5 protein-coding genes (1 of these 5 only partly in view) are annotated in these 57,671 nt (G+C 74.6%); all 5 read left to right on the top strand.

The window, feature by feature from the left end; translation table 11 throughout:
- Window positions 1-13,141, top strand: the end of a protein-coding gene (locus ACOTKD_RS11930; RefSeq protein WP_424888869.1) for a type I polyketide synthase. 15,404 nt of this gene lie to the left of the window's left edge; 13,141 of the gene's 28,545 nt are visible here — the last part of the coding sequence; its start codon lies off the left edge, out of view; its stop codon occupies window positions 13,139-13,141.
- A gap of 11 nt (window positions 13,142-13,152) precedes the next feature.
- Complete coding sequence (locus tag ACOTKD_RS11925; RefSeq protein WP_424888868.1) at window positions 13,153-18,516, top strand: type I polyketide synthase; 5,364 nt, start codon at window positions 13,153-13,155, stop codon at window positions 18,514-18,516.
- A 13-nt stretch (window positions 18,517-18,529) separates the two neighbouring features.
- On the top strand, window positions 18,530-30,643 hold the full coding sequence (locus ACOTKD_RS11920; protein WP_424889117.1) for an SDR family NAD(P)-dependent oxidoreductase: 12,114 nt from the start codon (window positions 18,530-18,532) through the stop codon (window positions 30,641-30,643).
- Window positions 30,644-30,721: 78 nt separating this feature from the next.
- Entirely contained in the window at window positions 30,722-31,912 is a 1,191-nt protein-coding gene (locus ACOTKD_RS11915) for a cytochrome P450 (protein WP_424888867.1), read from the top strand.
- A 197-nt stretch (window positions 31,913-32,109) separates the two neighbouring features.
- Entirely contained in the window at window positions 32,110-57,588 is a 25,479-nt protein-coding gene (locus ACOTKD_RS11910; protein ID WP_424888866.1) for a type I polyketide synthase, read from the top strand.
- The last annotated feature ends 83 nt before the right edge of the window (window positions 57,589-57,671 follow it).

The raw sequence follows: 57,671 nt of genomic DNA, 5'->3' as shown, positions 1-57,671 counted from the left end.
GCGGCTCTCCGACGCCCTCCGCAACGGACACGAGGTCCTCGCCGTGATCCGCGGCTCCGCCGTCAACCAGGACGGCGCCTCCAACGGGCTCACCGCCCCCAACGGCCCGTCCCAGCAGCGCGTCATCGCCCAGGCCCTCGCCAACGCCGGCGTGCCCGCCGCCGAGGTCGACGTCGTCGACGGACACGGCACCGGCACGGCCCTCGGCGACCCCATCGAGGCCCAGGCCCTGCTCGCCACCTACGGCCAGGACCGCGACCCCGGACGGCCGCTGCTGCTCGGCTCCGTGAAGTCCAACATCGGCCACACCCAGATGGCGTCCGGCGTCGCCAGCGTCATCAAGATGGTCATGGCCCTGCGCCACGCGTCCGTGCCCCGCAGCCTGCACATCGACCGGCCCTCCTCGCACGTCGACTGGAGCTCCGGCACCATCCGCCTGCTCACCGAGGCGCAGGACTGGCCGGGCACCGGGCACCCCCGCCGCGCCGGCGTCTCCTCCTTCGGCCTCAGCGGTACCAACGTCCACACCGTCCTCGAACAAGCCCCGGACCAGCGGCCGGAGGACGAGCGGCCGCAGGAGGAGACGGCGGATCCGGCCGGAGTCCTTCCCCTGACGCTCTCCGGACGCACCGAAGCGGGCCTGCGCGCCCAGGCCGGCCGGCTCCTGTCCCACCTCGCCGACCACCCCGCAACACCGCTCACCGACCTCGCCTTCTCCCTCGCCACCACCCGGTCCGCCCTGGAGCACCGCGCCGCCGTCGTCACCGACGACCACGCCACGCTCGCCCGCGCCCTGACCGCCCTGCGCGACGGCACCCCCGACGCCGGCCTGATCACCGGCGACCGCAGCCGCGGCCGTCTGGCCTTCCTCTTCACCGGCCAGGGCAGCCAGCGCCCCGGCATGGGCCGCGAGCTCTACGACCGCCACCCCGTCTACGCCGAGGCCCTCGACGCCGTACTGGCCCGCTTCGACCTCGAACTCGACCGCCCGCTGCGCGAGATCCTCTTCGCCGGACCGGACACCCCCGAGGCCGCGCTGCTCGACGACACCGGCTACACCCAGCCGGCCCTCTTCGCCCTCGAAGTGGCGCTGTTCCGGCTCGCCGAGTCCTGGGGCCTGCGCCCCGACCACGTCGCCGGGCACTCCATCGGCGAGATCGCCGCCGCGCACGCCGCCGGAGTCCTCTCCCTGGAGGACGCCTGCACCCTCGTCGCGGCGCGCGGCCGGCTGATGGCCGCCCTGCCCGCCGGCGGCGCCATGGTCTCCGTCGAGGCCGCCGAGGACGAGGTGCTGCCCCTGCTCGCCGCGTACCAGGGGCGCGCCTCCGTCGCCGCCGTCAACACCCCCTCCTCCCTGGTCGTCTCGGGCGACGAGGACGCGGTGTTCGCGATCGCCGCCCGCTGCGAGGAGCTCGGCCGCCGCACCAAGCGGCTGCGCGTCAGCCACGCCTTCCACTCGCCGCACATGGACGCGATGCTGGAGGACTTCGCCCGCGTCGCCGCCGGGATCACCTACGGGACGCCCTCGGTGCCGTTCGTGTCGACCGTCACCGGGGCGCCCGTCACCGCGGACGAACTCCGCTCGCCGGAGTACTGGACCGGCCAGGTGCGCGGCACCGTCCGCTTCGCCGACGCCGTGCGCCGGCTCACCGAGGACGGCGTGACCACCTTCTTCGAGCTCGGCCCGGACGGCGTGCTCTCCGGGGCGGTCCGCGGGACCGCCGGCGAGGAGAGCGGCGTCGTCGCCGTCCCCGCGCTGCGCCGCGACCGCCCCGAAGAGGCGGCCCTCACCACGGCCCTCGCCCGCCTGCACGTGCGCGGCGCACGGGTCGGCTGGAACGCCGTGTTCGCCGGCACCGGCGCCCGCCGGACCGCACTGCCGACCTACCCGTTCCAGCGCGAGCGCTACTGGCCCGAGGCGACCGCCGGGACTTCTGCCCCGGCCGGTCCCGCCGACGAGGCGGACGCCGTGTTCTGGTCGGCCGTCGAGCGCGCGGACCTCGCGTCCCTGGGCACCTCCCTGGACCTGGACGACGACACCCTCACCACCGTCGTGCCCGCCCTGGCCTCCTGGCGCCGCAAGCGCCGCGAGCAGGCCACCGTGGACGGCTGGCGCTACCGGGTCACCTGGAAGCCCCTGACCGGCGCGGCCGCCTCCGGCCCCGCGCAACCCGCCGGGACCTGGCTCGTCCTCGCACCGGCCGGCACCGCCGACCCGGAATGGCTCGACACGGTCACCGGCGCCCTCGGCACCGAAGCCGTCCGCGTCGACGTCACCACCCCGCGGCGCGAGGACCTGGCCGACCGGCTGCGCGAACTGATCGGCGAAGGCCGGGAGTTCACCGGAGTCCTGTCCCTGCTCGCGGCGGACGACACGTACGGCGAGGACGGCGTCCCCGCCGGCCTGCTCCTCACGGCGGCAGCCGTCCAGGCCCTGGGCGACGCCGGCATCGAGGCGCCCCTGTGGTGCGTCACCCGCACCGCCGTGGCCGCCGGCCGCTCCGAGCACCTCGCCCGCCCGGCCCAGGCCGCCGTCTGGGGCCTCGGCCGCGTCGTCGCCCTGGAACACCCCGAGCGCTGGGGCGGTCTCATCGACCTCCCCGACGAGCTCACCGGCACCACCCTGCGCCGCCTGACCGGAGCGCTCGCCGGGACCGGCGGCGAGGACCAGCTCGCCGTACGCGCCACCGCCACCTACGCCCGCCGCCTGGCCCACCACCCGGTCGGGGACACCCCCGCACCCGGCGAGTTCCGGCCCACCGGCACCGTGCTCGTCACCGGCGGCACCGGCGCCCTCGGCGGCCACGTCGCCCGCTGGCTCGCCGAGCGCGGCGCACCGCACCTGCTGCTCGTCAGCCGACGCGGCGCCGACGCGCCCGGCGCCGGGGAACTGCGGGCTTCCCTCGAAGCGTCGGGCGCCCGCGTCACCCTGGCCGCATGCGACACCGCCGACCGCGACGCGCTCGCCGCCGTCCTGGCCGCGATCCCCGAAGAGCACCCGCTCACCGCCGTCTTCCACACCGCGGGCACCGTCGACGACGGCGTCGTGGACGCCCTCACACCCGAGAAGTTCGCCGCCGTCCTGCGCGCCAAGGCCACCGCCACGCTCGCCCTGCACGAGGCGACCCGCGGCCACGACCTGACCGCCTTCGTGCTCTTCTCCTCCGTCGCCGGCACCCTCGGCGCACCCGGCCAGGGCAACTACGCCGCCGCCAACGCCTTCCTCGACGCCTTCGCCGAGCACCGCCGCGCGGCGGGCCTGCCCGCGACCTCCCTCGCCTGGGGCCCCTGGGCCGAGGGCGGCATGGCCGCCGACGGAGCCGGCATCGAGAGCCGCGTCCGCCGCGGCGGCTTCACCCCCATGGCACCCGCACAGGCACTCACCGCCCTGCGCCACGCCGTCGAGCACGACACCACCGTGCTGACCCTCGCCGACGTCGACTGGGGCCGCTACGCCGACGCGTTCACGGCCCTCCGCCCCAGCCCCTTCGTCGGCGACCTCCCCGAACTGCGCACCGCCACCGCACCGGCCGGCGGGGCACCGCAGGCCGCCCCGCGCGAACCGGCACTGCGCCGGCAGCTCGCCGGGCTGTCCCCGACCGCACGCCCCCGCTTCGTCCTCGACCTGCTGCGCGGGCAGGTGGCCGCGGTCCTCGGGCACTCCGGCACCGGCGCCATCGCCGCCGACCAGCCCTTCAGCGACCTCGGCTTCGACTCGCTGACCATCGTCGAACTGCGCAACGCCCTGACGTCCGCCACCGGGCTCAAACTGCCCGCGACGCTCGTCTACGACTATCCGACCCCGCTCGCCCTCGCGGGCTTCCTGCTCACCGAACTCCTCGACACGCTGCCCGATAAGGGTCAGGCCGCCGCCCCGGCCCCGGCCGGACGGGCGGCGGACGACGACCCGGTCGTCATCGTCGGCATGAACTGCCGCTTCCCCGGCGGCGTGCGCTCCCCCGAGGACCTCTGGGACCTGCTGGTCCGCGGCGGGGACGCGATCTCCGGATTCCCCGCCGACCGCGGCTGGGACCTCACCGCGCTCGCCCGGGGCGCCTCGGCGACCCTCGACGGCGGATTCCTCGACGGCATCGGCCTCTTCGACGCCGCCTTCTTCGGGATCTCGCCCCGCGAGGCCCTGGCCATGGACCCGCAGCAGCGCCTGCTGCTGGAGACGGCCTGGGAGGTCTTCGAGCGCGCCGGCATCGACGCGACCACCCTGCGCGGCAGCCGCACCGGCGTCTTCGTCGGCACCAACGGCCAGGACTACGTCAACCTCCTGCGCCGGGGCACCGCCGACGTCCGCGGCCACGTCGCCACCGGCAACACCGCCAGCGTCATGTCCGGCCGGCTCTCGTACGCCTTCGGCTTCGAGGGCCCGGCCGTCACGGTCGACACGGCCTGCTCGTCGTCGCTCGTCGCCCTGCACATGGCCGCGCAGTCCCTGCGCTCCGGCGAGTGCACGCTGGCCCTGGCCGGCGGTGTCTCGGTCATGTCCGGCCCCGACTCCTTCACCGAGTTCACGGTCCAGGGCGGGCTGGCCCCCGACGGCCGCTGCAAGCCCTTCGCCGACTCGGCCGACGGCACGAGCTGGTCCGAGGGCGTGGGCGTCCTCGTCCTGGAACGGCTCTCCGACGCCCGCCGCAACGGCCACGACGTCCTGGGCGTCGTACGCGGCACCGCCGTCAACCAGGACGGCGCCTCCAACGGCCTGACGGCCCCCAGCGGGCGGGCCCAGCAGCGCGTCATCCGGCGGGCCCTCACCGACGCCGGCCTCGCCCCCGCCGACGTCGACGCCGTCGAGGCGCACGGCACCGGCACCCGGCTCGGCGACCCCATCGAGGCCCAGGCCCTCATCGCCGCCTACGGCCAGGAGCGGCCCCGCCCCCTGCTGCTCGGCACGGTCAAGTCGAACCTCGGCCACACCCAGGCCGCCGCGGGCGTCGCCGGCATCATCAAGATGGTCCTGGCGATGCGGCACGGCGTGCTGCCGCAGAGCCTGCACATCGACACCCCGACCACGCACGTCGACTGGGCGGACGGCGCCCTCTCGCTCATCACCGAGCGGCAGGAGTGGCCGGAGACCGGGCACGCCCGGCGGGCCGGCGTCTCCGCCTTCGGCGTCAGCGGCACCAACGCCCACGTCATCGTCGAACAGGCACCGGAGGAGCAGGAGCCGGTCACGGAAGAGCCCACTGACAGGCCGGGCCCGGTGCCCTGGCCGGTGTCGGCCAAGTCCGAGGCCGCGCTGACGGCGCAGCTGGAGCGGCTCTCCGCACTGACCGGCCGGTCTCCGGCCGACGTGGGGCACTCCCTGGCCACCGGCAGGGCCGCGTTCGCCCACCGCGCGGTGCTGCTGGCCGACGGCGAGCGGATCTCCGAACTCGCCCGCGGCACCGCCCGGGACAGCGCCGGGAAACTCGCGGTGCTCTTCTCGGGCCAGGGCTCGCAGCGCGCCGGGATGGGCCGGGAGCTGTACGCGCGCTTCCCGGTGTTCGCCGAGGCACTCGACGCGGTGGCGGCCCACTTCGACGCCGAGCTGGAGCGGCCGCTCCACGACGTGATGTCCGGCGAGGCGGACGGGCTGGACGAGACCGGCTACACGCAGCCCGCGCTGTTCGCGATCGAGGTGGCTCTCTTCCGGCTCGTGGAGTCGTGGGGGATCAGCCCGGACTACGTCGCCGGCCACTCGATCGGTGAGATCGCGGCGGCGCACGTGGCCGGGGTGTTCTCGCTGGAGGACGCGTGCCGCCTGGTGGCGGCCCGGGCGCGGCTGATGAACGCCCTCCCCGCGGGCGGCGCGATGGTCGCCGTCCAGGCGGCGGAGGCTGAGGTTTCCGCGCGGCTGGTGGACGGGGTGTCGATCGCGGCGGTCAACGGTCCCGAGGCCGTCGTCGTCTCCGGGAACGGGACCGAGGTCCTGCGCATCGCCGCGGAGTTCGCCGCCGAGGGCCGCAAGACGCAGCGGCTGCCGGTGAGCCACGCCTTCCACTCGCCCCTGATGGAACCGATGCTGGACGGCTTCCGCCGGGTCGCCGAGAGCCTGTCCTTCGACGCCCCTCGGATCCCGGTCGTGTCGAACGTGACCGGCGAGCTCGCCTCCGAGGACGTGCTGTGCTCGGCGGAGTACTGGGTCCGGCACGTCCGTGAGACCGTGCGTTTCGCCGACGGCGTCCGCACCCTCGCCGCCGAGGGCGCCTCGGCCTTCCTGGAGCTGGGCCCGGACGGTGTCCTCACCGCCATGGCCCAGCACGTCCTGGAGGACGCCCCCGTCGCGGTCGCGGCGCTCCGCAAGGACCGCCCCGAGGAGACGGCCCTGCTGACCGCCCTCGCGCGCCTTCACGTGACGGGTGCCGACGTGGACTGGGCCGGGTTCTTCGCCGGCACCGGCGCCCGCCGCACCGACCTGCCCACCTACCCCTTCCAGCACGAGTGGTACTGGCCGGAGACCGCCCGGACGGACACCCAGGACCCCCTGGACGCCGACTTCTGGGCCGCGGTGGAGCGCGGCGACCTGGAGTCGCTGTCGGCCGGCCTCGGTCTGGACGACACCGCGCTGTCGGCCCTGGTGCCCGCCCTGTCCACCTGGCGCCGCAAGCGCGCCGAGCGCTCGGCCGCCGACGGCCTGCGGTACCGGGTGACGTGGAAGGCGCTCACCGGGACCGCCTCGCGCCCCCTCCCCGGGCCGTGGCTGGCGCTCGTCCCGGCGGGAAGCACCGACGACGCGTGGACCGCATCCGTGGTCGCGGCCCTCGGCGACGAGGCCGTCCGCGTCGAGACCGACGTGACGGACCCGGCCGCGCTGACCGGCCGCCTCACCGGACTCGCCGCCGGGGAAACCGGTTTCGCGGGCGTCGTCTCGCTGCTCGCCGCCTCGGACGCCGGAGCCGTACCCGTAGGCACGGCATGGCCGGACGAGGCTCTACGGGCCCTGGCGGATGCCGGTGTCGAAGCCCCGCTGTGGTGCGTCACCCGCGGCGCGGTGTCCGTGGACGACGCGGACGCCGCCGTGAGCACGGCCCAGGCCACCGTGTGGGGGCTCGGCCGCGTGGCGGCCCTGGAGCACCCGGAGCGCTGGGGCGGTCTCGTCGACGTGACGGACGTGCTCGACGAGAGCTCGGCCGACCGGTTCCGTGCCGTGCTCTCCGGCACGGACGGCGAGGACCAGGTGGCGCTGCGGCCCTCGGGCGCCTTCGGGCGCCGGCTGGTGCGCGCCACGACGGACGCCCGGACGGCGTCGTGGCAGCCCTCCGGCACGGTCCTCGTCGTCGGCGCGGCGTCCGGCACCGGCGGCCACGTCGCCCGCCGGCTCGCCGAACAGGGCGCCCGGCACGTCGTACTGGCGGCCGGCCCGACCGCACCGGACGCGGCGGAGGAGCTGAGCACCGAACTCGACGGCATGGGCGCCGGGATGACGCTCACCACCTGCGACCCGGCCGACGGCGATGCGCTGCTGACCGCGCTCGCCTCGGCCCCGGAGCCCCTGACGGCGGCGGTGTACGCCGACGGGCCCGGACCGTCCTCCGCCGACGATCCGGCCACGTCCCTGGCCGCGCTGCACGCGGGCGTCGAGAACGTGGCGGCCGTGGCCGGCGCGGCGGCCGGTGACCGGCCCCTGGACGCGTTCGTCCTCTTCTCCACGATCGCCGGCACCTGGGGTGCGGGCGGCAGGGGAGCGGAAGCGGCGGCCGGGGCCCTGCTGGACGCCCTGGCCCTGCGGTACCGCGCACGCGGACTGCGTGCCCTGTCGGTCGCGTGGGGCGCTTGGACGGACACCACCGCCGGCAGCCTGGCCGCGCACCTGCGGGCCAACGGCCTGCCCGCGACGGACCCCCGGCCCGCACTGACCGCGCTCGACCGCTCCATCGGAGACGACACCGCCTCGGTGACGGTCGCCGACGTGCGGTGGGACGTCTTCGCCCCGGCCTTCACCCGCACCCGGCACAGTGCCCTCTTCGGGGAACTGCCCGAGGCCCGCGAGGCCCTGGCCGGCTCCGGCGCCACCGGCCCCGACGCGGCCGCCGCCGCGTCCGGGCTCCGGGCCGGACTCGCGGCCCGCGAGGCCGAGGAGCGGACCGAGGCGCTGCTGGCCGTGGTCCGCGCCGAGGTGGCCTCGGTGCTCGGGTTCGCCGACGCGGACGCCGTCCCGACCGGGCAGCCCTTCAGGGACCTCGGCTTCGACTCGCTGACCGCGGTCGACCTCCGCAACCAGCTCGCCACCGCGACCGGCCTGTCCCTGCCCGCAACCCTCGTCTTCGACTACCCGACGGCCGAGGTACTGGCCACCCACCTACTGTCCGAACTCTTCGGCGAAGACGGCGAGGAGAACGCCAGCGCTGCTGCGGTGCGGTCGCGCGGCGCCGCCACGGCCGACGACCCCGTCGTGATCGTCGGCATGAGCTGCCGCTACCCCGGCGGGGTCCGCTCGCCCGAGGACCTGTGGGACCTGCTGGCGGCCGGCGGCGACGCCATCGGCGGCTTCCCCACCGACCGCGGCTGGGACCTGGACCGGCTGCTGCACGGCGACCGCGACGGCCGCGGCGCGACCGTCGCCCGGGGCGGCGGGTTCCTCCACGACGTGGCGGACTTCGACGCCGGATTCTTCGGCATCTCCCCGCGCGAGGCCGCCGTCATGGACCCGCAGCAGCGCATCCTGCTGGAAGCCTCCTGGGAGGCCCTGGAGCGGGCCGGCATCGACCCGGCCGGGCTGCGCGGCGGTGACACGGGCGTGTTCATCGGCGGCGGATCGGGCGACTACCGGCCCGAGGCGGGCCAGCTCGGTCACGCGCAGACCGCCCAGTCGGCCAGCCTGCTCTCCGGCCGGGTCTCGTACTCCCTCGGCCTGGAAGGCCCGTCCGTCAGCGTCGACACGGCCTGCTCGTCCTCGCTGGTCGCCCTCCACCTCGCGGCCCAGGCCCTGCGCAACGGCGAGTGCCCGCTCGCGCTCACCGGCGGCGTGACGGTGATGTCCACCCCGGTGAACTTCGTCGAGTTCGGGGAGATGGGCGCCCTCGCGCCGGACGGCCGCTGCCGGGCCTTCTCGGCCTCGGCGGGCGGCACCGGCTGGTCCGAGGGCGTGGGCGTCCTCGTCCTCGAACGCCTCTCGGACGCCCGCCGCAACGGGCACGAGGTCCTCGCCGTCCTGCGCGGCTCGGCCGTCAACCAGGACGGTGCCAGCAACGGCATCACCGCCCCCAACGGCCCCTCGCAGCGCCGCGTCATCCGGCGCGCGCTGGCCGACGCCGGCCTGGCACCGGCCGACGTGGACGCCGTCGAGGCCCACGGCACCGGCACCACCCTGGGCGACCCGATCGAGGCCCAGGCGCTGCTTGCCACGTACGGCCAGGACCGCGAGCGGCCGCTGCTGCTGGGATCGGTGAAGTCCAACATCGGCCACACCCAGGCCGCCGCCGGCGTCGCCGGGGTGATCAAGATGGTCCTGGCGATGCGGCACGGCGTCCTGCCCCGGTCCCTGCACCTCGACGAGCCGTCGGCCCACGTCGACTGGACCACCGGCGCGATCGAGCTGCTGGCCGCCGAGACCGCCTGGCCGGAGACCGGCCGCCCGCGCCGGGCCGGCATCTCGGCCTTCGGCGCCAGCGGCACCAACTCCCACGTCGTCATCGAGCGTCCCGAGCCGGCCGCGAAGGCTGCCGAGCCGGCGGAGGAACCCCGCGGCCTGCTGCCCGTACCCGTCTCGGCCGCCGCGCCGGACGCGCTGCGGGACCAGGCCCGGCAGCTGCACGCCTACGTGACCCGGCGCCCCGCACTCACCGTCGCCGAGCTCGCGCTGTCCGCCGCGACGACCCGGTCAACCTTCCCGTACCGGGCCGCGGTCCTCGCCGACGGCCGCGACGACCTGCTCCGGGGCCTGGCCGCGCTGGCCGACGGCACCGACGCACCGCAGGTCGTCCGCGGGGACACGGAGGCGCGCCGCGGGAAGCTGGCGGTGCTGTTCTCCGGCCAGGGCTCGCAGCGCGCCGGGATGGGCCGGGAGCTGTCCGCGCGCTTCCCGGTGTTCGCCGAGGCCCTCGACGCGGTGCTGGCGCACCTCGACGGCGAGCTGCGGGACGTGATGTTCACCGACGCGGAGCGCCTGAACGAGACCGGCTTCACCCAGCCCGCGCTCTTCGCGGTCGAGGTGGCGCTGTACCGGCTCGTCGAATCCTGGGGCGTCCGCCCGGACTTCGTTGCCGGGCACTCCGTCGGCGAGATCGCGGCGGCCCACGTCGCCGGGGTCTTCTCCCTGGAGGACGCCTGCCGGCTGGTGGCCGCACGGGCGCGGCTGATGAACGGCCTGCCCGCGGGCGGCGCCATGGTCGCCGTACGAGCCCCCGAGGACGACGTGCTGGCCCACTTGACCGACGGCGTGTCGGTCGCCGCGGTCAACGGCCCGGACTCCGTCGTCCTCTCCGGCGACGAGGCCGCCGTCCTCGCCCTCGCGGAGAAGCTCACGGCCGACGGCCGGAAGACTACGCGTTTGCGGGTCAGCCATGCGTTTCACTCCCTGCACATGGACGCCATCCTTGAGGACTTCCGGCAGGTCGCCCGGGGCATCGCCTACGACGCCCCGGCGATCCCGCTCGTGTCCGACCTCACCGGCGAGACGGCGGACGAACGGCAGGTGTGCTCCCCGGACTACTGGGTGCGCCACGTCCGCGAGGCCGTCCGCTTCGGCGACGGCGTACGCACCCTCGCCGGGCGCGGCGTGTCCGTCTTCCTGGAGCTCGGCCCCGACGGCTCCCTGAGCGCCATGGCCCAGGACACCCTCGACGCCCTGTCCTCGCGGGCGGTGACCGTACCGGCCCTGCGCAAGGACCGCGGCGAGGAAGTGTCCGTGCTCACCGCGCTCGCCCGGCTGCACGTCGGCGGGCTGAGCCCGCGCTGGCCCGCCGTCCTGGGCACCGACGCGACCACGCCCCGCCGCACCGACCTGCCCACCTACCCCTTCCGGCACCAGCGGTTCTGGCCGGAGACGCCGGCCGCCACCGGCTCCCCTACGACCGGCGGCGAGGACGACGGCTTCTGGTCGGCCGTGGCCGACGAGGACTTCGCCGCGCTGGAAGCGACCCTGAACGTGGACGGCGACGCGCTGTCCAAGGTGCTCCCGGCGCTCGCGGACTGGCGCCGCCGGCGCGGTGACGAAAGCACCGTCGACGGCTGGCGGCAGCAGATCACCTGGAAGCCGCTCACCCTCGCGTCCCCCCGGGCGGCAACGGGCAGCCGGCTCGCCGTGATCCCGGCGGGACACGCCGGCGACCCCTGGGTCGCCGACGTCCTGACCGCCCTCGGCCCGGACGTGACGCGACTGGAGGTCCACAGCCCCGGACGCGAGGAACTGGCCGGCCGGCTGCGGGAGACGACCGCCGGCGGACGCGCGTTCACCGGCGTGCTCTCCCTGCTCGCCCTGGCGACCGCGCCCGCCGCCGGGGCGGACGCCCCCGAAGGCCTGGCGCTCACCACCGCGCTGATCCAGGCGCTCGGCGACGCGGACATCACCGCACCCCTGTGGTGCGTCACGCGCGGCGCCGTCGCGGCCTCGCCCACCGAGCCCGTGCCCGGCGCCGTCCAGGCAGCGGTGTGGGGGCTGGGGCGCGTCGCCGCCCTGGAGCACCCGCAGCGCTGGGGCGGCCTGATCGACCTGCCCGAAACCCTCGACCAGCGGACCGCGGAACGCTTCGCCGCGGTCCTTGCGGCCCCCGGCGACGAGGACCAGATCGCGGTACGGCCCTCCGCCGCCCTCGGCCGCCGGCTCGTACCCGTACCGGCCGGGCGCACCGCGCAGGAGTGGAACCCCACCGGCACCGTCCTGATCACCGGTGGCACCGGTGCGCTGGGCTCCCGGGTGGCACGCGAACTGGCCCGCGCCGGGGCACGACACCTGCTGCTCGTCAGCCGCCGGGGCCCCGACGCACCCGGCGCGGCCGGACTGCGGGCCGAACTCGCCGCGCTGGGCACACAGGTCACGCTCGCCGCCTGCGACGCCGCCGACCGCGACGCGCTCGCCGCCGTCCTCGCCGGCATCCCCGCCGAGGCGCCCCTGACCGGCGTCGTCCACACCGCCGGCGTGCTCGACGACGGCGTCCTCGACGGCCTCACCCCGGACCGCTTCGAGGCCGTCTTCCGCGCCAAGGCCGCTTCGGCCCAGGTCCTGCACGACCTCACCCGCGACCTGGACCCGGCCGTCTTCGCCCTGTTCTCCTCGTCGTCCGCCGCCGTCGGCAACCCCGGACAGGCCGCCTACGCCGCCGCCAACGCTTTCCTGGACGCCCTCGCCGAGCAGCGCCGGGCCGACGGCCTCGCCGCCACCTCGATCGCCTGGGGAGCCTGGGGAGGCGGCGGAATGGCCGGCGACGACCGGGCGGCCGCCGCGGCCCGCCGCACCGGCATCCGCCCCCTCGACCCGGACCTCGCCGTCACGGCGCTGCGCCGGGCGGTCATGGGCGGCCGGCCCACCGAGGTCGTCGTGGACGTCGAACCCGACCAGTTCGTACGGCACTTCACCGCCGTGCGCCCCAGCCCGCTCCTCGCGGAACAGCCCGGCGCCGCACACCACCCCGCCGGACACACGGACGAGGAGCCTCCCGCCACCGCCCTCCGCGAGCGGCTGACGGGCCTGCCGCCCGCGCAGCGCTCCGCGGCCGTACTGGACCTGGTGCGCACCCGGGCCGCCGCCGTCCTCGGACACCCCACGGCCGACGCCGTCGGCGCCGACCGGGCCTTCCGGGACCTCGGCTTCGACTCCCTCAGCGCGGTCGAGCTGCGCAACCGGCTCAACGCCGCGACGGGACTGAACCTCGCCGCGACACTCGTGTTCGACCACCCGAACCCCGCGGACCTGGCGGGCCACGTCCTCGGCCTGCTCCTCCCGCAGGACACGGCGCCGGAGACCGACGGCGACGACCTCGACCAGGCCGGCATCAGGGCCCTGCTCGCCACCGTCCCCGTGGCCCGGCTGCGCGAGAGCGGCGTCCTCGAACCCCTGCTGAAGCTCGCGGCCGAGGCGGCCGGGCAGGGCGCCGCGTCCGGCGGCGGGGCCGGCACGGAGGAGGCGCACGCCTACGACGAGTCGATCGACGCGATGGACGTCGACGACCTGGTGCGGGCGGCACTCGACGGCAATTCCCACCACGAGCGCTGAGAGAGCGGACCATGACCACATCCAGCGAAAACGTCGTCGCGGCCCTTCGCGCCTCGCTGAAGGAGGCCGAGCACCTGCGCCGGCAGAACCACAAGCTCGTCGCCGCGGCCAGGGAGCCGGTCGCGATCGTCGCGATGAGCTGCCGCTACCCCGGCGGCGTCCACTCGCCCGAAGACCTGTGGGAGCTCCTGGCCGCCGGAAAGGACGCGATCGGCGCGTTCCCCGCGGACCGCGGCTGGGACCTCGACGCCCTGCGGGACGCCGGCGTCGACCGGCGCGGCAACGCCGTCAGCCAGGAAGGCGGCTTCCTCGACGCCGCGGGGGACTTCGACGCCGGCTTCTTCGGGATCTCGCCGCGCGAGGCCGTCACCATGGACCCGCAGCAGCGGCTGCTCCTGGAGACCTCCTGGGAGGCGATCGAGCGGGCCGGCATCGACCCGGTGTCCCTGCGCGGCAGCCGCACCGGCGTGTACGTCGGCACGAACGGCCAGGACTACGCCTACCTGCTCGTCCGCTCCCTGGCCGACGCCACCGGCGACATCGGCACCGGCATCGCCGCGAGCGCCACGTCCGGCCGGCTCTCGTACACGCTGGGCCTGGAAGGCCCGGCGGTGACCGTCGACACGGCGTGCTCCTCCTCCCTCGTGGCCCTGCACACGGCCATCCAGGCCCTCAGGGCCGGCGAGTGCACGCTGGCCCTGGTCGGCGGGGTCAACGTCATGTCGTCCCCCGGTTCCCTGATGGAGTTCAGCCGGCAGGGCGGGCTGGCGGCCGACGGCCGCTGCAAGGCGTTCGCGGACGCGGCCGACGGCACCGGGTGGTCCGAGGGCGTGGGCGTCCTCCTCGTCGAGCGGCTGAGCGACGCCCGCCGCAACGGGCACCCCGTCCTCGCCGTCGTCCGGGGCTCGGCCGTCAACCAGGACGGCGCCTCCAACGGCTTCACCGCGCCCAGCGGACCGTCGCAGCAGCGCGTGATCCGGCAGGCCCTGGCGAGCGCCGGGCTGGCGGCGGCGGACGTCGACGCGGTGGAAGCGCACGGCACGGGAACGCCGCTCGGCGACCCGATCGAGGCGCAGGCGCTGCTGGCCACGTACGGCCAGGGACGCGACCCCGGGCGGCCGTTGCTGCTGGGCTCGGTGAAGTCCAACCTCGGCCACACACAGGCGGCGGCCGGCGTGGCCGGAATCATCAAGACCGTCATGGCGATGCGACACGGGGTGCTGCCGCAGACCCTGCACGTGGACGCGCCGTCATCGCACGTGGACTGGGCCTCCGGAGCGGTCGAACTGCTGACGGAGGCCCGGGAGTGGCCGGGGAGCGACCGGCCGTGGCGGGCGGGTGTCTCGTCGTTCGGGATCAGCGGCACGAACGCGCACGTGATCGTGGAGCAGGCGGAACCGGCGGAGCACACGGAGGCGGCAGGGGATCCGGTGACGCATCCGTCACTCGACATGGTGCCATGGCCGGTATCGGCCAGGTCCGAGTCGGCGCTGGCGGCGCAGATCGAACGGATCTCGGCGCTGCGGGGCGTGACGTCACCGGTGGACGTGGGGTTCTCGCTCGTCTCGGGCCGCTCGGCCTTCGAGCACCGGGCGGTGCTGCTCGCGCAGGGGCCCGAAGGCGAACTGTCCGAACCGGCCCGGGGCCGCGCGGAGACGGGCCGCAGGGTCGCGGTGCTGTTCTCGGGCCAGGGTTCGCAGCGCGCGGGGATGGGCCGGGAGCTGGCCGCGCGGTTCCCGGTGTTCGCCGAGGCACTGGACGCGGTGCTGGCGCATTTCGACGGCGCGCTACGGGACGTCATGTCCGGCGCGGCGGAGGGCCTGGACACGACCGGGTACGCGCAGCCGGCGTTGTTCGCGGTCGAGGTGGCGTTGTTCCGGCTGGTGGAGTCCTGGGGTGTCCGTCCGGATTTCGTGGCCGGGCATTCGATCGGTGAGGTTGCGGCGGCGCATGTGGCGGGTGTGTTCTCGTTGGAGGACGCCTGCACGCTGGTGGCGGCGCGTGCGCGGCTGATGCAGGCGCTGCCGGCGGGTGGCGCAATGGTCGCTGTCCAGGCAGCGGAGGCCGACGTGGCCGCGCGGCTGGTGGACGGTGTGTCCATCGCGGCGGTCAACGGCCCGGAGTCGGCGGTCATCGCCGGGGACGAAGCCGAGGTCCTGCGCATCGCGGAGGCGTTCGCTGCCGAGGGCCGCAAGACGCAGCGCCTGTCGGTGAGCCACGCCTTCCACTCGCCGCTGATGGAGCCGATGCTGGACGACTTCCGGCAGGTCGCCGAGGGGCTGTCGTACCGGACGCCGGGCTTCCCTGTGGTCTCGAACGTGACCGGAGGCCTCGCGGCCGAGGAGCTGATCTGCTCGGCGGAGTACTGGGTCCGGCACGTCCGGGAGACGGTGCGCTTCGCCGACGGCGTGCGGGCCCTCGCCGAAGAAGGCGCCTCCGTCTTCCTGGAGCTCGGCCCGGACGGCGTCCTCGCGGCCATGGCCCAGCACACCCTGGACGGCACACCGGTCGTGGTCCCCGCCCTGCGGAAGGACCGCCCCGAGGAACAGGCTCTCCTGACCGCCCTCGCGCGGCTGCACGTGGCAGGCGTCGGCGTGGACTGGACAGGCATCTTCGCCGGTACCGGTGCCCGCCGCACCGACCTGCCCACCTACCCCTTCCAGCACGAGCGCTACTGGCCGAAGCCGGCCGTCCCGGCGGGCGACGTGTCCGCCGCGGGCCTGATGCCCGCCGGGCATCCCCTGCTGGGCGCGGCGGTGCCGCTGGCGGACTCCGGCGAGACGCTGTTCACGGGCCGGCTGTCACCGCGGACGCACCCCTGGCTGCTGGACCACGTCATGGACGGCGTGCCCGTCTTCCCCGCCGCCGGATTCCTCGACCTGGCCGTCCGCGCGGGCGACCACGTCGGCTGCGACCGGATCGGGGAACTCGTCTTCGCCGAACCCCTCGTCCTGGCCGAGGACACGATCCTCCAGGTGCGGGTCGGTGCCCCCGACGCGGACGGCGCGCGCCCGGTGCGCTTCCACGCACGGGCCGCGGGCGCCGTGGACCAGGCGTGGACGCAGCACGCGAGCGGCGTGCTGCTGGACTCCCCGGCCCCGGCGGCGGAGTCCGACGCCTCGGTGTGGCCGCCCGGCGGTGCCGTGGCCGTGGACCCGGAGGACTTCGCCGGGAACGACGAGCACGGCCCGGCGTTCCGGACCGTACGCGCGCTCTGGCGCCGGGGTGACGAGACCTTCGTCGAAGCCGCGCTCCCGGAGCGGGCGGACGACGCCGCGGCCTTCGGCCTGCACCCGGCGCTCCTGGAGGCGGCGACCCGGGCCGCCGGGTACGACCGGGCCCTCGCGCCGGCGTCCTGGGCCGGGGTGTCGCTCCACGCGAGTGGCGCTTCGGCGGTGCGGATACGGATCGTCAAGGCCGGCGAGGACGCGTACTCCGTCGCCGTGGTGGACGCCGAAGGCGCGCCGGTCCTGTCGGCCGAGACACTGGTCATGGGAGCCCGGAAGACCGTACGGCAGGCCGCGCAGGAGGGTTCGCTGCTGCGGCTGGAATGGGTGCAGGCACCGGACGTACGGGCCTCCGGCGCGGTGCGGAGCGTGACGCTCGGCCCGGAGGGCCTGCCGGCGGTGCCGTCGGCGGACGTTCCGGACCTGGTCGTGGTCCCGGTCCCGGGTACGGGGGACGACGTCCCCGCCTCCGTGCACGAACGCACCGCGCAGGCCCTGAGGCTGGTGCAGGAGTGGCTCGCGGAGGAGCGGTTCGCCGCGTCACGGCTGGTGTTCGCGACCTGCGGCGCGACGTCCGGCGACGACCTCGCCGGCGCCGCGGTGTGGGGCCTGGTCGGGTCGGCGCAGTCGGAGCACCCGGGCCGGTTCGTCCTGGTGGATGCCGAGGCGGGGGACGTCCCGGCCGTGCTTCCGGCCCTGCCGGACCTGCTCGCTGCGGGCGACGACCGGTTCGTCGTACGCGGAGGCGCCGTGCACGTCGGCCGGCTGGTCCGGCCGGCGGCGGAAGGCGCTACGGCATCCTCCGCGCCCACGTGGGACCCGGACGGCACGGTGCTGATCACGGGCGGTACGGGCGGCCTGGGCGGCGTACTGGCCCGGCATCTCGCGGCCGGGCGCGGCGTGAAGCACCTGACGCTGGTGAGCCGCCGGGGCGAGGCCGCCCCGGGCGCGGCCGCACTGCGCGAGGAACTGACCGCCCTCGGCGCCGGCGTGGCCGTCGTCGCGTGCGACGTGGCCGACCGCGACGCGCTCGCGCGGCTGCTCGCGTCCCTGGACCGTCCGCTGACCGCCGTCGTCCACACGGCGGGCGTCCTGGACGACGGCGTGGTCACCTCGCTGTCCGCGGACCGCCTGTCGGACGTGCTGCGCCCGAAGGCGGACGCGGCCTGGCACCTGCACGAGCTCACGCGGGACAGGGACCTCGCCGCCTTCGTCATGTACTCCTCGGTCTCGGGCGTCCTGGGCAGCGCCGGCCAGGGCAACTACGCCGCCGGCAACGTCTTCCTCGACGCGCTGGCCCGCCACCGCGCGGCGCGCGGCCTGCCCGCGCAGTCCCTGGCCTGGGGCGCGTGGGCGCAGGGCAGCGGCATGACGGGCACCCTGTCCGAGGCGGACATGCGGCGCATCGCCGCGTCCGGGGTGCCTCCGCTGTCGGCCGGGCAGGGCCTGGCACTGTTCGACGCGGCCACCGCGTCGGGCGAGACGTACCTCGTCCCGGTCGGCCCGGTCGCCACGGGCACGCGCGTCCCCGGCGAGGTGCCGCCGCTGCTGCGCGGCCTGTTGAAGGGAGCCCGGCGCACCGCGGCGGGCGCCACGGGCGGTGCCGAGGCCGCCGCGACGCTCGGCCACCGGCTGCGGGAGGCCCGGCCGGAGGAGCGCACGCGCCTGGTGACCGATCTCGTACGGACCGAGGCGGCGGCCGTCCTCGGCCACGGGTCGCCCGACGCCGTGGACGCGCGGCGGGAGTTCCGTGACCTGGGCTTCGACTCGCTGACCGCGGTCGAGCTCCGCAACCGGCTCACCGCCGCGACGGGCCTGCGCCTGCCCGCGACCCTCGTGTTCGACCACCCCAGCCCCACCGCCCTCGCCGGCCACCTCGTCCCCCGGCTCGTGGACGAGGCCGTGGCCGACGCGGGCTCCGCGCTCCTCGCGGACCTCGCACGGCTCGACTCCGCGCTCGCCGCCGGCGAGCTTGACGCCCGTACCAGGTCGGCGGTTTCCGGCCGCCTGCTCCAGATGCTGGAGAAGTGGCGAGGAGCCGATGCGGAGGCCACCGGCGCCCAGGTCGCCGAACGGATCGAAGCCGCCAGCACGGACGAGATCTTCGCCTTCATCGACAACGAGCTCGGCCGTCACAGCGCTCGCTGAGCCCGGCCTCCACATTTCACAGGGAAGGTTTCTCGCTATGCCCGAAGACAGCAAGCTCGTTGACTACCTCAAGTGGGTCACGGCCGATCTGCACCAGACCCGCCAACGGCTGCTGGAGGCCGAGTCCGGCAAGCAGGAGCCCATCGCCATCGTCGGAATGTCCTGCCGGTTCCCGGGCGGAGTGCGGACCCCGGAAGAATTCTGGGAGTTGCTGCACGAGGGACGGGACGGCATCTCGGCGTTCCCCGCGGACCGCGGCTGGGACCTCGGCCTCCTGAAGGGCGACGGTGACGGCGACGGAGCGCGGACGCCGGCCGAGGGCGGCTTCGTCGACGCCGCCGCGTTCGACGCCGGCTTCTTCGGGATCTCACCGCGCGAGGCCGTGGCGATGGACCCGCAGCAGCGGCTGCTGCTGGAGACCTCCTGGGAAGCCCTGGAGCGGGCCGGCATCGACCCCGTATCCCTGCGGGGCAGCGAGACCGGTGTGTTCGCCGGCACGAACGGCGTCGACTACGTCGGCGTCGTGATGAACTCCCGCGAGGACGTCGAAGGCCACGCCAGCACCGGACTCGCGGGCAGCGTCCTCTCCGGCCGGATCTCCTACAGCTTCGGTCTGGAAGGGCCCGCGGTCACCGTCGACACCGCCTGCTCGTCCTCCCTCGTCTCCCTGCACCTGGCGGCCCACGCCCTGCGCTCCGGCGAGTGCTCGCTGGCGCTGGCCGGCGGTGTGACGGTGCTGTCGAGCCCGATGAGCTTCGCCGGGTTCGCCCGGCAGGGCGGGCTCGCGGCGGACGGCCGGTGCAAGGCGTTCGCGGACGCGGCCGACGGCACGAGCTGGTCCGAGGGCGCCGGCGTCCTCGTCCTGGAACGCCTCTCCGACGCCCAGCGCAACGGCCACGAGATCCTCGCCGTCGTCCGCGGCTCGGCGGTGAACCAGGACGGTGCGTCCAACGGCCTCACGGCGCCGAACGGCCCGTCGCAGCAGCGCGTGATCCGGCAGGCGCTGGCGAGCGCCGGGCTGTCGGCGTCCGAGGTGGACGCCGTCGAGGCGCACGGCACGGGCACGACGCTCGGCGACCCCATCGAGGCGCAAGCGCTGCTGGCCACGTACGGCCAGGGCCGGGAGCCCGGGCGCCCGCTGCGGCTGGGATCGGTCAAGTCGAACATCGGGCACACGCAGGCCGCGGCGGGCGTGGCGGGGATCATCAAAATGGTCCTGGCGATGCGGCACGGCGTGCTGCCGAAGACGCTGCACGTGGACGCGCCGTCGTCGCACGTGGACTGGTCGTCCGGCGCGGTGGAGCTGCTGGCGGAGGCCGGGTCGTGGCCGGACGCGGACCGGCCGTGGCGCGCGGGCGTCTCGTCGTTCGGAATCAGCGGTACGAACGCCCACGTCATCATCGAGCAGGCCCCGGCCGCCGAGCTGCCCGCCACCGAGGACGAGCCGAAGATCTCGCCCGCGGTCGTACCGTGGCCGCTCTCCGCGAGGTCCGAGGCCGCGCTGGCGGCACAGCTGGAGCGGATCTCCGGGCCGGCCGGCCCGTCCCCGCTCGACGTGGGCTTCTCCCTGGCGACGTCCCGGGCACAACTGGAGCACCGCGCGGTGCTGCTGGTGGGCGAGGACGGGACCGCCGAGGTCGCGCGCGGCCTGGCCGGGGACACGGCCGGCAAGTTCGCGGTGCTGTTCTCGGGCCAGGGTTCGCAGCGGGTGGGGATGGGCCGGGAGCTGGCCGCGCGGTTCCCGGTGTTCGCCGAGGCACTGGATGCGGTGCTGGGGCATTTCGGCGGCGAGCTGCGGGAGGTGATGTTCTCCGACGCGGAGCGCCTCGACGAGACGGGGTACGCGCAGCCGGCGTTGTTCGCGGTCGAGGTGGCGTTGTTCCGGCTGGTGGAGTCCTGGGGTGTCCGTCCGGATTTCGTGGCCGGGCATTCGATCGGTGAGGTTGCGGCGGCGCATGTGGCGGGTGTGTTCTCGTTGGAGGACGCCTGCACGCTGGTGGCGGCGCGTGCGCGGCTGATGCAGGCGCTGCCGGCGGGTGGCGCGATGGTCGCTGTCCAGGCAGCGGAGGCCGACGTGGCTGCGCGGCTGGTGGACGGTGTGTCCATCGCGGCGGTCAACGGCCCGGAGTCGGCGGTCATCGCCGGGGACGAGGCCGAAGTGCTGCGCATCGCCGAGGGGTTCGCGGCCGAGGGCCGCAAGACGCAGCGCCTGTCCGTGAGCCACGCCTTCCACTCGCCGCTGATGGAGCCGATGCTGGACGACTTCCGCCAGGCCGTCGCCGGCATCACCTTCCAGGCCCCGCGGATCCCCCTCGTATCGAACGTCACCGGTGAGCTCGCCTCCCCGGAGCTGGTGTGCTCGGCGGAGTACTGGGTCCGGCACGTCCGGGAGACCGTGCGTTTCGCCGACGGCATGCACGCTCTGGCGGCCGAAGGCGCCTCGGTGTTCCTGGAACTGGGCCCGGACGGTGTGCTCACCGCCATGGCCCAGCACATCCTGGAGGACGTGCCGCTCGCGGTCCCGGCCCTTCGCAAGGACGGCCCGGAAGAGACGGCTCTCCTCACGGCCCTCGCGCGCCTCCACGTCACGGGCGTCGACGCGGACTGGTCGGGGATCTTCGCCGGTACCGGTGCCCGCCGCACCGACCTGCCCACGTACCCCTTCCAGCACGAGCGCTACTGGCCCAGGCCCGCCGAACTCACCGGGAACGTGGCCGGCGCGGGCCTCATGCCGGCGGAGCACCCGCTGCTGGGCGCGATGCTCGCCCTCGCCGACTCCGGCGAAGTGGTGTTCACGGGCCGGCTGTCCCTCCGGACCCACCCCTGGCTCACCGACCACGCCATCGGCGGGAACGTCCTCTTCCCGGGCACCGGCTTCCTGGAACTGGCCCTGCGCGCCGGCGAACAGGTCGGCTGCGAGCGCGTCGGCGAATTCGTGCTCCTCACCCCGCTCGTCCTGCCCGAGGACGGCGCCGCACTGGTCCAGGTGCTGGTCGGGGCGCCCGACGAGGCGGGCGCCCGGACGGTCTCGGTGCACGCGCGGCCCGACGACGCGCCCGACGGTGCGTGGATCCAGCACGCCCACGGCACCCTGACCGGCGGTGAGCGCGTCGAGGCGTTCGGCGCGGAGACCTGGCCGCCCCGGAACGCCGTGGTCGTCGACCTGGAGGACTTCTACGAGGGCACCGGCTACGGTCCCGCCTTCCAGGGCCTGCGCTCGGTCTGGCAGCGGGAGGACGAGGTCTACCTCGAAGCCGCGCTCCCGGGCGACGCCGCCGGCGAGGCCGGGGCCTTCGGCATCCACCCGGCGCTGCTGGACGCGGTGATCCAGTCCCACAGGATGGCCGGTGTCGGCGCCGACGACCAGCTCCTCATGCCGTTCGCCTGGCGTGGGGTGTCCCTGCACGCCGGCGGGGCCCCCGCCGTCCGGGCCCGCGTCACCAGGACGGGCGACGACTCCGTGTCCATCGCGGCCGTCGACGTCGAGGGCGCGCCCGTGCTGTCGGCGGAGGCGCTGGTCCTGCGCGGCACGTCGGTGGCCGAGGCCGCTGCCCTTTCGCGCGGCGCGGGGTACGACGCGCTGCTGTCGCTGGACTGGGTGCCCGCCCCCGAGGTGCCGCCCGCCGAGGTCCGCTGCGTGACCCTGGGCACCGACCCGCTCGCTACCGGCGCGTCGGCCGCCTCCCTGGACGACCTCACAGGCGACGAGGACCTGGTGCTGGTGCCCGTGTCCGGTGCGGAGGGCGACGTCCCGGAGGCCGTGCACGAGCTGACGGCCCGGGTCCTGGGCCTGCTGCAGGACTGGACGGCGGGGGAGCGGCCCGCCGGGCCGCGCCTGGTGTTCGTCACCCGTGGCGCCGTCTCCGCCGGCGAGGGAGAGACCGTACGGGACCTGGCCGCCGCCGCGGTGTGGGGTCTCGTACGGTCGGCGCAGTCGGAGAACCCCGGCCGGTTCGCGCTGGTGGACGCCGAGCACGGCGACGTCCCGGCCCTCCTGCCGGTCCTGCCGGGCCTCCTGGCCACCGGGGACGAGCAGTTCGTGGTGCGCGACGGCGCCGTCCGGGTGCCCCGGCTGGCCCGGCTGGGCGGCGGCGCGGGGCTGCTGCCGCCGGTCGAGGGACCGTGGCGGCTGGACATCGCCGCCAAGGGCAGCCTGGACAACCTGCTGCTCGCGCCCGCCCCGGACGTTCTGGAGCCGCTCGGGCCGGGGCAGGTCCGGATTGCCGTCGAGGCCGCGGGCGTGAACTTCCGCGACGTGCTGAACGCCCTGGGCATGTACCCCGGCGAAGCCGGGCGGCTCGGCGCCGAGGGCGCCGGCGTGGTGACCGAAACCGGGCCCGGGGTGACCGGACTGCGCCCGGGCGACCGCGTGACGGGCATGCTGTTCGGCGGCTTCGGCCCGGTGGCCGTGGCCGACGAGCGGCTCCTCGCCAGGATTCCCGAAGGCTGGTCGCCGGCCACCGCCGCGTCCGTGCCCCTGGTCTTCCTGACCGCCCTCTACGCCCTGAAGGACCTCGCGGACCTGAGGCCCGGCGAGAAGATCCTCGTGCACGCCGGTGCCGGCGGCGTCGGCATGGCGGCGATCCAGCTGGCGAAGCACCTGGGCGCCGAAGTGTTCGCCACGGCGAGCGAGGGCAAGTGGGACACCCTGCGCGAACTGGGCGTCCCCGGCGACCACATCGCCTCGTCCCGTACCACCGACTTCGAACAGCGCTTCCGCGAGGTCACGGACGGCCGGGGCGTGGACGTGGTCCTCAACGCCCTCGCCGGTGAGTTCGTCGACGCCTCGCTGCGGCTGACCGCCCCCGGCGGCCGGTTCCTGGAGATGGGCAAGACCGACATCCGCGACCCCGAGGCGACCGCCGGGGTCCGCTACCGCGCCTTCGACCTCGCCGAAGCCGGCCCCGAGCGCACCCAGGAGATGCTGACCGAGCTGCTGGAGCTGTTCGCCGCCGGCGCGCTGCACCCGCTGCCGGTCGCCACGTGGGACGTACGGAGGGCCCCCGAGGCGTTCCGCCACATGAGCCGGGCCCGGCACACCGGCAAGATCGTGCTGACCATGCCGCGCGCCTGGAACCCGGACGGCACCGTACTGATCACCGGCGGCACCGGCGGCCTCGGCCGCGAGATCGCCCGTCACCTCGTGACCGAACGCGGCGTCACCCGCCTGCTGCTGGCGAGCCGGAGCGGCCCCGACGCGCCGGACGCGGACGGACTGCGCGACGAACTGGCCGCCCTCGGCGCCGAGGCCCGGATCGTCGCCTGCGACGTGGCCGACCGGCAGGCCGTGACCGCTCTGGTCGGCTCCGTCCCGGACGGGCACCCGCTCACCGCGGTGATCCACACCGCCGGTGTCCTCGACGACGGCATGGTCTCCTCGCTGACCCCCGAGCGGCTGTCCGCCGTGCTGCGCCCCAAGGCGGACGCCGCCTGGCACCTGCACGAGGCCACCAAGGACCTCGACCTGGCCGCGTTCGTGCTGTTCTCCTCCCTCTCCGGCGTGACCGGCACCCCCGGCCAGGGCAACTACGCCGCCGGCAACGTCTTCCTCGACGCACTCGCCCGGCACCGCACGGCCCGGGGCCTGCCCGCCCAGTCCCTGTCGTGGGGCGCCTGGGCGCAGGGCAGCGGCATGACCGCCGCGCTCTCCGAGACGGACATGCGGCGCATCGCCTCCTACGGGGCCGCACCCCTCACCGTCGGCCAGGGCCTCGCGCTGCTCGACGCGGCCGGGGCGTGCGACGCGGCACACCTCGTCGCCCTCGGCCGTACCTCCGGGCCGGCACGGGCCACCGGCCCCGTGCCGCCCGTCCTGCGCGGCCTGGTCAGGTCAGGCCGGCGCGCCGCCGCGACCACCGCCACGGGCGCCGGCACCGCCGCACAGCTCGTCGGCCGGCTGGAGGAGCTGGGCGAGGACGAGCGCGCCCGGTTCATGACGGACCTGGTGCGGCTGGAGGCCGCGGCGGTGCTGGGGCACGCGTCGGCCGGGGCCGTCGACGCCCGGCGGGAGTTCCAGGACCTGGGCTTCGACTCCCTGACGTCCGTCGAGCTCCGCAACCGGCTCTCCGCCGCGACCGGCCTGCGGCTGCCCGCGACGCTGGTCTTCGACTACCCCAGCCCCTCCGCGCTCGCCGAACACCTCGTCGCCGTCCTGCTCGACGAGCACGGGGACACGCCGGTCGCGGCCGCCGTCCCCGGCGCGGTCGCCGAGGACCCGGTCGTCATCGTGGGCATGGCCTGCCGGCTCCCGGGAGGCGTCCGGTCCCCGGAGGACCTGTGGCGTCTCGTCCTCGACGGCGGCGAAGGCATCACGGACTTTCCCACGGACCGCGGCTGGGACCTGGACACCCTGCTGGGCGGGTCGGAGGGGGAGCGCGGGCGCAGCGGTACGTCCAAGGGCGGGTTCCTCGACGGCATCGCGGACTTCGACGCCGGCTTCTTCGGGATCTCGCCGCGCGAGGCCGTCACCATGGACCCGCAGCAGCGGCTGCTCCTGGAGACCTCCTGGGAGGCGATCGAACGCGCCGGCATCGACCCGGTGTCCCTGCGCGGCAGCCGCACCGGTGTGTTCGTCGGCGCCAGTGGCCAGGACTACACGATGCTCGTGATGAACTCCCGCGAGGACCTGGAGGGCCACACCAGCACGGGCCTCGTCGGCAGCGTCGTCTCCGGCCGCATCTCGTACACGTTCGGCCTGGAGGGCCCGGCCGTCACCCTCGACACCGCGTGCTCGTCGTCCCTGGTGGCCGTGCACCTGGCCGCGCAGTCCCTGCGCTCCGGCGAGTCCTCGCTCGCCCTGGCCGGCGGGGTGACGGTGCTGTCGACGCCGATGAGCTTCCCCAGCTTCACCCGGCAGGGCGTGCTGGCGACGGACGGCCGGTGCAAGGCGTTCTCGGACGACGCCGACGGCACCGGCTGGTCCGAGGGCGTCGGCCTCCTCGTCCTGGAGCGGCTGTCCGACGCGCGGCGCAACGGCCACGAGGTCCTCGCCGTCGTCCGGGGCTCGGCCATCAACCAGGACGGCGCCTCCAACGGCCTCACCGCGCCGAACGGCCCGTCCCAGCAGCGCGTCATCCGCCAGGCCCTGGCGAACGCCGGACTGGCGGCCGGTGACGTGGACGCCGTCGAGGCGCACGGCACCGGCACCTCGCTGGGCGACCCCATCGAGGCACAGGCCCTGCTGGCCACCTACGGGCAGGACCGGGCCGAAGGGCGGCCGCTGCTGCTGGGCTCGCTCAAGTCGAACATCGGCCACACGCAGGCCGCGGCCGGCGTGGCCGGTGTCATCAAGACGGTCATGGCGCTGCGGCACGGCGTCCTGCCGCGCACCCTCCACGCGGAGACCCCCACGACGCACGTGGACTGGACGGCCGGTGACGTCGCACTCGTGACGGAGGCGACCGACTGGCCGGACACCGGCCGTCCCCGCCGGGCGGCCGTGTCCTCCTTCGGCATCAGCGGCACCAACGCGCACGCCGTCCTGGAGCAGGCCCCGGACACCGGCGCACGATCCGGCCGGAACGCCCGGCCCGTTGAGGCGGAAGCCGTTCCGTGGCTCGTCTCGGGGAAGAGCTCCGAGGCGCTCGACGCCCAGGTCGGGCTGGTGCGCGAGTGGGCCGGGGAGCGTCCGGAACTCTCGCCGCTCGACGTGGGCTTCTCCCTGGCCACCGGCCGGTCGTCCTTCGAGCACCGTGCGGTGCTGCTGGCGGGGGCCGAGGTCGCGCGGGGCACGGCCACGGACCGTTCGCTCGCGCTGCTGTTCCCGGGCCAGGGCGGACAGCGCGCCGGTATGGGCCGGGAACTGTCCGAACGGTTCCCGGCGTTCGCGGAGGCGCTGGACGCGGTGCTCGCCCACTTCGACGGCGAGCTGCGGGAGGTGATGTTCACCGACGCCGAGCGCCTGGACGAGACCCGGTTCACCCAGCCCGCGCTGTTCGCGATCCAGGTGGCGCTCTTCCGGCTCGTCGAATCCTGGGGCATCCGCCCCGACTTCGTCATGGGCCACTCCTTCGGCGAGATCGCGGCGGCCCACGTCGCCGGGGTGCTCTCCCTGGCGGACGCGTGCACCCTGGTGGCGGCCCGCGGACGGCTGATGAACACCCTGCCCGCGGGCGGCGCGATGATGGCGGTCGAAGCGTCCGAAGAGGAGGTGACAGCACGGCTGACCGGCGGCGTGTCGATCGCCGCGGTCAACGGCCCGGAGGCCGTCGTCATCTCCGGAGACGAGACGCACGTGCTGCGCATCGCCGACGCGTTCGCCGCCGAGGGCCGCAAGACGCGGCGGGTACCGGTGCACATGGCCAGCCACTCGCCCTTGATGGACCCGATCCTGGACGACTTCCGCCGGGTCGCCGAGGGCCTCTCCTACCGGACGCCGAAGATCCGGGTCATCTCGACCGTGACCGGCGAAGAGGCGTCCGGGGAACTGACCGGCCACGCCGACTACTGGGTCCGGAACGTCCGCGAACCCGTCCGCTTCGCCGACGGCATCCGCACCCTGGCCGCCGAAGGCGCCTCGGCCTTCCTGGAGCTGGCACCCGACAGCGTGCTGACCGGAGTGGCCCAGCACAACCTGGACGGCATCCCGGTGGCCGTACCGGCGCTCCGCAAGGACCGCCCGGAGGCGATCGCCCTTCTCACCGCCCTCGCCTCCCTCCACGTCGCCGGCGTCGAGGCGGACTGGCCCGCGTTCTTCGCCGGCACCGGCGCCCGCCGCGTCGACCTGCCCACCTACTCCTTCCAGCGCCGGCGCTTCTGGCCCCAGCCCGGCACGACCGTCGGAGACGTCGCCTCGGCGGGACTCGTACCGGCCGGACACCCGCTGCTGGGCGCGGCGGTGCACCTGGCGGACTCGGACGGGCTGCTGTTCACCAGCCGGCTGTCGAGCCAGGCGCACCCCTGGCTGAAGGACCGCGCGACGGACGGGACGGCCGCCTTCCCGGCCGCAGCCTTCGTGGAACTCGCCATCCGGGCAGGCGACCAGGCCGGCTGCGACCACGTCGCCGAGCTGACGCTCGGCGCGCCGCTGGAGCTCACCGACAGCACGGCACGCGTGATGCAGGTGCGGCTCGGCGCTCCGGGCGACGCGGCCACCCGCGAGATCCGTTTCTTCTCACGGCCCGCGGACGAGCCGGACGGGACATGGACGGAGCACGCCACCGGCACGCTCACCACGGGCGCAACGGCCACGGACTTCGACGCGTCCGTCTGGCCGCCCCACGGCGCGACCGCCACCGACCTCGACGGCCTCCGCGCCGGGGCCCCGCACGGCACCGCCCTCCGCGGGGTGCGGGCCGCCTGGAGCCGCGGCGACGAGGTGTTCGTCGAGGCCGGGCTCCCCGACGACACCGCCTCCGGCGCCCAGGACTTCGGGCTGCACCCCGCGCTGCTCGACGCGGTCGTGCACACCGCCGCCCTCTGCGAGGCGGGAGACGAGACCGGCATCCGGCACGCCACCTCCTGGAGCGGCGTGACCCTGCACGCCACCGGCGCGTCCTCGCTGCGGGCACGGATCGCGAGGACGGGCGCGGACACGGTCTCCGTCCAGGCGGCCGACGCCACCGGAGCCCCGGTACTGTCAGCCGAAACCCTTCACCTCGGCGCCCCTTCGCACACCCCGCGGCCCACAGGCCGGCGCGAGCCCCTGCTGCGCCTGGAATGGGTTCCGGCTCCGGAGCCGGAGAACGCCCCGGACCTGCGGAGCGTGGTACTCGCCCCCCTCGGGGCCGCGGACCCGGCGGGCATGGCCGACGTCCCGGACCTGGTCGTCGTCCCCGTACCCGCCACGGAGGGCGACGTGCCGGCAGCCGCGCACGAGCTGACGGCACAGGCCCTGCGCCTGCTCCAGGAGTGGCTCGCCGACGAACGGCTCGTCACGTCGCAGCTGGTGCTCGTGACGCGTGGCGCGGTCTCCGGCGACGATCCCGCGGCCGCCGCCGTCTGGGGCCTGGTGCGCTCGGCGCAAGCGGAACACCCCGGCAGCTTCGTCCTGGCCGACCTCGGCGACAGCGGCGACCTGACGGCACTCCTCGCGCAGCTGCCGGGCCTGCTGGCCTCCGGAGACGCCCAGTTCGCCGTGCACGAGGGAGAACTGCGCGTCGGACGGCTGGCCTGGCTGCCGTCCGGCGCGGACGCACGACGCACGGAGTGGGACCCCGAAGGGACCGTCCTCCTCACCGGCGGCACCGGCGGGCTCGGCGGCCATCTCGCCCGGTGGCTGGCCGCGTCCGGCACGCGGCACCTGCTGCTGGCCGGCCGCCGCGGCCCGCAGGCCCCCGGGGCGGCCGGACTGGCGGACGAACTCCGGGCACTGGGCGCGCGGCCCACGATCGTGTCCTGCGACGTCGCGGACCGGGACGCGCTCGCCGGACTCCTGGCCGCGATTCCCGCCGAACACCCGCTGACGGCGGTCGTCCACCTGGCCGGTGTCCTCGACGACGGCATGGTGACCTCCCTGACCCCCGGGCAGCTGTCGTCCGTACTGCGGCCCAAGGCGGACGCGGCCTGGCACCTGCACGAGGCCACCAAGGACCTCGGCCTGGCGGCCTTCGTCATGTTCTCGTCCCTCTCCGGGGTGGCGGGCGCACCGGGCGTCGCCAACTACGCGGCCGCGAACGCCTTCCTGGACGGCCTGGCCCGGCACCGGGCCTCCCTGGGCCTGCCCGGCCAGTCGGTCGTCTGGGGTCACTGGGCCCACGGTGCCGGCATGGCCGGCGAGCTGAGCGACACCGCCATGGCCCGCATGCGGGCCGGCGGCCTGTCACCGGTGACCGTCGAGCAGGGCCTGGCCCTGTTCGCGGCCGCCCTCGGTGCGGACGAGCCCGTGGTGGCCGCGCTGGGCGCGGTCTCCGGAGCGGCGACGTCGCAGGCCGACGTGCCCCCGCTCTTCCGCGGGCTGATCCGCCGGGGCAGGCGGGCCGCCGCGAACACGTCCGGCTCCCCGGTCCCGTTCGCCCGGCAACTGCTCGCCCTGCCGGACGCGGACCGGCTCAGCCGCACCGTCGACCTCGTCCGCGCCGAGGCCGCGGCCGTCCTCGGCCACACGTCGGTCCAGGACATCGAGGCCGGGCGGGACTTCTTCGCCCTGGGCTTCGACTCGCTGACGTCGGTCGAACTCCGCAACCGCATCGCCGCGGCCTCCGGTCTGCAACTGCCCGCCACCGTGGTCTTCGACAACCGCAACCCCGAGAACCTCGCCGCCTGGCTGCTCGGGGAACTCGCCGCACAACCGGGCCCGGCCGGGGCCCCGGCCGGGGCGGGCCTGCGGGGCCCGGCCGCCGGGCAGGAGGTCGACTCCCTGGAACGGCTCTTCCTCGACGCCCTGGAGAACGGCAGGGTCGCCGAAGCCCAGCACGTGGTACGGGCCCTGGGCGCGCTCCGCGCGACCTTCGAGAACGCGGCCGAGCTGGAGGACCTGCCCCTGCCCACCACGCTCGCCGACGGCCCCGGCCACCCCCGGCTGATCTGCGTCAGCACGCCCACCGCCAACGGCGGCGTCCACGAGTACGCCCGGTTCGCCGCACCCTTCCGGGGCAAGCGGCACGTCTGCGCCCTACCGCTGATCGGCTTCGCCGCGGGGGAGCGGCTGCCGGCCACGCCCGAGAGTGCGGTCAGGGTCATCGCCGAGAGCGCGCTGCGCGCCAGTGACGGAGAACCCTTCGTTCTGGCCGGGCACTCCTCCGGCGGCGCGTTCGCTTACGCGGCCGCCGGCCTGCTGGAGAGCACGTGGGGCATCAGGCCGGCGGCCGTGGTGCTGCTCGACACCCTCAGCCTCCGGCACGAGAACGGCGAGGACGTCGACTACGCCGGCATGATGCGGCGGAACTTCATGGTCGACGAGGTCTCACCGGTGCGGATGACCAATTCGCGGCTGTCCGCGATGGGCCGGTGGATGGGACTGCTCAGCCGCCTCGACGTCCAGCACCCGACCGCCCCCGTGCTGAGCCTCCGGGCGACGAGGGCGGCCGCCGGAGTCGAGTACGCCACGGCCGCGGCCGAGGGACAGGGCGCCTACCCCTCGGCCCAGGTCCGCAGTGTCGACGCCGACCACTTCTCCCTCGTCAAGGCGGACGCCGCGGCGACCGCGGAAGCCGTGGAGAGCTGGCTCCTCTCCGTCGGCGGAGCGTGACGGCGCCGGAGCGCCGCAGCCGCGACCGATCGCGCACGTGACGCGTGCCGAATCCCTACGCAGAAGGCAGGACAAGCCATGACCGTTTCTTCCCGGGACCTCCCCACCCTCGGCCTGGAGCCGCCCGGCCGGCTCCGGCTGAGCCCGCTGCTGCGCGGACTCCAGGAGCAGGCGCCGGTCTGCCGGGTGCGCACCCCCGCCGGCGACGAGGGATGGCTGGTGACCCGCTACGCCGAGCTCAAAGAACTGCTGCACGACGAGCGCGTCGGCCACTCGCACCCCGACCCGGTGAACGCGCCCCGCTACGTCCGGAGTCCGTTCCTGGACCTGATGATCACCGACACCGACGCCGAGGCGGGACACCGCACCCACAGCGAAATACGCCGCCTGCTCACGCCGATGTTCTCCGCCCGGCGCGTGCGCGAGATGGAACCGCAGGTGGCGGCGGTCGTGGACGCCGTACTGGACCGGTTCATCGACCAGGGCCCGCCCGGCGACCTGCACAGCGGCGTCTCCACGCCGGTCGCCCTGACCGTGCTCTGCGACATCATCGGCATACCGCCGCACAGTCGCGAAGAGCTGATGGCGCGGCTGTCCCGGATGGCCCTCCTGGGCGACCGGGAGAGTGTGGCACAAGGCCGGCGCGAGCTCTTCGGGTTCGTCGAAGGGCTGGTCGAGCGGAAGCGGGCCGAGCCCGGCGCCGACATCCTCACCCGGCTGTCCGAAGGCGGACTCCCCGAGGAGCGCGTGGCACCGCTGGGGGTGGGCCTGCTGTTCGCCGGGCTGGACAGCGTCGTGACCTTCCTCGACCACGGTGTGATGCTCCTGGCCGAGTACCCCGAGCAGCGCGCGGCCGCCCTCGCGGACCCGGGCGCGATGACGCACGCCGTGGAGGAGATACTGAGGTCCGCCAAGGCCGGCGGATCGATCCTGCCGCGCTACGCCTCCGAGGACGTCGAGATCGGCGGCGTGACGATACGGGCCGGAGACCTGGTCCTGTTCGACTTCAGCCTCCCCAACTTCGACGAGCGGGCCTTCACCGAACCGGAGCGGTTCGACATCACCAGGACCCCCAACCCGCACCTGACCTTCGCCCACGGCATGTGGCACTGCATCGGCGCCCCGCTGGCGCGCATCGAGCTGAGGACGGTCTACACCCGGCTGTTCACCCGCCTGCCCGGCCTGCGCCTGGAACGCCCGGCGGAAGAACTGCGGCTGCTCGAAGGCCAGCTGTCCGGCGGCCTCACCGAGCTGCCCGTGACCTGGTAGCCCCGGCCCCGCCCTCCCGGAACGCCCTCGCCCGTACGCACGCCCCGCCGCACCACCGGGGCCGCGCGTACGGGCGACGCGCTCTCTACGGAAACCCGCAGTCGGCCTTGAGCAGGATGGGCCCCGGATAGTGGGTCAGGCGTGACTGTCGACGCCCTGCGCCCCGGAACCGCATTCCACGAGGGGTTGGCATCCTGATGTCGAACGAGGCGAAGCTGCGCGAGTACCTCAAGCGCGCGATCGCGGATCTCCACGAGACCCGCCGGCAACTGGGCGAAACGGAGCGGAAGCAGCGCGAGCCCATCGCGATCGTCTCCATGGCCTGCCGCTTCCCCGGCGGCGTCCGCTCGCCGGAAGAGCTGTGGGAGCTGCTCCGGGACGGCGTCGACGCCGTCTCCTCCCTCCCCGGCAACCGCGGCTGGGACCTCGACGGGCTCTACCACCCCGACCCGGAACACCAGGGCACCAGCTACACCCGCGAGGGCGGATTCCTCTACGACGCGGGCGAGTTCGACCCCGGGTTCTTCGGGATATCGCCGCGCGAGGCCCTCGCCATGGACCCGCAGCAGCGGCTGCTCCTGGAGACCGCGTGGGAAGCCCTCGAACGGGCCGGCATCGACCCGCAGTCCCTCGCGGGCAGCCGCACCGGCGTGTTCGTCGGCACCGGCTACGCCGGGTACGACACGGCCGGCCGCCGGCGGCCGGACGAGGTCGGCGGCCACCTGATGACCGGCAACTTCATCAGCATCGCCTCCGGCCGCATCGCGTACGCCCTCGGCCTCGAAGGCCCCGCCCTGACCGTCGACACGGCCTGCTCCTCGTCGCTGGTCGCCCTGCACCTGGCGGCTCAGGCGCTGCGGCGGGACGAGTGCTCCCTCGCCCTGGTGGGCGGCGCGACCGTGCTGTCCACCCCGCAGCTGTTCGTGGACTTCTCCCGCCAGCGCGGCCTGGCCCCCGACGGCCGCTGCAAGCCCTTCGCGGCCGCCGCCGACGGCACGGCCTGGGGCGAGGGCGCCGGACTGCTGCTGGTCGAGCGGCTCTCCGACGCGGTGCGCAACGGCCACCCCGTGCTCGCGGTGCTGAAGGGCTCGTCCGTCAACCAGGACGGCGCGTCCAACGGCCTCACCGCCCCCAACGGCCCCTCCCAGCAGCGCGTCATCCGCCAGGCGCTGGCCGACGCCGGGCTCGCCGCCGGCGACGTCGACGCCGTCGAGGCCCACGGCACGGGCACGGCGCTGGGCGACCCCATCGAGGCCCACGCCCTGCTCGCCACGTACGGACAGCGCCCCGCCGACCGGCCCGTACTGATCGGCTCCATGAAGTCCAACATCGGCCACACCCAGTGGGCCGCCGGTGTGGCCGGCGTCATGAAGATGGTCCTGGCCATGCGGCACGGGGAACTGCCCGCGACCCTGCACCTCGACGAGCCCACCCCCCACGTCGACTGGAGCGAAGGCAGCGCCCGGCTCCTCGCCGCGCCCGAACCCTGGCCCACGACCGGCCGGGAGCGCCGCGCGGCCGTCTCCTCCTTCGGCATCAGCGGCACCAACGCCCACGTCGTCCTGGAACAGGCACCGCCGCGCGAAGCCGGCCCGGCACCTCGGCCCGCCGCCCGGCCCGGCGCGCTGCCCTGGATCCTGTCCGCCCGGACCGGCGAGGCCCTGCGGGCCCAGGCGGCGCGGCTCGCCCGCCACGTCCGCGCCCACGCCGGCCTCGGACCGGCCGACGTCGCCCACTCCCTCACGGCCACCAGGCCCCTCATGGAGCACCGCGCCGCCGTCGTCGCCGACGACCGGGACGCGTTCCTCACCGGCCTGGACGCCCTCGCGGAAGGCCGTACCGCGGCCGGCCTCGTGACCGGCGTCGCCGCGAAGGCGACCACCGCCTTCCTCTTCGCCGGGCAGGGCTCCCAGCGCCCGGGCACGGGACGCGAGCTGTACGGCGCCCACTCGGAGTTCGCCAAGGCCTTCGACGCGGTGTGCGCCGAGCTCGACCCGCACCTGGACCGGCCCGTCCGCGACGTGCTCTTCGCCGAGGACGGCACGGACGACGCCGCCCTGCTCGACCGGACCGCCTACACCCAGGCGGCCCTCTTCGCCCTGGAGACCGCCCTCTTCCGGCTCGTCGAATCCTGGGGCGTGACACCGCGGTTCGTCGCCGGCCACTCCATCGGCGAGCTCACCGCCGCCCACGTGGCCGGAGTCCTCTCCCTCCGGGACGCCGCACGCCTGGTCGCGGCCCGCGGCACCCTGATGCAGGCGCTGCCCGAAGGCGGAGCCATGGTGGCCGTAGAGGCCACCGAGGAGGAGATCCGCGCCTCCCTCGCCGGCCACGAGGACCGCGCCGCCCTCGCGGCGGTCAACGGGCCCGCCTCCACGGTCGTCTCGGGCGACGAGGACGCCGTGTCCCGGATCGCCGCCCACTGGGAGGCACAGGGCCGCCGCACCAAGCGGCTCCGGGTCAGCCACGCCTTCCACTCGCCGCACATGGACGGCATGCTGGAGGACTTCCGGCGCGTCGCCGAGGACCTGGAGTTCCACACCCCCCGCATCCCCGTGGTCTCCACGGTGACCGGAACGCTCGCCCGTGACGAGGAACTGTGCTCGCCCGCGTACTGGGTCCGGCAGGTCCGGGAAGCCGTCCGCTTCCACACCGCCGTACGCACCCTGGAGGCCGAGGGCGTCACCGCCTTCGTCGAGATCGGCCCCGGCGGCGTGCTCGCGCCGATGGTCGAGGACTCCCTGACCACCCTCGAACAGCCCCTTGTCATCAGCCTCCTGCGCACGGGACGCCCCGAAGAGCAGGCCCTCGCCGAGGGCGTCGCCACCGCCTCCGCCCACGGCACCCGCGTCGACTGGTCCGCCTGGCTCGGCACGCTCGGCGCCGACCGCGTCGAGCTGCCGACCTACGCCTTCCAACGCGCGTGGTACTGGCTGGACGCCGGTGCCGCGGCCGGCGAGAGCCCGGCCGGCGAAGCGGGCGACGCCGGATTCTGGGAAGCCGTCGAACGCGAGGACCTCGAAGGGCTGTCGGCCGTCCTGGCCGTCGACGGGAACGAGGCCGACTCCCTCGGCAGCGTCCTCCCCACGCTCTCGGCCTGGCGCCGGCAGCGCAGGACGCAGGCCGAGGCGGACAGGTGGAGCTACCGGGTGCAGTGGACACCCCTCGCCGCCCCGGCCGGCCCCCCGGTCACCGGGAACTGGCTCGTCGCCCTGCCCGACCACGCCACCGGCGACCCCTGGGTCACCCGGCTCCTCGACACCCTGCGCGACCAGGGCCTGCACACCGAACCCCTCGTCCTCTCCGACAGCGGCGCCGTCGAGCTGCCGGACGGGCCCGTCGACGGAGTGCTCTCCCTGCTCGCCCTCGACGAACGCCCCCACCCGGACCTCCCCTCGGTGCCGCGCGGCCTGACCGCCACCACCGGCCTGCTGCACGCCCTGGAGACGTCCGGCGTCCGGGCCCCGCTGTGGTGCGTCACCCGCGGCGCCGTCGCCGTGGACGAGCGGGACGCGCTCACCAGCCCCCTCCAGGCCCAGGTGTGGGGCCTCGGGCGCGTGGTCGCCCTGGAATCCCCGCAGAGCTGGGGCGGGCTCGTCGACCTCCCCGCGAACGTGGACGGCCGGGTCGTCTCCGGGCTCCTCGGGGCCCTTGCCGGAGACGAGGACCAGCTCGCCGTCCGGCCGTCCGGAGCCTTCGCCCGCCGCCTGGGGCGGATCACGCCCGGCGGCGACACCGGTGCCCGGTGGACCGCACACGGCACGGTCCTGGTCACCGGCGGCACCGGCGCGCTCGGCGCCCACGTCGCGCACTGGCTGGCGGACGCCGGAGCCGAGCACCTGGTGCTCACCGGCCGCCGGGGCCTCGACGCCCCCGGCGCGCGGGAGCTCGCGGCCGCACTCGCCGACCGGGGCACCCGCGTCACCGTCGCCGCCTGCGACGCCGCCGACCGCGACGCCCTGGCCGCCGTCCTCGCGGACATCCCCGACGACCTGCCCCTGACCGGTGTCGTGCACGCCGCCGGCGTGCTGGACGACGGCGTCCTGGAGTCCCTCACCCCCGAACGCTTCGAGACCGTCCTGCGCCCGAAGGCCACCGCCGCACTGCACCTGCACGAACTCACGCGGGACCTTGGCCTGGAGATGTTCGTCCTGTTCTCCTCGGTCGCCGGCGTCCTGGGCAACCGGGGCCAGGCCAACTACGCCGCCGCCAACGCCTTCCTCGACGCCCTCGCCGAACGGCGCCGCCACGAGGGCCTGCCCGCCACCTCGGTCGCCTGGGGCCCCTGGGCCGGCTCCGGCATGGCCACGGACGGCGATGCCGCCGCCCGCCTCAGCCGCGACGGACTGCTCCCCATGCCCGCGGCCCCCGCACTCGCCGCCCTCCGCCAGGCCCTCGCCCAAGGCGCGGCGAACGTGACCGTGGCCGACGTGGACTGGGCCGCCTACGCCCCCGCCCTGACCGCCGTCCGCCCCAGCCCCCTCCTCGCCGGCCTCCCCGAGGCGCGCCACGCCCTCTCCGGCGGCGACCGGCCGCGCGAGGAGCGCTCCGCGCTGCGCGACCGGATCGGCGCACTGCCGGCCGCCGAGCGCGAGCGGGCCCTGCTGCGACTGGTCCGGGAGGAGGCCGCGAAGACCCTCGGACACGCCCCGACGGCCACCGTCGACACCCAGCGCCCCTTCCGAGAACTGGGATTCGACTCGGTGATGGCGGTCGACCTGCGCAACCGCCTGTCCGCCGCGGCAGGCCTCCGGCTGCCCGCCACCCTGCTGTTCGACCACCCCACCCCCACCGCCGTCGCCGGCTACCTGCACTCCGAAGTCCTGGGCACGGCAGGGGCCGCGGCCACCGTGGAACGCGCGGCCGCCGTCCTCGACGAACCCGTGGCGATCGTGGGCATGGCCTGCCGCTTCCCCGGCGGGATCAGCTCACCGGAAGAGCTCTGGCAACTGCTCGCCGACGGCCGGGACGCCATCGCCCCCTACCCCGGCGACCGGGGCTGGGACCTCGACCGGCTCTACCACCCCGACCCCGACCACCAGGGCACGAGCTACGCCCGCGGGGGCGGCTTCCTCGACGGCGTGGCCGGCTTCGACGCGGACTTCTTCGGGATATCGCCGCGCGAGGCCCTCGCCATGGACCCACAGCAGCGGCTGCTCCTGGAGACCACCTGGGAGGTCCTCGAACGCGCCGGCATCGACCCGGAGTCCCTGCGCGGCAGCAGCACCGGCGTCTTCGCGGGCACCAACGCCCAGGACTACCGCACGGTCCTGGACGCGGCACAGGACGAGGTCGCCGGGCACGCGCTCACCGGCAACGCCCTGAGCGTGGTCTCCGGACGGGTGTCGTACACCTTCGGCTTCGAGGGACCTGCGGTCACGGTCGACACGGCCTGCTCGTCGTCGCTGGTGGCGCTCCACATGGCGGTGCAGTCGCTGCGGTCGGGCGAGTGCTCGCTGGCCCTCGCCGGCGGCGTCACGGTGATGGCGACCCCGTCCTCCTTCGTGGAGTTCGCCCGGCAGCGCGGGCTCGCCCCCGACGGCCGCTGCAAGCCGTTCGCGGCCGCCGCCGACGGCACCGGCTGGAGCGAAGGCGTCGGGCTGCTGCTCGTGGAGCGGCTCTCCGACGCCCGCCGCAACGGACACCGGGTGCTCGCGGTCGTCCGCGGCTCGGCCGTCAACCAGGACGGCGCCTCCAACGGCCTGTCCGCGCCCAACGGCCCCGCCCAGCAGCGCGTCATCCGCCAGGCCCTCGCCAACGCCGGCCTGGCCGCGTCCGACGTCGACGCCGTCGAGGCGCACGGCACCGGCACGAGGCTGGGCGACCCGATCGAGGCACAGGCCCTGCTGGCCACCTACGGGCAGGACCGGTTTGAGGGTCGGCCGCTGCTGCTGGGCTCGGTGAAGTCCAACCTGGGACACACACAGGCCGCCGCGGGCGTGGCCGGCGTGATGAAGATGGTTCTGGCGATGGGACACGGCCTGCTGCCCGAGAGCCTGCACGTGGACGAGCCCACCTCGCACGTCGACTGGACCACGGGCGCGGTCGAACTGCTCACCGGACCGACCGAGTGGCCCGGCACGGGCCGCCCGAGGCGCGCCGCCGTCTCCGCGTTCGGGATCAGCGGCACCAACGCCCACGTGGTCCTCGAACAGGCCGAGGACGAGCCCGCGGACACCGCGGCCACCGAGGCCCCCGCCACCGCCCCGGAGACCCGGGCCCCCGTACCCCTGCTGCTGTCCGGCAGGAACGACAACGCCCTCAAGGCCCAGGCGGCCCGGCTGCTGGCTCACCTCCACCGCGACCCCGCACCGCGGCTCACGGACAGCGCCTGCACGCTGGCGACCCGTACGGCCTTCGCACACCGCGCGGCCGTCCTGGCCGACTGCCACGACACCGCGGTACGCGCCCTGACCGCCCTGGCCGCGGGCGAAGCCGACCCCGCCCTGGCCGCGGGCACCGCGCACGAAGGCAAGGACGCCTTCCTCTTCTCGGGCCAGGGCTCGCAGCGGCTGGGCATGGGCCGGGAGCTGCACGCCCGGTATCCGGTGTTCGCGGAGGCCTTCGACGCGGTGTGCGCCGGGCTGGACGAGCATCTGGACCGTCCGCTGAAGCAGGTCGTCTGGGGCGACGACGAGGAGGCGCTGAACCGGACCGCATCCGCACAGGCGGCGCTGTTCGCGATCGAAGTGGCGCTGTTCCGGCTGGTGGAGTCGTGGGGCGTGCGGCCGGAGCACGTGGCCGGGCACTCGGTGGGCGAGATCGCCGCCGCGCATGTGGCGGGCGTGTTCTCGCTGGGCGACGCGTGCGCACTGGTGGCGGCCCGGGGGCGGCTCATGCAGGCGCTGCCCGCCGGCGGTGCGATGGCCGCGGTCCAGGCGGCGGAAACCGAGGTGCTGCCGCTGCTGACGGAGGGTGTCGCGATCGCGGCGGTCAACGGCCCGTCGTCCGTGGTGGTCTCCGGCGCCGAGGGCGCGGTCGAGGCCGTCCGCTCCCACTTCGAGGGCGAGGGCAGGAAGACGAGCAGGCTGCGCGTCTCGCACGCCTTCCACTCGCCGTTGATGGAGCCGATGCTGGACGACTTCCGCGCCGTCGCCGAGGGCCTCGCCTACGGCGCGCCGGAGCTCACCGTGATCTCGAACGCGACCGGCGCCCCGGCCACGCCGGAGGAACTGCGCAGCCCCGGGTACTGGGTGACCCACGTCCGCGAAGCCGTGCGCTTCGCCGACGGCATCCGCGCCCTGCACGCCGAGGGCGTGACGCGCTTCCTGGAACTGGGGCCCGACGGCACGCTCTCCGCCATGGCACGCGAGTCGCTGCCGGACGAAACCCTCCTCGTCCCCGCCCTGCGCAAGAACCGCCCGGAGGACGCGACGCTCCTCTCCGCCCTCGGGCAGTTGCACGTCCACGGCACGGCCGCCGACTGGGCGGCGTTCTTCGCCGGCACGGACGCGTGCCTCGCCGACGACCTCCCGACGTACGCCTTCCAGCACGAGAGGTTCTGGCCCGCTCCCGGCCGCACCGGCACCGGGGACATCGGCGCCGCCGGCCTCGAAGCGGCCGGGCACCCGCTGCTCAGCGCCGCCGTGGAACTGCCCGACGGCGACGGCCTGCTGTTCACGACCCGCCTGTCGCTCCAGTCCCACCCTTGGCTGGCCGACCACCGGATCACGGGGTCGGTCCTGCTGCCGGGCACGGCGTTCGTCGAACTCGCCGTCCGCGCCGCCGACGAGGCGGGCTGCGACCGGATCGACGAGCTGACCCTGGCCGCCCCGCTGGTCCTGCCCGAACACGGTGGCGTCCAGGTGCAGTTGCGCGTCGGCCCCGCCGACGACTCCGGCAGGCGCACCTTCGGTGCCCGCTCCCGGCCGGAGGGCGACGGCGACCGCCCGTGGGTCCAGCACGCCACCGGCGTCCTCGCGACGGGCGACCGGACCCCGGACCCCGGCCACGACTTCCGTGCCGGATCCTGGCCGCCCGCCGACGCCGCGGCCGTGGACGTGACCGGCCTCTACGACGGCTTCGCCGACGGCGGATTCGACTACGGGCCGCACTTCCGGGGCCTGCGGGCGGCGTGGCGGCGGGGCGACGAGGTGTTCGCCGAGGTCGCCCTGCCCGAGGTCGCCGAGGCCGACGCCCCCGCGTACGGCCTGCACCCGGCGCTGCTCGACGCGGCCCTGCACGTCTGCGCCTTCAACGGCGTCGACCAGGGTGTCGTGCCCTTCTCCTGGGAGGGGGTCACGCTCCACGCCTCCGGCGCCTCGGCCGTACGGGTCCGCGTCGTCCGGCACGGCGCGGACACGGTGTCCGTGGACGTCGCGGACGCCGAAGGCGGCCCGGTCGCCACCGTCGAGTCCCTGACCGTACGGCCCGTCTCCGCGAGCCGGCCGGACGGCGGCGCGAGCCTCGCAGGGCGCGACGCGCTGTTCCAGCCGGCATGGAACCCCGTACGGCTGCCCCCGGCCGGTGCGGCGGCAACCGTGGCCGTGCTCGGCTCCCTCACCGGCTCGGCGTTCGACAGCCACACGGACCTGGCGTCCCTGGCAGGCTCCGGCCGGGTGCCGCAAGCGGTCCTGGCCCCGGTGACGCCCGGCCCGCAGGACGTGGTGGAGTCCGTGCACGCTACGGCGGCGTGGGCGTTGGGGCTGGTGCAGTCGTGGCTGGCGGACGAGCGGTTTGCGGACTCGCGTCTGGTGTTCGTGACGCGGGGTGCGGTGTCGGGTGAGGATCTCGCCGGTGCTGCGGTGTGGGGCCTGGTGCGGTCGGCGCAGTCGGAGAACCCGGGTCGCTTCGGCCTCGTGGACTTGGACGCGGAGGCCGACACGGCCGTCCTGCCGCGCGCTCTGGCCTCGGACGAACCTCAGCTGCTGGTGCGGGGCACCGACGTGTCGGCGGCCCGGCTGGCCCGGGTCCGGGCACAGGACCCGCAGACTCCTGAGTGGGACCGCTCCGGAACGGTCCTGATCACCGGTGGTACGGGTGCTCTGGGCCGTGTGGTGGCCCGTCATCTGGTGGCGGAGCACGGTGTACGGCGTCTGCTGCTGGTCAGCCGCAGGGGTCCGGCTGCCGAGGGTGCTGAGGAGCTGGTGTCGGAGCTGGCGCGGCAGGGGGCGGACGTCGTCGTCGAAGCCTGCGACGTAACGGACAGGGCTGCCGTGGCGGACCTGGTGGCCCGCCACTCCGTCACTGCCGTCGTGCACACCGCGGGCATCCTCGACGACGGCGTGGTCGGCTCTCTGACTCCGGAGCGGCTGGCTGCTGTCCTGCGGCCGAAGGCCGACGCCGCATGGCACCTGCACGAGGCCACCAAGGACCTGGACCTCGACGCCTTCGTCGTCTTCTCCTCCGTCGCAGGTACGTTCGGCAGCTCCGGTCAGGCCAACTACGCCGCCGGCAACGCCTTCCTCGACGCCCTGGCCCACCACCGCCGGGCGCAAGGCCTTCCCGCCGCGTCGCTCGCATGGGGCCCGTGGTCACAAGAGAGCGGTATGACGGGCACCCTGTCGGACGCCGACCTGCAGCGGATCGCCCGCTCGGGCATGCCCGAACTCACCCCTGCCGAAGGGGTGGCGCTCTTCGACGCCGCACTGGCCGCCGACACCGCGCACGTACTCCCCGTACGCTTCGACCTCGCCGTCCTGCGCGGGCAGGAGGACATCCCCCCGCTCCTGCGCGGCCTCGTCCGGTCCCGCGCCCGCCGCTCGGCGGTCGCCGGCTCGGCCGCGGCGGCCGGCCTCGTGGGACGCCTCTCCCCGCTGGGCGCCGCCGAACGGCGCGACGTGCTCCTTGACGTGGTGCGCGCCCAGGTCGCCGTGGTCCTGGGCCACGCGAGCCCGCAGACGGTCGACCCCACCCGGGCCTTCCAGGAGCTGGGCTTCGACTCCCTGACGGCGGTCGAGCTCCGCAACCGGATCAACAACGCGACGGGACTGCGGCTTTCACCGACCGCCGTCTTCGACTACCCGACGGCGGACGCACTGGTGGGGTTCCTGCTGGACGAGCTGTTCGGCGGGCGGGAAGAAGAGGCGGCGGACGCACCGTCCCCGGTGCGGACACCGGCCGCCGCCGACGACCCCGTGGTGATCGTCGGCATGAGCTGCCGCTACCCGGGCGGCGTGACCTCGCCGGAGGACCTGTGGCGGCTGGTGTCCGACGGTGCGGACGCCGTCTCCGGCTTCCCCACGGACCGCGGCTGGGACGTCGAGTCGCTCTACAGCCCCGACCCGGACGCCGTCGGCACCTCCTACACCCGCTCCGGCGGATTCCTCCACGAGGCCGGGGACTTCGACCCGGCGTTCTTCGGGATGAGTCCCCGGGAGGCGCTGGCGACGGACTCGCAGCAGCGGTTGCTGCTGGAGACGACGTGGGAGGCGCTGGAGCGGGCAGGCATCGACCCGGCCGGACTGCGCGGCAGCCGGACCGGTGTCTTCGCCGGCCTCATGTACACCGACTACAGCGAGATCCTCGTCGGTGACCAGTTCGAGGGATACCGCGGCAACGGCAGCGCGGGCAGCATCGCCTCCGGCCGCGTCGCGTACACCTTCGGCTTCGAGGGTCCGGCCGTCACGGTCGACACGGCGTGCTCGTCGTCGCTGGTGGCGCTGCACTGGGCGGCCCAGTCGCTGCGCTCCGGCGAGTGCTCGCTGGCGTTGGCGGGTGGTGTGACGGTGATGTCGACGCCGACGACGTTCGTGGAGTTCTCGCGGCAGCGGGGATTGTCGGCGGACGGTCGCTGCAAGGCGTTCTCGGACGCGGCCGACGGTGTCGGCTGGGGTGAGGGCGTGGGCATGCTGGTGCTGGAGCGGTTGTCGGACGCGCGTCGTCACGGCCACCGGATCTTGGCGGTGGTGCGGGGCAGCGCGGTGAACCAGGACGGTGCCTCGAACGGTCTGACGGCGCCGAACGGCCCGTCGCAGCAGCGCGTGATCCGGCAGGCCCTGGCGAGCGCCGGGCTGTCGGCGGCGGACGTGGACGCGGTGGAAGCGCACGGCACGGGTACGACACTCGGTGACCCGATCGAGGCGCAGGCCCTTCTCGCCACGTACGGGCAGGACCGGCCGGCGGACCGTCCGTTGCTGCTCGGCTCGGTGAAGTCGAACATCGGTCACGCGCAGGCCGCCTCGGGCGTCGCGGGCGTGATCAAGATGGTGATGGCGATGCGCCACGGCGTGCTGCCGAAGACCCTGCACGTCGACGTGCCGTCGTCGCACGTGGACTGGTCGGCCGGCGCCGTCGAGCTCCTCACCGAACCGGCCGAGTGGCCGGAGTCCGAGCGCCGCCGCGCGGGCGTCTCCTCCTTCGGCGTCAGCGGCACGAACGCACACGTCATCCTGGAACAGCCCGGGCCGGCGGAAGCGGCGGAACCGGTCGAAGAGGTACCGGCGGCCGGGGCCGGCGTGCTGCCCCTGGTGCTCTCGGGCAGGAACGAGGCGGCGCTGCGCGCCCAGGCGGCACGCCTGCTGTCCTTCGTCGCCGCCCACGACGAGCTGCCGGCACGGGACATCGGCTACTCACTGGCCGTGGGCCGGTCGCGCTTCACCCATCGCGCGGTGGTGTGGGGCGAGGACCGGAGCGATGTGATGCTCGCCCTGTCGACGGTCGCGGTCGGCGAGGACGGCCCGGGTGTGGTCGTGGGCGGGGTGAGCACCGGGAAGTCGGCGTTCCTGTTCTCCGGCCAGGGTTCGCAGCGATTGGGGATGGGCCGGGAACTGTACGGCCGGTTCCCGGTGTTCGCGGAGGCTTTCGACGCGGTCTGCGCGGGGCTGGACGAACACGTGGGCCGTCCTCTGCGGGACGTGGTCTGGGGCGACGACGCCGACCTGCTGAATCAGACCGCGTACGCGCAGGCGGGCCTGTTCGCGGTCGAGGTGGCGTTGTTCCGGCTGGTGGAGTCGTGGGGCGTTCGACCGGACTTCGTCGCAGGGCACTCCATCGGTGAGATCGCCGCCGCGCATGTGACGGGTGTGTTCTCGCTGCCGGACGCGTGTGCGCTGGTGGCGGCGCGGGGCCGGCTGATGCAGGCCCTGCCCGCGGGCGGCGCGATGGTGGCGCTCGAAGCGGAGGAAGCCGAGGTGGTGCCGCTGCTGACGGAGGGCGTCGCGATCGCGGCGGTGAACGGCCCGTCGTCAGTGGTGGTCTCCGGAGAGGAGAACGCGGTCGAGGCGGTCCGGGCGCACTTCGAGGGCGAGGGACGCAGGGCCGGCAGGCTGCGCGTGTCGCACGCTTTCCATTCGCCCTTGATGGAGCCGATGCTGGACGAGTTCCGGGCGGTGGTGGCGGAGCTGTCGTTCGGGGAGCCGGCGGTGCCGGTGGTGTCGAACGTGACGGGGCGGCTCGCCGGGCCCGGGCAGTTGTCCTCGGCCGAATACTGGGTGCGTCACGTGCGCGAGGCCGTGCGCTTCGCGGACGGCGTGCGGACGCTGAGCGCGGAGGGCGTGACGCGGTTCCTGGAGCTCGGCCCGGACGGCGTCCTGTCGGCCATGGCCCGGGAGTCGGCGACGGAAGACGCCGTGCTCGCGCCCGTGCTGCGCAAGGACCGGCCCGAGGACACGACGGCTCTGGACGCCTTGGCCCGGATGCACGTCCACGGCTCTCCGGTCGACTGGACGGCCTTCTTCGCCGGTACGGGCGCCCGGTGGGCGGATCTGCCAACGTATGCGTTCCAGCACGAGCGGTTCTGGCCCTCGGGCGGGATGGCGCGCTCTGGCGATGTGCGGTTCGCGGGGCTGGGTTCGGCGGGCCATCCGCTGCTGGGCGCGGCGGTGGAGCTGGCGGGCTCGGGCGGTCTGCTGTTCACGGGCCGGCTGTCGACGTCGTCGCATCCGTGGCTTGCCGACCATGTGGTGATGGGCTCCGTCCTGGTGCCGGGAACGGCACTGGTCGAGCTGGTGATGCGCGCCGCCGACGAGATCGGCTGCGATGTGCTGGAGGAGCTGACGCTCGCTGCACCTCTCGTACTGCCGGCTTCGGGTGCCGGTGTGCAGGTGCAGGTGTGGGTCGGCGAGCCGGACGACGCAGACCGGCGGGCCGTCGCGGTGCACTCACGTGAGAGCGAGGAGCCGTGGACGCTGCACGCCGCCGGCTCACTGACGAGCGGCGCCCGACCGCCGGCCTTCGACGCCACGGCCTGGCCTCCCGCAGGTGCCGAGCCCGTTGACGTGGCGGGCTGCTACGAGCAGTTCGCGGACTCCGGATTCTTCTACGGACCGGCCTTCCAGGGCCTGGAGACCGTGTGGCGGCTCGGCGACGAGGTGTTCGCCGAAGTCCGGCTTCCCGAGGACGTCGACGGCGGTGCGTACGGTCTGCACCCGGCCCTCTTCGACGCCGCACTCCACGCGTCGGCCTTCGGCGGGGGAGACGACGAGGGCCGCGTCCCGTTCTCCTGGACCGGTGTCTCCCTCCACGCCTTCGGCGCCTCGCGGCTTCGTATCCGTATCCGCCGCGCCGAGAGCGGAATGGAGATCGCGATGGCCGATCCGGCCGGTGCGCCGGTCGCCTCCGTGGAATCGCTGACCCTGCGACCGGTCTCCGCCGACCAGCTGCGGACGGGCGGCGGCCGGGACTCCCTCTTCACGCTCGACTGGGTACCCGTCCCCCTCACGGACGAACGCCTCGCGTTCGGCACCGGTCCGGCCGGTGAACCGCTCCGGGTGCACACGGACCTGGGGTCCCTCACCGAAGCCGACGTCCCCGGGGCCGTCCTGGTCGGACATGCCGCTCGCACCGACGGCACCGTGGAGTCCGTGCATGCTGCGGCGGCGTGGGCGTTGGGGCTTGTGCAGTCGTGGCTGGCGGACGAGCGGTTTGCGGATGCGCGTCTGGTGTTTGTGACGCGGGGTGCGGTGTCGGGTGAGGATCTCGCCGGTGCTGCGGTGTGGGGTCTGGTGCGGTCGGCGCAGTCGGAGAGTCCTGGCCGTTTCGTCCTGGTGGACTTGGACGGTGACGCTGATCCGGCCGTTCTGCCGCAGGCCCTCGCATTGGACGAGCCCCAGCTCCTGGTCCGCGACGGCCAGGTTCTCGCGGCACGCCTAGCCCGGGTCCGGGCACAGGACCCGCAGGCTCCTGAGTGGGACTCCTCCGGAACGGTCCTGATCACCGGTGGTACGGGTGGTCTGGGCCGTGTGGTGGCCCGTCATCTGGTGGCGGAGTACGGTGTACGGAGTGTGCTGCTGGTCAGCCGCCGTGGCCCGGCCGCCACAGGTGCCCGCGAGTTCGCCGCCGAACTGGCGGACCAGGGCGCCGAAGTGACGGTCGAAGCGTGCGATGTGACCGACAGGGCTGCTGTGGCGGACCTGGTGGCCCGCCACTCCGTCACCGCTGTCGTGCACACCGCTGGTGTGCTGGACGACGGGGTGGTCGATTCGCTCACCCCGGAGCGGCTGGCTGCTGTCCTGCGGCCGAAGGCCGATGCGGCGTGGAATCTGCACGAGGCCACCAAGGGCCGCGACCTCGACGCGTTCATTGTCTTCTCTTCCGTCGCAGGTACGTTCGGCAGTGCGGGTCAGGCCAGCTACGCGGCCGGCAACGCCTTCCTGGACGCCCTGGCCCACCACCGCCGGTCGCAAGGGCTCCCCGCCGTGTCACTCGCCTGGGGCCCGTGGTCGCAGGACAGCGGCATGACCGGCACCCTGTCGGACGCCGACCTGCAGCGGATCGCCCGCTCGGGCATGCCGCCGCTGACCGCCGAGGAAGGCCTCGCCCTCTTCGACGCCGCCCTGGCCACTGCCGAGCCGGCCCTGCTCCCCGTCCGCCTGGACCTCGCCGCCCTGCGTGCACAGGGGGAGCCCCTGACCCTCCTGCGCGGCCTGGTCCGTACGGCGGGACGCCGCGCCGCCGCGTCCGGCACGGCCGCGGCGTCCGGTTTCGTACAACGCCTGGCCGGGCTGTCCGAGACCGAGCGGCGCGCGGTGCTGCTGGACCTGGTGCGTGAGCGGATCGCGGCGGTCCTCGGACACGCCCGCCCGGAGACGGTCGACGCGGCGAAGGCGTTCCAGGACCTCGGCTTCGACTCCCTCACCGCGATCGAACTCCGCAACGGGCTGGGCAAGGCCACAGGCCTGCGACTGCCGGCCACGGCCGTGTTCGACTACCCGACGGCCGATGCCCTGACGGGCCACCTCCTCGCCGAACTCTTCAGCGCGGAAGCGGAAGGAGAGGCGGAGGCAGAAGCGCCGCTGCCGGTGTCGGCCCTCCCGCCCCTGGCGGACGACCCGGTCGTCATCGTCGGCATGAGCTGCCGCTACCCCGGCGGAGTCACCTCGCCCGAGGAGCTGTGGCGACTGGTGTCGGACGGCGTGGACGCCGTCTCCGCCTTCCCGGCCGACCGCGGCTGGGAGATCGAGGACACCGACGACCCCGACCGCGAGGGCGCCGTGGCCACCCGCTCCGGCGGCTTCCTGTACGACGCGGGGGAGTTCGACCCCGAGTTCTTCGGGATGAGCCCCCGGGAGGCCCTGACCACCGACGCCCAGCAGCGGCTGCTGCTGGAGACGACCTGGGAGGCCCTCGAACGCGCCGGCATCGAGCCGGCCGCCCTGCGCGGCAGCCGTACGGGCGTCTTCGCGGGTGTGATGTACCACGACTACTCCCAGCTCCTCGCCGGGCGCGAGTTCGAGGGGTACCAGGGCAGCGGCAGCGCGGGCAGCATCGCCTCCGGCCGCGTGTCGTACACCTTCGGGTTCGAAGGCCCGGCCGTCACGGTGGACACGGCGTGCTCGTCGTCGCTGGTGGCCCTGCACCTCGCCGCGCAGTCGCTGCGCTCCGGCGAGTGCTCGCTCGCACTTGCGGGCGGTGTGACGGTGATGGCGACCCCGCTGACGTTCGTGGAGTTCTCGCGGCAGGGCGGCCTGTCGGCGGACGGTCGCTGCAAGGCGTTCGCGGACGCCGCCGACGGCGTGGGCTGGGCCGAAGGCGCCGGCATCCTGGTGCTGGAGCGGTTGTCGGACGCGCGCCGGAACGGCCACCGCGTCCTGGCGACGGTACGCGGCAGCGCCGTGAACCAGGACGGCGCCTCGAACGGCCTGACGGCCCCCAACGGCCCGTCGCAGCAGCGCGTCATCCGGCAGGCCCTGGCGAGCGCCGGGCTGTCGGTCGCGGACGTGGACGCGGTGGAAGCGCACGGCACGGGCACCACGCTGGGCGACCCCATCGAGGCCCAGGCACTGCTCGCGACCTACGGTCAGGACCGGCCGGCGGACCGTCCGCTGCTGCTCGGCTCGGTGAAGTCGAACATCGGTCACGCGCAGGCGGCGGCGGGTGTCGCCGGTGTGATCAAGATGGTGATGGCGATGCGCCACGGCGTGCTGCCGCGCACCCTGCACGTCGATGCGCCGTCGTCGCACGTGGACTGGTCGGCCGGCGCCGTCGAGCTGCTGACCGAGCAGACCGTCTGGCCCGAGGGCGAGGGTCCCCGGCGCGCGGGTGTCTCCTCGTTCGGGATCAGCGGAACCAACGCGCACGTGATCCTGGAACAGCCGGAACCCGCGCCGGAACCGGCCGGGGAAGCGGCGGAGGACGCGGACGACGAAGGGCTCGTGCCGTTCGTGGTGTCCGGCAGGTCACCGGCCGCCCTGCGGGCACAGGCGGCACGACTGGCGTCCCACCTCGACCACGACCCCGTGCCGCGGCTCCTGGACGTCGCGTACTCGCTGGCGACGAGCCGCTCGGGCTTCCACCACCGCGCGGTGGTGCTGGCCGCCGACCGCGACGGCCTCCTGCGCTCCCTGACCGCACTGGCCGACGGCCGGAGCGAGCCCGGCGTCGTGGCGGAAGGCGAGACTCGCACGGGCAAGCGCGCCTTCCTGTTCTCGGGCCAGGGTTCGCAACGGCTCGGGATGGGCCGGGAACTGTATGCCCTGTACCCGGTGTTTGCAGAGGCTTTCGACGCGGTGTGCGCGGGGCTGGACGAACACCTCGACCGTTCCCTGCGGGACGTGGTCTGGGGCGACGACGCCGACCTGCTGAACCGAACCGCGTACGCGCAGCCGGCGCTGTTCGCGATCGAGGTGGCGTTGTTCCGGTTGGTGGAGTCGTGGGGTGTGCGGCCGGAGTATGTGGCCGGGCACTCGGTGGGTGAGATCGCTGCCGCGCATGTGGCGGGCGTGTTCTCGCTGGCGGACGCGTGCGCGTTGGTGGCGGCGCGGGGGCGGCTCATGCAGGCGCTGCCCGCCGGCGGCGCGATGGCGGCGGTCCAGGCGGCGGAATCCGAGGTGCTGCCGCTGCTGACGGACAACGTAGCCGTCGCGGCGGTCAACGGGCCGTCGTCCGTGGTGGTCTCCGGCGCCGAGGGCGCGGTCGAGGCCGTCCGCTCCCACTTCGAAGGGGAGGGCAGGAAGACGAGCAGGCTGCGCGTCTCGCACGCCTTCCACTCGCCGCTGATGGAGCCGATGCTGGACGACTTCCGCGCTGTCGCCGAGCGCGTGACGTACGGCGCGCCCGGCATCCCGCTCGTCTCGAACGTCACCGGCGAGCCCGCGACCGCCGGTCAACCGGCCTCGGCGGAGTACTGGGTCTGCCATGTCCGCGAAGCCGTACGGTTCGCCGACGGCGTGCGCGCCCTGGGAGCCCACGGCGTGACCGCGTTCCTGGAGCTCGGCCCCGACGGTGCCCTCTCCGCCCTCGCCGCGGAGTCCGCGCCGGAGGGAGCCGTGATCACCCCCGTACTGCGCAAGGACCGCGCCGAGGACCAGGCGCTGCTCACGGCACTGGCCCGGATGCACGTCCACGGCGTACCGGTCGACTGGGAAGCGGTGTTCGCCGACACCGGCGCCCGGCAGGTGGACCTGCCGACGTACGCCTTCCAGCGCTCGCGCTACTGGCCCGCGGCGACCGGGGCGCGCTCTGGCGATGTGCGGTTCGCGGGGCTGGGTTCGGCGGGGCATCCGTTGCTGGGTGCGGCGGTGGAGCTGGCGGGTTCGGGTGGTCTGCTGTTCACGGGCCGGCTGTCGACGTCGTCGCATCCGTGGCTTGCGGACCATGTGGTGATGGGCTCCGTCCTGGTGCCGGGAACGGCGCTGGTGGAGCTGGTGCTGCGGGCGGCCGATGAGGTGGGCTGCGATGTGCTGGAGGAGCTGACGCTGGCGGCGCCGCTGGTGCTGCCGGCTTCGGGTGCCGGTGTGCAGGTGCAGGTGTGGGTGGGCGAGCCGGACGATTCCGGTCGCCGTTCGGTGGCTGTGCACGGGCGCGAGGGCGAGGAGCCGTGGACGCTGCACGCGAGCGGTGTGGTGACCACGGGCGCGGAACCGCCGGCGTTCGACACGTCGGTGTGGCCCCCGGCCGGCGCTGAACCCGTCGATGTCGCGGACTGCTACGAGCGGTTCGCGGACACCGGGCTCGCGTACGGCCCGGCGTTCCAGGGCCTCCGGGCGGCCTGGAAGGCGGGTGAGGACATCTACGCCGAGGTCCGGCTGCAGGAAGACACCGATGGAGCCGCCTACGGTCTCCACCCGGCCCTCTTCGACGCGGCGTTGCACGCGTCGATGGCGGTCGGGGAAGACGCCGATGGCGCCGTCCCCTTCTCATGGAGCGGCGTGTCCTTGCACGCCTCGGGCGCCTCACAGGTGCGCGTCCGGATCCGGCACGCCGACGGCGGCGCTTCGATCGCGATGGTGGACCCGGCCGGAGCTCCGGTCGCGTCTGTGGACTCGCTCGTCGTACGTCCGGTCTCCGCTGATCAGTTGCGGACGGGTGGCCGGGACTCCCTCTTCACGCTCGACTGGGTGCCGGTGCCGCTCACGGACGAATGTGCCGGGCTGTGCACCGCTGCCGACGGAGAGCCGTTCCGGGCCTGTGCGGACGTGGTTTCTTCGGCGGAGGCCGAGGTCCCCGGGGCCGTGCTGGTCGCCTGGCCCGGGGGGCCTGCCGACGTGGTGGAGTCCGTGCATGCTGCGGCGGCGTGGGCGTTGGGGCTGGTGCAGTCGTGGCTGGCGGACGAGCGGTTTGCGGATGCGCGTCTGGTGTTTGTGACGCGGGGTGCGGTGTCGGGTGAGGATCTCGCCGGTGCTGCGGTGTGGGGTCTGGTGAGGTCGGCGCAGTCGGAGAGCCCCGGTCGTTTCGTCCTGGTGGACTTGGACGGTGACGCCGATCCGGCCGTTCTGCCGCAGGCCCTCGCATTGGACGAGCCCCAGCTCCTGGTCCGCGACGGCCAGGTTCTCGCGGCACGCCTAGCCCGGGTCCGGGCACAGGACCCGCAGGCTCCTGAGTGGGACTCCTCCGGCACGGTCCTGGTCACCGGTGGTACGGGTGCTCTGGGCCGTGTGGTGGCCCGTCATCTGGTGGCGGAGCACGGTGTACGGCGTCTGCTGCTGGTCAGCCGCAGGGGTCCGGCTGTCGAGGGTGCTGAGGGGCTGGTGTCGGAGCTGGCGCGGCAGGGGGCGGACGTCGTCGTCGAAGCCTGCGACGTAACGGACAGGGCTGCTGTGGCGGACCTGGTGGCCCGCCACTCCGTCACTGCCGTCGTGCACACCGCGGGTGTGCTGGACGACGGCGTGGTCGGCTCTCTGACCCCGGAGCGGCTGGCTGCTGTCCTGCGGCCGAAGGCCGACGCGGCGTGGAACCTGCACGAGGCCACCAAGGACCTGGACCTCGACGCCTTCGTCGTCTTCTCTTCCGTCGCAGGTACGTTCGGCAGCTCCGGTCAGGCCAACTACGCCGCCGGCAACGCCTTCCTCGACGCCCTGGCCCACCACCGCCGGGCGCAAGGGCTCCCCGCCGTGTCGCTCGCATGGGGCCCCTGGTCGCAGGACAGCGGCATGACGGGCACCCTCACCGAGGCCGACCTCGCGCGGATGACCCGCTCCGGAATGCCCCCGCTCTCCGGGGAAGACGGTGTGGCGCTCTTCGACGCCGCACTCAGCGCCGTCGAGCCGGCCGTACTTCCCGTCCGCCTGGACCTCACGGCCCTCCGCGCACAGGGCGAACCCCTGCCCCTCCTGCGCGGCCTGATCCGTACGCGTACCCGGCGCTCGGCAGCGCTGTCCGCTTCCTCCGGGGCCTCCGGTCTCGTGCAGCGCCTGACCGGGCTGTCCCGGGACGAGCGGCGTGCGGCACTCCTGGATCTGGTGCGGGAGCGGGTCGCGGCGGTCCTCGGACATGCCGGAGCCGCGGATGTCGATGCGTCCCTGGCCTTCCGGGACCTCGGCTTCGATTCCCTCACCGCCGTCGAATTGCGCAACCGGATCAACGACGCGACAGGGATGCGACTTTCGGCGACTGCCGTCTTCGACTACCCCACGGCGGACGCGCTGGTCGGACACGTGCTGGACGAGTTGTTCGGTGCGGAGGAGGCCGGTGCCGGTGCGGTGTTGCCGGGAGCCGTGGCCGTGGCCGATGACCCGGTGGTGATCGTCGGCATGAGCTGCCGCTACCCGGGTGGTGTCGCCTCGCCGGAGGACCTGTGGCGGCTGGTGTCCGACGGCGTGGACGCGGTGACGGACTTCCCGGCCGACCGCGGCTGGGACGTGGAGGCCGTCTACCACCCCGACCCCGCACACACGGGTACGAGCTACACGCGTGCGGGCGGGTTCCTCACGGAAGCGGCGGACTTCGACCCGGCGTTCTTCGGGATGAGCCCCCGGGAGGCGCTGGCGACGGACTCGCAGCAGCGGTTGCTGCTGGAGACGACGTGGGAGGCGCTGGAGCGGGCGGGCATCGACCCGGCCGGGCTGCGGGGCAGCCAGACCGGTGTGTTCGCCGGCGTCATGTACAACGACTACGCCGACCTCCTCTCCGGGCCCGAGTTCGAGGGCTACGGCAGCGGCAGCGCGGGCAGTGTGGCCTCCGGCCGGGTGTCGTACACCTTCGGCTTCGAGGGTCCGGCCGTCACGGTGGACACGGCGTGCTCGTCGTCGCTGGTGGCGCTGCACTGGGCGGCCCAGTCGCTGCGCTCCGGTGAGTGCTCGCTGGCGTTGGCGGGTGGTGTGACGGTGATGTCGACGCCGACGACGTTCGTGGAGTTCTCGCGACAGCGGGGGCTTTCGGCGGACGGTCGCTGCAAGGCGTTCTCGGACGCGGCCGACGGGGTCGGCTGGGGTGAGGGCGTGGGCATGCTGGTGCTGGAGCGGTTGTCGGACGCGCGCCGGAACGGTCACCGGGTCCTGGCGGTGGTGCGGGGCAGCGCGGTGAATCAGGACGGTGCCTCGAACGGTCTGACGGCGCCGAATGGCCCGTCGCAGCAGCGCGTGATCCGCCAGGCCCTGGCCAACGCGGGCATCTCCCCGGATCAGGTCGCCGCGGTGGAGGCGCACGGTACGGGTACGACACTCGGTGACCCGATCGAGGCGCAGGCCCTTCTCGCCACGTACGGGCAGGACCGGCCGGCGGACCGTCCGCTGCTGCTCGGCTCGGTGAAGTCGAACATCGGTCACGCGCAGGCCGCCGCCGGTGTCGCCGGTGTGATCAAGATGGTGATGGCAATGCACTACGGTGAGCTGCCGCGCACCCTGCACGTCGATGCGCCGTCGTCGCACGTGGACTGGTCGGCCGGTGCCGTCGAGCTGCTGACCGAGCAGACGGCCTGGCCCGAGGGCGAGGGTCCGCGGCGCGCGGGTGTCTCCTCGTTCGGGATCAGCGGAACCAACGCGCACGTGATCCTGGAACAGCCGGAACCCGCGCCGGAACCGGCCGGGGAACCGGTGGAGGACGCGGACACCGGAAGGCTCGTACCGTTCGTGGTGTCCGGCAAGTCCGCCCCCGCGGTGCGCGCCCAGGCGGCCGGGCTGCTGTCCCGCCTCGGGGACGAACCCGGGCCGGGGATCACGGACGTGGCGTACTCGCTGGCCACGAGCCGGTCGGGTTTCCAGCATCGTGCGGTGGTGTGGGGTGCGGACCGGGATGCCCTGGCGCGGGCCCTGTCGGAGCTCGCGGCGGGGGAGACCGGACCGGACACGGTCACAGGGGTGGTGCGCTCCGGCAAGTCGGCGTTCCTGTTCCCGGGACAGGGTTCGCAGCGCCTGGGCATGGGCCGGGAACTGTATGCCCTGTACCCGGTGTTCGCCGAAGCCTTCGACGCGGTGTGCGCGGGGCTGGACGAACACGTGGACCGTCCTCTGCGGGACGTGGTCTGGGGCGACGACGCCGACCTGCTGAATCAGACCGCGTACGCGCAGCCGGCGCTCTTCGCGATCGAAGTGGCGCTGTTCCGGCTGATGGAGTCCTGGGGCGTACGACCGGACTTCGTCGCAGGGCACTCCATCGGTGAGATCGCCGCCGCGCATGTGGCGGGCGTGTTCCCGCTGACGGACGCGTGCGCACTCGTGGCCGCTCGCGGTCGGCTCATGCAGGCCTTGCCCGCCGGCGGTGCGATGGCCGCGCTGCAGGCGACGGAGGAGGAGGTGCTGCCGCACCTGAGCGAGGACGTTGCCGTCGCGGCGGTCAACGGCCCGTCGTCGGTGGTCGTCTCCGGCACCGAGGAGGCCGTCGACGCGCTGCGGGCACGCTTCGAGGACGAGGGGCGCAAGACCAGCCGGCTGCGGGTCTCGCACGCGTTCCACTCGCCGCTGATGGAGCCGATGCTGGCGGACTTCCGCGAGGTGGTGGCGGGGCTGTCGTTCGGTGCGCCGACGGTGCCGGTCGTCTCCAACCTCACGGGCCGTCCTGCCGGGCCCGAGGAGCTCGCCTCCGCCGACTACTGGGTCCGCCACGTGCGCGAGGCCGTGCGCTTCGCGGACGGTGTGCGTGTCCTGCACGCGGAGGGCGTGACGCGGTTCCTGGAGCTCGGCCCGGACGGCGTCCTGTCGGCCATGGCCCAGGAGTCACTGCCCGAAGAGGCCGTCCTCGTTCCCGCCCTGCGCCGCGACCGGGACGAAGAGACGGCCGTGACGGGAGCCCTGGCGCGGCTGTACGTCCACGGCCTTCCGGTCGACTGGACGGCCTTCTTCGCCGGTACGGGCGCCCGGCTGGTGGACCTGCCGACGTATGCGTTCCAGCACGAGCGGTTCTGGCCGTTGGGCGGGGTGGCGCGTGCGGGCGATGTGCGGTTCGCGGGCCTGGGGCCGGCGGGGCATCCGCTGCTGGGTGCGGCGGTGGAGCTGGCGGGTTCGGGTGGTCTGCTGTTCACGGGCCGGCTGTCGACGTCGTCGCATCCGTGGCTTGCCGACCATGTGGTGATGGGCTCCGTCCTGGTGCCGGGAACGGCACTGGTCGAGCTGGTGATGCGCGCCGCCGACGAGATCGGCTGCGATGTGCTGGAGGAGCTGACGCTCGCTGCACCTCTCGTACTGCCGGCTTCGGGTGCCGGCGTGCAGGTGCAGGTGTGGGTGGGCGAGCCGGACGATTCCGGTCGCCGTTCGGTGGCTGTGCACGGGCGCGAGGGCGAGGAGCCGTGGACACTGCACGCGAGTGGCGCCGTGACCACGGGCGCGGAACCGCCGGCGTTCGACACGTCCGAATGGCCTCCGCAGGGAGCCCGGCCCCTCGATGTGGAGAGCGGCTACGAGCAGTTCGCGGCTGCCGGGTTCGCGTACGGCCCGGCGTTCCAGGGCCTCCGGGCGGCCTGGAAGGCGGGTGAGGACATCTACGCCGAGGTCCGGCTGCCGGAAGGAACCGACGGCGCCGCCTACGGCCTGCACCCGGCCCTCTTCGACGCGACGTTGCACGCATCGGCGTTCGCTGCGGGAGCCGGTGAGGGAAGCGTCCCGTTCTCCTGGACCGGCGTGTCGCTGCACGCTTCCGGCGCCACGCAGGTGCGGGTGCGTCTGCGGCCCACCGACGGCGGCGTATCGATCGCGATGGCGGACCCGGCCGGTGCGCCGGTGGCTTCGGTGGAGTCGCTGACCGTACGCCCGATCTCCGCCGGTCAGCTGCGCACCGGGGACCGCGACTCGCTCTTCACGCTCGACTGGACGCCTGTCCCCCTCACCGGCGAACGCGTCGAACTCGGCACCGCGCCGGACGGGGCGCCCTTCCGGACGTACGCCGGTCCGGAAGCCCTGGGCGGGGAAACGATCCCCCGGGCAGTGCTGGTCGAGCCGGCCGCCTTCCGGCACGACGGCACCGTGGAGAGCGTCCACGCCGCGTCCGCCCGGGCGCTGGAGCTGGTGCAGTCGTGGCCGGCCGATGACCGGTTCGCGGACTCGCGCCTGGTGTTCGTGACCCGTGGTGCGGTGTCGGGTGAGGATCTCGCCGGTGCCGCCGTGTGGGGGCTGGTCCGCTCCGCGCAGTCGGAGAATCCGGGGCGTTTCGTCCTGGTGGACCTGGCGGGCGACGCCGACGCCGACGCTGTCGCGACCGTGCTGCCGCAGGCGCTCGCGACGGACGAACCTCAGCTGCTGGTCAGGGAGGGCAAGGTGCTCGCCGCGCGCCTCGCCCGGGTGCAGGAGCGCGACACGGCCGGCATGGCGTGGGACACGACCGGCACGGTCCTGATCACCGGCGGTACGGGCGGCCTGGGACGCACGGTGGCCCGTCATCTGGCGGCCGTGCACGGCGTACGGAGCCTGCTGCTGGTCAGCCGCAGCGGTCCGGCCGCCGAGGGAGTGGAAGAGCTGGTGGCCGAGCTCGCGGAGTACGGGGCGGACGCGATCGTCGAGGCGTGCGACGTGACGGACGGCGCGGCCGTGGCCGGACTCGTGGCCCGGCACTCCGTCACCGCCGTCGTGCACACCGCCGGTGTCCTCGACGACGGCACCATCGCGTCCCTGACCCCGGAGCGGCTGGCCGCGGTCCTGCGGCCGAAGGCCGACGCCGCATGGCACCTGCACGAGGCGACCAAGGACCTGGACCTCGACGCGTTCGTCGTCTTCTCCTCCGTCGCGGGCACCTTCGGCAGCGCGGGCCAGGCCAACTACGCGGCCGGCAACGCCTTCCTCGACGCCCTGGCCCACCACCGCCATGCGGCTGGCCTTCCGGCCGTGTCGCTCGCCTGGGGCCCCTGGTCGCAGGACAGCGGCATGACGGGCACGCTCACCGAGGCCGACGTCGCACGCATGGCCCGCTCCGGAATGCCCCCGCTGACCGCCGAGGAAGGCGTGGCGCTCTTCGACGCCGCGCTCGGCACCACCGCACCGGCACTCCTCCCCGTCCGCCTGGACCTCACCGTCCTCCGCGGACAGGGCGAGCCCCTGCCCCTCCTGCGCGGCCTGATCCGGACGCCGGCGCGGCGCACCGCGGCGGCCGGTACGGGCGGCGGGGCCGCCGCCGGGCTGGCCCAGCGGCTGGCCGGGCTGTCCGCCGCGGAGGCGCGCGACGTCGTGCTGGAGACCGTACGCGGCGAGGCCGCAGCCGTGCTGGGCCACGACGGGGCCGGGCAGGTCGACCCGGAGCAGGCGTTCCAGGACCTCGGCTTCGACTCCCTCACGGCGATCGAGCTCCGCAACCGGCTGAGCGCCCTCACCGGAGTCCGGCTGCCCGCGACGCTGCTCTTCGACTACCCGACGCCCGTGGAACTCGTCGGCCGTCTCCACGCCCTGATCGCGCCCGGGGAGCTCTCCGGACCGGAGGCGCTCCTCGGCGAACTCGGCAGGCTGGAGAAGGCGTTCGGCGGGCTGGAGGTCACGGAAGAGGCGCACGAGCAGATAGCGGGCCGCCTTGAGGTCCTCAAGGCGAAGTGGGACGCCCTGCGGGGCGGAGCCGCGGAAGCCGGCCGCAAGGAATCCGGGGAGGACGAGGAGGGCTTCGACTTCGAATCCGCCTCCGACGAAGAGGTGTTCGACCTCCTCGACAACGAGCTCGGCCTCTCCTGACAGCCCCCGTCGGGCCGGCCCGGCACCACGAAGCGGCCCGCACCCGGATCACCTGGTGCGGGCCGCTTCGCCGTACGCGGAAG

The sequence above is a fragment of the Streptomyces sp. XH2 genome (assembly GCF_049725035.1).
GTDB classification, from domain to species: domain Bacteria; phylum Actinomycetota; class Actinomycetes; order Streptomycetales; family Streptomycetaceae; genus Streptomyces; species Streptomyces roseoverticillatus.
This window is presented reverse-complemented; position numbering and strand designations above follow the sequence as displayed.

Bases quoted from the DNA above. Each gene is read 5' to 3' on its own strand.
- ACOTKD_RS11925 (WP_424888868.1), top strand. From the start codon at position 13,153: ATGACCACATCCAGCGAAAACGTCGTCGCGGCCCTTCGCGCCTCGCTG.
- ACOTKD_RS11915 (WP_424888867.1), top strand. From the start codon at position 30,722: ATGACCGTTTCTTCCCGGGACCTCCCCACCCTCGGCCTGGAGCCGCCC.
- ACOTKD_RS11910 (WP_424888866.1), top strand. From the start codon at position 32,110: ATGTCGAACGAGGCGAAGCTGCGCGAGTACCTCAAGCGCGCGATCGCG.